Raw genomic sequence first — 56,211 nt, 5'->3', positions numbered from 1 at the left:
ACGTGTTCAAGGCCTTTACCACTTACCAACTGCCGGGAGATTTGCATCGTTGGACTGTGGGCGGGGGGCTCTATAGCCAGAACCGGATCTACAACAAGGATGTGAATTTCTACGACTCGGGTACGCCGATGTACGTCGAACAGAAAGGCTATGCCCTGGTGGACCTGATGACTCGCTATCGGGCGTCCGAACATCTTGAGTTTCGGCTTAACCTGAACAACGTCTTCGACAAGAAGTACTACCAGAGCATCAGCACCAATACCTACTACGGCAATGACATCTATGGTGAACCGCGCAATGCCATGGTGACGGTGCGATGGTCGCTGTAGCGGGCCATGGCTCGAATGGAGCCATGGCCGCCCCTGTGCGGGGCTGTGTGTTGCGTGGTTAGTCTTTCACCTGCCAGGCGTTAGCTCCGGCCGCGGCCTTGAACTTGGCGCGGTTTTCCGCGGTGGCTGGCGGTTCGGAATCGCCGAAGATCGCTTTCAGCCAGTGGCCGTCGGTGGGGTTGGGGAAGAGGATGAACTTGCGCCCGAATTGTTCCTTGTCATCGGTCATCAGGCTGCTGCGCTGTTTGACGTCGGCCACGTAGTACTTGCGTTTGAAGTCGTTGAGGTTGTCACCCAGCATCAGCACCACGTTGTGGTCCTTGGCGATTTCCTGCTGCCGCGGCTCTTTGTTGGAGCTGTCGCGGTACACCGTCAGGTGCTGCTCATCGGCATAGGGCAGTTGGTTCTTGCGCAGGTTGGCCAGGGCGTATTCGTATGTCTTTTCGCCCTGGTCGCGGCTGGTGACGTAGAACACCTCGACGCCTTTGGATTGAGCGTACTTGAGGAATTCCACCGCCCCCGGAGTGGCCACAGGGCCATTGTCCGCGACCCACTTGTCCCAGGCCTCGTCATCGAAGAACTCTTTGCCCGAATTGATCATGTAGCCCCAGTAGCTGTTGCTGCTGAGCACGGTGTCGTCGACGTCGCTGATGATCGCCAGCGGCCGGTCGCCGGCCTTGTGTTCTTGCAGGGCGCGGTCCAGTTGCAGGCGGGCAATGTTGAAGCCCTGGTAGTACAGCGCCTCGAATTCGGCGGCGGTCTGTTTCCAGGCGACGGCGGCGGTCAGCAGATTGGAGGGCGGGGTAGAGGCCTGTTCGGCGAAGGCTGGGGTACAGGTGATTGCCAGGAGCGAGAACAGCCAGGGGGCGACTGAAGTCCTGTGGTTTTTTATTGTCATTATCGAGCCCTTGAAGTGAGGATTGCGCAGCTCTCACACACACTGCCCCGGTGTTCTATCTCACCCCGGGCGGGGGCTCAATGCAGGTGTCGCGTTTGTGGATCAATGCGGCGTAATCTCCGGCACTTTTCTGCGGGCATAAAAAAACGGCTTACCTTGCGGTAAGCCGTTTTTAGTACTTGGTGGTACACAGTCATTTGAACTTGGTTGGTAAGATATTGTTTTTGCTGGATTTTATTTTTTGGTGTAAGGATCGGCATACACGTGGGCATACAAGCTGCAGCTCTCTAAAGTTTATTGGTAACTCCTGGAGCTGCCTTTTCTACCTTTAATTCTAGGCCCTTAGGTGACAGTTCAGTCTCCCGGATGACGCGTCCCTTGCTCCCATCGATTTTGAAAACAGTTTTGTCGACGAGTAGGAAGGTGCTTTTGCTATCGACCAGAATCAAATGCCCGACCAGTCTCACGCCTTTATCTGTTATCACCGTCACCGCATCCTTTAGTCCATTCGGTGCCTCCAGGTTCGTGTACTCCCTGAAATCATCCAAGCCATTTGTGATGCCGCGCTTCACGCCTAAGGCCGGAGCCATGAAGGCTAGGAACATCGTCATGCCTATCCAGGTCGATACACCTATGATCACCGGGGCCTTTAACTGTTTGGTGATCATCGAGACGAAGGCCGCTGCAGCACCTATAAAAATGAGAGCCACCAGCCCAGGGCCGATGATTGGGACGCTGTTGGCCGCAGTCAATACACCTGACAAAATGTTGATATACCCATACAGCAAGAGCGTGGGCGTGCTCAGCGCAATCTCGTTTATGTCTATACCAAATTTTTCATAGTAGCCGACCAACACCGAATATCCGTAGACAACCAGTCCGGCTTGTGTGCTGAGAGCTCCGGTGGCGACAAGTTTGAAAGCCAAGTCTGTATTGGTTTTCGTGTCCCTAGACTGATCTGATGCGTCCGGCTTGGGATGAACAACCTGAGTCGAAAGCGATATGGGTGCAAGCAGCTCTACCTTTATCTTTCTTTCTCTTTTCCAAAACACAACACTGTCCCTAGCAGGAAATTGAGCGGGCAAGATACTGACGTCCCGCTTTGACGGCCACAGGAAAGTAGGCGGCTGTCGGGGACCCTGTGGTTTGCTAGTCATACGGGGTCGGAAACCCACGGGACTTCAGTAGTGGAAGGCGCTCCACCTTACTGAAATTCAAAGGTTGAAATTGAAAGGATCTTGAAGAGAAAGGGGCATCGTTACCGTATCTGCAATGGTGGTCCCAGATTGGTCATTTCATAGGGCAAATGCACAGGTGAACAGGCAGTTCACCGGGTTCACCTGTTCACTAATCTGGGAGTTCTCCCACTAACAAGGTCTGGCGGGTTTCCGACCCCGTATACTAAAAAAACTCCAGGGGCCCGAGGCATTTTTGATGGTGGTGCTTGGCGTTCGCTGGCGGAAATGATGCTTCGGGGGAGTTGGGGGGAAGTCTCTAAAAGTCGTGTTACAAAAGTTACTCATGTTACGTTTTAACTTATGTCATTGTTTTTAATTAGTATTTCATTGGAAACATTACTTCGCCTTGTACGGCAAGACGTGTGTTACACGCATGCCCCGTGTAACGTTTGGCGGGCAATTGTTCATACCTGAAGGGCTGCATTGGCTATTGATGTGTCATCTCCCTACGCAGTCGTATGGCGAGTAACGAGTGCAACCTGTCTGTGGGCTTTGAGCGCAGGCTGTCCTTGCTTAAGGCGCATTCACTTCATGCTAATACACGAGGAAACAGGTCGAGCAGCATCGATAGGGCTACCCTGCTGTCGTAGGTACGGATAGACGTGAGTAATGACTGGTGGCATCTTGCCGTTAAATCGTCGCCAGATCTCGCTGAACATGTTAGAAGTGCCGATGTTCTGGTGGGCAGCATAGTAGGGAGAGCGAATGTCTGCAGTCTTTGTTCATGTGTCTGACATCCACTTCGGCCAAGAAAAGGATGACCGGGTACAGATTCATGGCGACGTAAAGCAGCAACTGATCATAGATGCCCAAGAAGTAGTCTCGACAATCGCTGGCGGAACCGCGTACGGGATTTTGGTAACTGGTGACATTGCCCAGACTGGCGTGAAGGCCGAGTACGACGAAGCTGCTAAATGGCTCGATGAGCTGGCCGCCAGCATAGGGGTAGGCATTGACTGCGTGCAGATGGTGCCTGGCAACCATGATCTCGATAGGTCAAAGCTCACTCCGGGCGTCAAATTAATTCTCGATCAGATAAGGGCTGGGGGCGCCGCAGAGTATGGTGAGTTCCTAAATGACCCGTCGATTAGGGAGGCACTCTTTGCCCGTTTCAAGGATTATGGGAGCTTTAGCTTCGGCTACAACTGCCCCCTCAATAACGAGGGGATTTATGCCTCTGAGATGATGGTTACTCTGGCACCTGGACGAGCGATTCGTTTCATCAGGTTCAACTCGTCACTACTATGCCATGGTAAAGAACGAGATGAGCATCCTGAGCTGATGATAGGTGCTCGGCAATTCACCATTCCTCGTGTAGCTGGCGTCGAGAACATCGTCCTCGTTCACCACCCATTGGGCTGGTACAAAGACAAAGAGCAAGTTCAAAAATATGTTAGAAGCCGAGCACGTGTCTTTATTTCAGGCCATGAGCATGACCCCAAGGTGTCCGTGGACAATATTGAGTCGGGCTGTGACCTGATGATGCTGGCTGCCGGTGCTACTGTCCCTTTCAAATCTAATTTGGAATACACCTTTACCTACAACATCATTGAGTTTGACTGGGATGCTGAAACGGATGGCCTATCGGTGACCATTCATCCCAGGGCTTGGAATTCAGAGCGAACGCAGTTTGAGGCGGACAATCAACGTTTAGGTGGAGCAAGGCCAAAATTTCGGTTGGGATGCCCTTATTTCCGCAAAGCAAAACGACCTGATTTGCCCTCAATGGATCAGCCCAGTAGTACAGCACCCGCAGAGGAAGCTTCACTCTCAACAGGTCTGGCCCCTGAAATGGTCCCAATAGCATCCTCGAACGAGGTACCAACGCTAATGCCACCGTCGGTAGAGGGCTATGAGATTGTTCGTCTCCGGTTCTTCCGTGATCTCTTAGAGGGGGAGCGTTTGCGTATTCTCGTTGATCTGGATGCGATACCTGAGGACTTTGATGAACCAATGTCTCAGGGGTTAGAGCGCAAATTACTAGATTGGCTTGTGCGAGAGAACAAGCTGGAGCAGGTCGAGCACATGATTGATCAGTTGATTCGCGAGCGAAAGGATGGAGTGCGGTAATGGAGAATTTTGCGGTTCACATGCGAATTTGCAGCGCCAGTGTAACGGACGATGACGTCAACTCCCGACGTTCAGCTGCGACCAGCCTTGCAGGCACTTGGGGGAAGGAAAAGACTGTAGAAAAAATCATCTCCAAGGCATCTGATGTTGCTAAGGTGCTTGGCGGTAGTGGGGTTCCTCCCGAGACGCTGGGGGATGAGGTTCAGGCAGCAATCCAGAAGAAGTCTTCTTCGTACTTGCACAAGGAGCGACCGTTTGATGTTGGAGTTTGCGCAGGTATGGCTATGGTCTCCATGCTCGGCTCAAGCGTTGGGTCGAGTGGTTGGTCGATCAGCGATGTGTATGCTGCTGCGCTCTGGTCGTCGCTGGCATTTCAACCAACTTTAGACGCGACTCGGCGAGAAAGCCTACGTCTTGAGGTTCTTAATGCGGCTTCTGGTTGGAGTACGAAGTCTGCCGAGGCCGCTAGAGAGCGAGGGAGCGTTCCTGAACCCTCCAATGCCAAGATCACTATATCTACTGAAGGCGTAGTGACCCATAACATCTCCGAATCGATGGCCAAGACAGTTGAGGCTTTGCGCCGTAATGCTGCCCTTGATCGAGAGGAACTAGATTTCTTGTGGTGGGCGCAAGTTGGTCGTAGTCGCTTACTCAAAAGGCAACCATCCGAAATCAACGAGCCGACGCGTGTCATCGCTGCCGGTATCGAAGGCTCAAAAATGCTTCGTCGCCTTCCTTGCGAGGTGCATCGCGAGATCATTCTTAGAACAGTAGAGGATGATCCAGAACTTGATCTGAAAGAGTTGCTGGCGGCGCTTGTGGATGACAAAGAGAAGCTCGGTGGTGAGGTCGATGAGCGTTGGGTAGCCGACTACCCATCTGTCTTCCCTCTTCTGCACGCGTTGGTTACAGGGGAGGTGGATACCCCCGGCGCGGATGTTAAGCGGCGAGCTTCGGAGTGGGGGGAGCGTGCTCTGCTTGAGGCGGGCTTCCTCAATCTGATACTGAATGGTCCGGCTAAGCTATGAGCGGATCGTGCGGATTTGAGGGGTGCACTGTCGACGAGACAGGAATATGCGCGCTCGAACGCGATCCTACAACGTGCTCGAATCGAACTCCAAATCAGGTTGGTGGCGAGCCAGTGGAAGATGCTCAGAGCGACTTCGAAGTCTCCTCCCCAATCGGTGATCGGCTTGGCGCAGCTGTACTTGATGAACCCGCCCGAACCCGTTCATTCCCTTCCAGTCGCACGTTTGGACTCAATGAGCTAAACGTGATGATGGGGAAGCGATACGTTAATGTGGTTGGTATTCTCGGCGACCCAGAGTCTGGTAAAACTGCATGTCTGGCTAGCCTGTACCTGCTGATCTCACATGCCAAATTGGATGGCTGGTCATTTGTTGACAGCAGGAGTCTCGCAGGTTTCGAGGATATCGCACGCGGTGCAAGGGACTGGAATGAAGGTCGGGCGCCGGAGCAAATGACAGTGCATACCGAAATGGCGGATGATCGTCACCCTGGTTTTTTGCACCTTGGTCTTGTTAGGCGCGCGGATGGGAGACGTGTCGATCTAGCCCTTCCCGATATACCAGGGGAGTGGACTCAGGAGCTAGTCAATTCAGCGAGAGCTGATCGGCTGGACTTCTTGAGGTCGGCCGAGGTCATTTGGGTCGTTCTCGATGGGCGTTCGCTTGCGGATATTGAGAGGCGAAATGGACTTATTGCTCGTGTAGGGCAGCTCGCTGCACGTTTGAAATCCATGCTGGACGGCCGCAGGCCTCGATTGATCATCGTAGTAACCCATCACGATGTGCATGTCCTCGATGAGCAGGTGGCTCAGCGACTAAGGGCCGAACTTAGTCGACGGGATGCCGAGGTCGAGATCGTAGGCGTAGCACCGTTTTCTGATGAGCCGAAAAGTGTGCCTGCAGGATTCGGTTTAGCGGAACTAATCAATTTAACCATTGGTGCTTTGCCTGATCGACCAATCTTCTGGCGCTCGACCGAACCCACTGAGGATAGACGTGCGTATCTAAACTACAGGAGAGGCCAATGAGTCGCTCAATCGTGTTGCTGGGTGGTCCTGACTCGGGGAAGACCAACTATATCGGTCCTCTATGGCAAGCTCTCGATGCTGAGGGAGGAGCGTTACATGCTGCGGAACAGCCCGAGGACATCAACTTCGTTCTCGAAGTTACTGCGCATATTTTTGCGGGAGACTTCGCCCCACGTTCTGAGCATAGCGATGTACGCCGAGACTTTGAGGTGGCCGTCGCTGCGACGAAAGGGGGGGCGCAAGCTAGGATCATTGTGCCGGATATATCTGGCGAGCTTTGGCGTAACGCAGTCATCAACAGCGAGATCGACTCTGACTGGATGGAAGAGTTGGAGAGATCTGATGGAGCCTTGCTCTTCGTGAGGGTTGGCTCGGATCAAGATGTCCGGCCACTCGATTGGGTAACGTCGCGAACGCTATTAGAACGACTGGGGGATGAGGAAGAGCCAGGTCTCCCCACGCAGGTAATGCTTTGCGAGTTGATCCGTTTTTTGGAGCTTTCTCTTGCCCGTCGCGAGGACTGTAGCCGGCCGCGCTTATCTGTGGTTGTCACCGCCTGGGATCTAGTTGACGCTGAGAAGTTCCAACATGGCCCTCTTGTATACCTAGAGCATGAGTATCCCCTAGTTGCAGGAAAGCTGATGGATCTAGAGGGACTTGATGTCCAGATATTTGGTCTCAGTAGCGTAGGCGGCGATCTGAAGAATGATGCTGCTTACCGAAGAGAATTTCTTGAAGCAGGTCCAGATGGTAAGGGTTGGGTTGCTGTGAAGGATCAGGATGGGTGGAGGAGGGATTTTGATATCACCCTTCCCATAGCCTGGGCTGTGGGGCTCTGAGCCGGTGATTACTGTTGAAATTCAAATCCACGGCTATCGCAAGGGGCACCAACTATTTGCTTCTTCGACCATACTGTCAAAAGATGATCAGGCAGTTGTTGACCGCCTCTCGGATGTAGCTGGGCCGCTACGCCCGAAGGAACAGTTTGCGCCGTATCTATCGGCCTATCCATTGCCGAGCGGCAGCTATTACGTCATAGCCAGGACATGGCAGGATCACACTGTTGCCCGGGCGGGGTGTGTTCGAACGATGAGCGTCTTGATTGATGCGCACGTGTGGGCTACTAAGGCGCCACTTTTACCTCTGCTTAACCTGCTCAAACTATCTGAACTTCCGAGCGACCAGCATGCGGTTCGAGCCCATCTGAATGAGTACACTGACGAGAGGTTGCCCCCCACTCCATCTTTCAGTGCCAGCGAGTTGCTGGAAGCACTGTTCCTTGAAGATGCGAAGCCAGTAGTAGTGTTTGACGCCCCCGAACCCGAGCTTATCGCCTTACGTTTACTTACCGCGTTATGGCCAGATATACGGCGGCACTTTGCAATTTCGACGTTTGCATTGTCACCAAGAAAGATCGATGGACGCGACCTCGACCTTGTCTTCGCTCCTATGAGTGCCAAAGCGAAATTCAGTGATTGGCCAGGTCGGCGTGTGGATGGTAGGTCGTTGCAAAACAATAGGCACAGATGGACTGGGGCAATCATGCAGCGCGTCTTTGAAGATCCTCTGCCCAGGCTACTATCAGAGCGAGAAATCAATCTGCTAGGAGGGCGTGATGTAAACAGTGCCGCTGCTCTACGTATCGCATTGTTGTGGGACGAATTGTTGGGCAAGCTGCAGCAGGTGCCTACTGCAGCTTTAGGGCTGTTGGATATCGCTAATTCAGGCATGGTTAGCAACGCCGAAGCCGTAAAATCCTTGGAGCCTCTGCTGGCCGATGCTGTTAGTCGGGCGGCTAGCACTCTATCTGTCAGAGACGTCTGGGACTTCGTAGGCGCACTCACGAGAAAGATGTGGGGCCAGAGTATGCCGGTAGGCAAGGCAGCAGCAGGGCACCTCGTAGAGCAGCTCGCAGAGCGCTCACCTTTTGGCGCGATCAGCTTTTTATGTCAGTCGGATTCCAAGGGCGCTATTGGTGCCTTAATTCCAAATATTGCAGCTGGGCTCGCAAAAGGGGCTGATCCGGTCGTCGAGCGGGCGCTGCTTGATGCGCCAGAGGACATTCTCACGAGTCTTGTGATTCAAAATGGTGTTCTCAGCCGTCGGGTTGTCGATGATGATGCGCTCATTGAGCGGTTGGGGCGGATCTTATGCAGCATCGACCAAGAGCAGGCACATAGAGTAGGAAAGGTGGTACTTCCATTTCTCATTGATGATCGGCAACTGCCTGTTGCTAAACCGATAGTTAATGGGATGGGGGCCTTGGAGTTGGCTGCAGAATTGAGCTGGCTAGGAGAGGCAAATGGATTTAAAGCTAATCGCCTGAGCTCAATGCTTATAGAGCGAGCACGTAAGATAGGAGGCTTATCAGCCGTACGTGATGTGTTGATTTTGTCTGATGTCTCTGTACAACGTGACTCGTTGATCGCCCAGTCAATCGAGCCTACTAAGGCTGATTTATATTGGTTATTGAACGAAAAACGCCTGACAAAAACCACAATTTCAAAGCTGCTTGTGGGAGTGCTCGAGCAGGCCAGCGAAGAGCAGTTAGCGGAGCTTATTTCTGATAACGAAATTAGTGAGAGCATTTTCAAGCGCCTACCAAAAGACTCGGTTGAGATGTCGGTACGGATCGCTATGCAGGATAGCCTGCCAATCAATGTCCAGATCCACGTCGTTGGCTCTCTGATTTCAAAAGTTAGTGAGTCACAGAAATTTGATATCGCCGAGCGAACAATAGGGCGGTTCTTGCGCAGCCACTTCGATGGCGAGGAAGCAGAGTTTCTGTTGATACTGCTCAAAATTATTGGCGCGAAGCTCAATGGCAGATGGATTGCTAACGCTGGGCTGGGAAAAGGGGTTGACTCAGATATCGCCAGTCGAAATCTTATTGTTTTCGATATGGCTCCCTTGCCAGCTAGAGAGCGTTTAGTTGGAGCTGTAGATGAAATTGCCCGTGCTCTTCATTCACGTCATGTAATTGATCTTAATGAGATGGCAGCTGACGCATGTGCAAAAATCATGAGCGATGCAGGAATAAAGTCGCGAAAAACATTACTGACTGCAGCAGGAATGTTGATGCCATCGCTACTTCGGTCCCGACGCTTTCCTGTATCACCAATAATAGTGACACTGTTTCCTCCTCTTTATAAAGAATTGGCGAGCTCGAGTGATGTACCAGATTTTTTGAAGTTTGTTCCATTTTTAGATTGGGATCGCTGCAAAACCGCTCGCCGAGAGTTGGTTAGTGCTTTTATGTCTTCTTCTTGGAGGCCTGGCGATCTGGCTTTGATAGCATGCCGATGCAGTGATATAACAAAATTTTTCGAGCATGTAATTTCTTCATATAAAGGGGATAAATACCTTTCTCTAATAGAGAGTGACCTAGGTCGACTAAACGGCAGTGGCGATAAAATGGTTGCGCGTATAATTTCAGATGTTCGGTTGGGGAAGTACTAAGTGTGATTGTGGCGCAAGATAATTAATTCAGTAAATAGCGCTTTGAGGGGGTAGTCTAAAATGGTCGGTTTGTTGGTCGAAGTAATACCGGTGCTGAAAAAGCCTCAAAGGGGGCTTTTAATCGCGTAATATTCGTTTTTACGCTGCGATTAACCCAGTTGGTGTTCTAAACAGCCTACCTGCGTAGGCTGTTTCAGGTGGCTCGGTGCGTTACAGCGAAAGGACATCTTGCCGAGTGTATTTGCGAGAGAGCTCGCACAAGTCACTACCAGTCCAGTCTCTGAGTTTTTCACCTTCTTCAGGAAGAACCAACTTTCTGAGGCTAGTTTGATCACCATCTACCAAATCAATGGCAAGCCAGAGCTTTCCTCCCATATCCAGCAACTCTTGAGCTTTCTCGTTCCACTGTTCCTCTAAAACTATCCGTGCCAAGTACAAGGCTTCTTTCTCAATGGACTTGTGTTCTCTTTGAGCCTCAGCGATGTGTTGGTCGATGATGATCAGTTCCTGTTCGAGTGCGCTAATGATCAGATGTTGCCGACGATTTTGCTCAGTTGTAGTCGTGAGGTTTTTCGCTGCCTTTTGCGCGTCCGCATTGGCGTTTTTTTCGCCTTCGGTGTCCCCCCATGCCACGGCCTGAGCATAAGCGGTTGCTGCATCGGTTTCGGCCTGTCGGGCTTTTGCCATGTCCTCGGTTGCTTGCTGCTGGACCTGTTCCAGTCGAGTACTAAGACTGTTCCGCTTTTCCTTGAGCTCTTGCTCGTCGGCTTTCCAGTTCGACATCGACTCGGTGTAGCTCGCCATTAAGGTTTTATAGTTGGCGAGACTCTCCCGTCGAGTGATTTGATTGGTAATGATGCTGGCTTGGAGGTTGAGAGAGTCGTAAGGGATTTTTAGTTCGTTGTACTGTTTCCGGATTTCATATGCCTGATCAGCATCCATCACTTCGTCGCCCTCCAGCAGCGCCTCCAGAGGAGCTATCTCGGCAGACAGCTGTTCAGCTTCCCCTAGGAGCTTGTCGCGACGTACGTTCAGTTTTTCGATCTCGTCCAGCAGAAGCTGTTTCTTTTCGTAATAGGCTGTCGCTTCATTGTTGTTCGAGTCAGGCCCTGTAAGTCCTGTGACTTCACGGCTTTCCAGTTCAGTGGATAGAAGTTCGCGTTGTTCATTGTTTGCTCGGAAATCGTTCATCGTTGTTGTTCCTTAAAATCTGATTGGAGTTGAATGAGCGGCTGGCGAGGCCGGGAATCAGCCGGCGCTACCTCAATCAGCAGAGATGCCCTCAGGCAGCCCGAGCCTCGCTCTCATCCGCGCCTGGAATCGTCTTCACGATGTAGCAGCGCTGCGGGCCAAGCCCTGGTAGACGGACCAAACTCGACGCCTTCCCGTCGCTGGCCGGCTCCAATACACCGCGTCTCAACAATTCCTTGTTCACAGCACTGATGTTCATGCCCCTGAAGATCTCGGAGCGCCACGCCTCGGGCAGTACGTAATAGGTGTTGGTGGTGTGCATGGTGTCGCCCATGCCGTGCTCAAGCGTCTTGCGAAAGCCCAGGCGGTCGATGGTGCGGGGGCCGTGCTCATCGATCTTTGCTGCGGCTGACTCCCAGCGGGTGAAGCGGCTTTCCCCGAAGCGCTCGATCACCTGTCTCAGTCGAGCCAATATCGCGTCGCTCTCGAAGTTTCCGGCGCCACCACGCTCGGCTAGCCATGCGTGCAAGCAGACTCGGGCCGCGGTGGTGGCGGTGCCATCCGGCCATCCGGTGACACCAAAGGCTGTGGCCAACTCGCCTGCTGCTGCCGCGAGCCCGAATCGCAGGGCTGCGCGTTGGGCCTGACCGCTGGATGAGGTCGGCAGGTTTTGGGTAATGAATTGCTCCAGCGTGCGGCGAACGATCACTGACCACCTGAGCATTTCTCCTGGTACGCAAAGCGCCTCCAGAAAGGCGGTGAGGGGTGTGCCGTAGTACTTGGCTACCCTCGCTGTAAGCGCGTCGGAGAGGGCGGCTGCGTCTTCCTGGCCGTTCAGCACGTCGAACATGCCGAGCCCCTTACTGGCGTCTGCGGGGACTGCGAGCATGCGCACCTCCATGCCCGCTTTCAGTTCCTTGTTAGCCTCTGCCATGTGTTGGGCCAAGGTCTTCTCGCCGGTCGATAGAAACAGCAAACGCCATTCTTGAACCTGTCGGCCCGATTGTCCTCGATCATTGGCGCGGGCCTTGCCGGTGCCGTTGCCGAGCATGTACACCGTCTCGCCAATGATGCGTGGGTCGCACATGCCGATTTCGTCCAGCACCAGGAGGCCGTCGGAATGAGCCGCAGCGATAGACTCTAGGGCGTTGTCTGTGGAGCGCCACGAACGCACCAGACGCGGCCCGCCGTAGACTGATGCCGCTACGCGCAAGTGAGTGGTCTTACCCCCTGAGCTATCACCGTAGAAGTGAAAGCCGCCTGACTCGTGACCCAGTAGGTTCAGCAGCGGGCCGGCAAAGGCCACGCTCACGACAAATGCCAAGCGGTGATTGCCAATGCACAGCGCGCCAATCTGCTGTTGCCATTGCTCCAAAGTGCCCGCTTCGCTGATGGGTGGGAGTTGGGCGCCAGCGTCGTAGAAGTGCAGGTGCTCCTCATGTGAGCCGAGTTGTTGTTCTGGCAATAGATAGGCGTTGCCGTGCCATCCCAAACGCGTCACCAGTCGCGCGCGTTGTGCGCTGTCAAAGCCACCAAGGTAGCTCTGCAAGTCGTTGCGTGCGTTACGTCCCGAGCGGCTTCCGGCGAGACGTAAGCCCATGTCCACCAAGGGGCCTAGAACGTCTTTACCGAAGTCGCCGGTCATGGTCCTGGCCGGAATGTTCCAGCGTTTCTTGGCGCCGTCTGGATCGTCGAACTCGACCAGCAGGCCCCAGTTATGGCCCTTCTCGTCACGGGTGCGGGCGATGATTTCCAGGGGTGAGCACACCGGGCGTGCCTCACCATCATCACCGGCATAAAACACCCCTTCGGGCGTCAGGCGGAAGCCACTGGGCATCAGGTCATTTTTCGATTTCGCCGGGCGCTTGGTCGCTGTCTTTGTCTTGATGGGCTCCTCTGTTTTTTCGTCCGCCGTGTTCACGAAAAACTCACCGCTGCGCACTAGCTCGGCAACGTGGCCAGCGGTCCAGCCCTTGGTCAGTGCGTCGGCAGCGTCGTCGCCTTCTAGCCACTTGCCGCCTTTAGCGAATGAGGGATTGCCGTCCTTGGTGGTGGGCTTGCGCTTGAACACCTCAAGTGACACTCGCTGTACTGACTCCGCGCCCAGTTCAAGCAGCTTCGGCTCGATGGCGTCCATGCACGCTTTACCGCTGGCATCGTTGTCCGGCCAGAGCAGCACCGACCGCCCTTTGAGCGGCAACAGGTCGGCCTTGTGCCAGGAGTTCGAACCGTTCGGCCAGCAGGTGGCCACGTGCTCAGGCATCAACTCAGCGGCGGCGTCTGCGGCCTTCTCGCCTTCACACAGCACCACCGGGGCGTCGATACGCTGGGCCAATTCATCCAGGCGCAGCAAGGGGCGTGGTTCAGGCAGGCCTTGCCAGCGCCATTGAGTTGTTTGGCCATCGGAGCGTTTGCACCAGGTCAGCGGGGCAAAGACCTTTCTCGGCTTACCGTCTTCGTCCGGGCCCAGGTCGAAGCGATACAACGCCATTACCGGCTGACCTTGAGCATCGCGGTAGATCCACACCTTGGACGGTGCGCCGTGTTGTCGGTGTTTGGCCGGGCACTTGCTCATGGCCTCTGCTGGGATCGGCAGGATGGCGATCCACTCGGGCGACTTGCTTTTGGCCGGTGTGGATTTGGCCTGAGCTTTTCCAGCAGAGACGCTCAGCAGCTCCGCGAGCTTGTTGCAGGCTTCCACATCTGTGCCACCGTCGAGGTAGCGCACCAGGTCAATCAGGTCGCCGCCCTTGTCGCCGGTGGCAAAGTCTGCCCAGGTGCCTTTGCTAAGGTTGACCTTGAGTGAGCCTGCGCGCTTGTCGGTGCGTGTGGGGTTCGGTGCGGTGTATTCCTTGCCTCCGTCTACGCGTTTGCCGTTGGGCAACCAGTGGGCCAGCACGCGGTCAATGTCCTTGAGAGCGGCGCTTTTCACGTCGGCAAAGCTGGGCCGTTTTGGGGCGTTGCTGGTGCGTTGGGTCATGGCTTGGCCCTCGACACGAAGAGTGAGTCGTTCACGTCGTCGAGGAGCGCCTTGGCCATCTCGCCGAGATAGAGCGCACACCAGCTATAACGCTCACTTTTTTCAGTCATGGCTGCGTCTAGGGTCAGTTGGTTGGCGTAGAACTGGAGGAGCGAAACCGTTTCGAGTGCATCCTCGATCGACACCCCCGCATTGACTCGAAAGAGGCATTGGCCGTTGGTGCTGTCAAAAAATGAAGCCCGGCCCAGGGTGGTTTGAGTGCTCATAGCGCACCGCCTTTCTGGTCCAGGGGAACAGAGGAGGCATCACCGTGCAGGGTGAGTGTTTTGATCAGGCCCAGGGTTCCGCGAACGTCCCAGATAACCGAGGCAATAATGTGATTGGAGAGGCGTGACTGATCACCTTCGAAGTGATCTTCAAGCAGCATCAGCACGGAGTCTGCACGCTCAATGGCGCAGGTGATGGCGTCGATAGGGATACCGGCTTCAACGTCATTGCTGACGCACAGCAGGTCTTCGGGTAGGGCAAGGCTGCGCAGAGTGCTCATTGGGCACCCCCTGCGCTTTCCAGGGCACGAGCCTTGGCCATGTGGGTGTTGTAGCGAGAAAGGCGTGTAGCGAGGCTGGAGTTGGCGTGTAAAGCGGCGAGAGCCATTGCCCTATGGGCAGCGGCGCGAATTTTGGACGGATTGAGGGCGTGCATGGGTGGAGCTCCTTTGTCTGGGGAGCTGCCACGATTTGCGGCCAAGCAAATTAGGGTGGCAGCTGTACGCGGGTTGGCCGACCGGGGACAAAGGATCCCGGCACACCCGAAGGTGTCCCGCGCACAGCCGCCATAACTCGAGGTAGCGGGCACAAAAAAAGCGCCTGCTATCGGATGGTGGGCGCCTGTGCGCCTCTGTCTGTTCGGACGGCCAAGTCCGGTCACTGAATTTGCAGTGACGGCCAGAGAGTAGCTCCCGATTTTTGAAAGTGCAACTGCAGTGATGGCTTGCAGATTGTTCAGGTGCGGCATAAATTGTTCGTGCATGTAGATTTACCTCAACGCCTCCGGATCGCCCCCGGGGGCGTTTTCATTTCAGGCATGAACTTCCCGGCGCAGGGAAAGCAGAGGAAGGAAGTCGCCCTCGATGCAGGAGCGTGCGTCTTCGTAGGCATCGATCTGCTGGCCTTCATCGACGATGACGGCGTGAGGGGGCATGCTGGGCAACGCGAGCGCGCACCAGGTGCCGTCAGCCCAACTCATCACGGCCACTACGTGGTTTCGTCTGGCCTGCTCGGTTCGGTAGCGCTCCAGGCGTTGCATGCATCGCGATGAAAAACCGATTTTTCGAAGCACGGAGAAGGGCTGCAGGACGGCTCGGTGAGCTATGCGCTTTTTCATGCGGCCACCTGATCGCGTGCTGCGATGCGTGCTCGTGCCCAGGCTTGTACTTCGGAGAGAACCCACGCAACGGGTGCGCCGCGAGCGTTGCTGTTGCTGAGCTTGACCGGCTGCGGGAAACCGCAGTCGGAGCGCTGCATGAGTTTGTAGATGGTCGAACGCTTCATGCCTACGATGCCCTCAACTTCGCGCATGCGGATCAGGGTCGAGGCGGCATCAAACAATGAGGGGGCGTTGGCGGGTGCTTTGCGGGAAATTTCGGTAGCAGGGGTTTTCATAGGTATTGCTCTCGATAGGTTTGGACTGACGAGAGCAATGATCTAGGTGCCGAAATTTCAAAAGGAGTTCACTTCCATTTGAAATTTCAGGTTAACAGCACTTTGTGTTCTTTGAGGATGGCCTCCACACGTTTGCGTGTCAGCGCTTTGTCGGTTTCAAGAGCAACCCACTTTGGGCGCTCCTTGGAGGGTTTGGCGACTTGCTGCTCAAACCAGCGGTGTACTGCGGTAGTGACAGATCGACGTGGCATTCCATTGTGCAGAAGAATCCGGGCTTTTTTAACCAGGGCGGCATCACGAGCGCTCATCTCCTTGTTACGGTCTTGACCGCTGTGCAGACCGCCTTTTCGCCGAGTTGCCTCTCTGATTGCGTGGAGGGCTAAAGGCCTCGATTCGTCGCCTTTCAACGCAGGCAAAGTGGTGATGGGCTCTAGATAAATTACGTACATATCCAGAGCTTCAATGCGTTCAGTCTCGTTGACTTGGCGCTCTACGAACTCGCGATAGAAGTCCCACGGCCACTCTGGCACTTTCATTCCCTTGGGAAGAGCGTTCTGCTCTGTCTCAAGCATCCAGTCACTCATGACTTCCAGCGCTTTCACCGCGCAGGCCATTATGTATGCCGCGTGTGCCTGATCGTCTGTTGCAAAGTGGCATCCGCTGTATTGACGAACCAAGTCGGCCAGATGCTGGGACGGACCAGTCATGGCGTACTGGGAAATGGCTTCTTCGAGCTGACTCACCTTGACGCACAAGGTATTGAGCTCGCTGTTGATATCGTCCGTCTGGATGCGTATGCAGCATTGGTCGATCAGTTGGCATGCGTGCAGGATCTCGTCACAACACAGCAGGTAGAGTGGTTGTGCGGATAGATGCTCGATCAGGCCAAATGATGGCTTTGGCTGCTGATGAGCAGGTGCTGATCCTGCCATCTTCATGCGTATGAGCCCCTGTCACGAACGCTTGGGCCATTCCCGCGCCCTTCCTTCTGCAAGCGCATCCAGCGAGAAGTGTGTCTTAAACTTTCGGGCCAGAGACCTACCGGCAGCAGGTTGAAGAAGACTTTTTCGTTACACGTTGCGGCCCCGTTACATGGCGTATCGAGGGGGAGGTTAATGCGTGTAACGCGATTAAATATCAATAAAATCAATAGGTTGGATTTGTTTGTTACACGAGTAACAGGCGTAACACTGTTTTCTAGCGAGGGTGGGCTAGTCACCTTCATAGGGCCTTACCAAACTGACCTTGAATAACGTTCCCCTGTTCCAGAGTGTCCAGATGGTCGGCGTACCACTGCATCATCGAAGAGCGTTGCTCCAGGTATTGAGCCTTGTTGTAGATTCCTCGAACACCTTGTGGCTTATGACTGAGTTGGGCCTCAACATGATCAGCAGGGAAGCCATGTTCGTTGAGTATTGTGCTGGCAATGTGGCGGAAACCGTGACCTGTCTGGCGGCCTTCATAGCCAAGGCGACGTAATGCCATGAGGAAAACAGTATCGCTACGAGGTTTGGTGCGGTCACTACGGCCTGGGAACAGAAGTGGATAGCTTCCAGTAATTTGGCGCAGTTCTGCCAGGGCTTCCACTGCTTGGGTGCATAGGGGAACTAGGTGTTCCCGTCCTTTTTTGCGTCCCTTACGTTCCACTGGGACGGTCCACAGCTTTTTCTCGAAGTCGAATTCTGCCCAGTGTGCCTCTCTAAGTTCGCTGGGGCGTACAGCCATCAGGGTCAGCAGTCTTAGGCCAAGCTGAACATCTTTGGCGTGAGGGTATGAGCGTATGGCTCTGAGTAATGCAGGGAGCTCTTCAGGAGAGACATGGGCATAGTTTTCAGCTTTTCCCGATGATAGGAACTTGTGGACGCCTTCCAATGGGTTATTTACGGCCCTGCCGGTTACGCGAGCGAGGTCATAGATATCCTTGCAGTAAGCTCTCACACGGCTCATCTGCTCCAGAATTCCCTGGCGCTCAAGTCCTCTCAACAGATCCATCCACTCCATTGACATGATTGAGGTGTAGGGGCGTTTGCCAAGTAAGGGGAACACATGTCGTTCAAGCGCGCCGAGTATTCTTTTGGCAGTACCAGCATCCCACCCGCTCAGGCGAGACGTGTGCCATTCCCTGGCCAATGCTTCAAAGGTCTCATTGGCTGCGTCAAGGTCAGCAACCTTGCGCGCTCTTTTGGAGATGATCGGGTTCTTGCCCTCTGAGGCATCTGCTCTTAGCTCGGCTGCTTTCTGCCGGGCAAGTGAACCGCTCACTTCCGGGTAGCCGCCAAGGCCTAGCCAGGACCATTTTCCGTCTGGCTTCTTGTAGCGTAATTCCCAGGACTTTTGCCCGTTTGGTTTGACCCTGAAGTACAGTCCTGAAGCGTCTAGCTCGCGGTATGTGGCAGCCTCAGGCTCCAGGCTGGAAAGTGTGGTATCAGCGAGTGGGCGGCGCTTGATATCGGAGCGTTTCATCCTTGTATGCCTCCAGTTCAATTAATACTGAAGCATACACGTGGGCATACACGGCGGGGAAGGTTTGGGGTGGACAGAGGGAGATAGCCAGAAACAAGAAAGCCCGCACTAGGCGGGCTTCTTGAGGTGATTCATAGACTGCTGTAGACATCTATGGATCGGTACTTGGTGGCTACACAGGGACTTGAACCCCGGACCCCAGCATTATGAATGCTATGCTCTAACCAACTGAGCTATGTAGCCAAGTGGCGCGCATTATTCGCGCAGAACGACAATGCGTCAAGCGTTTTTATAAAAAAATTATCTACGCTATCAACCGTTTATCCCTTCCCCCCCGAAATCAGCGGCGACGGGCAGCGCTGGAACCAGCGGCTGGCCTGTTCGTAGGCGTGGGCCAGTTGCAGGACGGCGAAGTCGGCCTGGTGTTTGCCGATGATCTGCAAACCCATGGGCAGGCCTTCGGCATTGAAGCCGGCCTGGACACTGGCCACCGGACAGCCGGACAAGGTGCCGGGAATCACCACCTCCATCCAGCGGTGATAGGTGTCCATGGCCACGCCTTCGATGCTGCGCGGCCAGGGGGTGTGCTTGTCGAAGGGGAAGACCTGGGCGCTGGGCAGCAGCAGGTAGTCGAAGCGCTCGAACAGCTTTGAAATGGCGCGGTACCAGTCGCTGCGGATCACCGAGGCGTCGAAGACTTGGCTCGCGGACAGCTTGAGGCCGTTTTCCACTTCCCAGATGGCCTCGTCCTTGAGCTGTGTGCGTTTCTGTGGATCGGCATAGGTGCTGCCCAGGGCCCCGGCGACCATCCAGTGGCGTAGGGTGCGCCAACTGCTCCACAGGCGCTCGGGGGCGAAGTTCGGGCTGGCCGGTTCGACGCTGCAGCCCAGGCTGCGGAAATCGCCCAAGGCCTTTTCGCAGAGTTGCAGCAGGCCCTTTTCCATCGGCAGGTAACCGTTGAAGTCCCCCAGCCAACCCAGGCGCGTGCCCTTGAAGTCGCGCTCCAGTGGCGCGGCGAAGCCCTGGCCGGATTCGGCGATGGACAGCGGCGCCCGTGCATCGCCGCCGGCCTGTACTGACAGCAGCAGGGCCGCGTCGCGCACGCTGCGGGCCATGGGGCCTTCGTAGCCGAGCTGGTCGATGAACAGGTCGCTGCTGTCGTCGAACGGCACCCGGCCCTGGGACGGGCGGAAGCCGAAGATGTTGTTGAAGGCCGCCGGGTTGCGCAGCGAGCCCATCATGTCGCTGCCGTCGGCCACCGGCACCAGGTGCAGGGCCAGGGCTGCGGCGGCGCCGCCACTGCTGCCGCCAGCGGTCTTGCTCGGGTCAAAGGCACAGCCGGTGGCGCCGAACAGCGGGTTGTAGGTCTGCGAGCCGAGGCCGAATTCCGGGGTGTTGCTCTTGCCGATAATGATCGCCCCGGCAGCCTTGATCCGTTCCACCATGATGCCGTCGCGCTCGGGGATGAAGTCCCGGTACAGCGGCGAACCCAGGGTGGTGCGGATGCCCTGGGTCAGGGACAGGTCCTTGATCGCGTGGGGCAGGCCGTGCATCCAGCCGCGATAGTCGCCACGGGCCAGTTCGGCGTCGCGCTGCTCGGCCTGGGCCAGCAGGCTGTCGGCCGGTTGCAGGCTGACCAGGGCATTGACCTTGGGGTTATAGCGTTCGATGTGGGCAAGGTAGGTCTGCATCACTTCCCGGCAGGAAACCTGACGCAGGCGGATACGCTCGGCGAGTTCATGGGCCTGGAGCAGGACCAGTTCGCTGGGGGGATTGGCGTTCATGGCAGGGGGCCTTTCAAACGGCTTTAGAAACGCCCCGGCATCCAGGCCGGGGCGGCAGAAGTCAACGCAGCTCAGCGCATCAGGTTGGTCCACAGACGGTCGGCGAGGCGGATCGCGCCTTCGCCGCAGGTCTGGCTGAAGACCACCTTGGTGCCCTCGGGAATGTGCAGCTCGGGGGCATCCTTCAACCCGGAGTCGAGGAAGGGTTCGACGCCCTTGATCGGGCTCTGGTGCTTGAGGAAGTTCTGGGTCATGGCGGCGTTCTCAGGCTGGCTGAGGAAGGCGATGAAGGCCTTGGCGTTCGCCGGGTGCTTGCTGCCCTTGGGGATGACCATGTTGTCCACCCAGGCCAGCACGCCTTCTTTGGGATAGAGGTATTTCAGGCCGGGCTTCATCTCCCGGGCACGCATCGACGAGCCGCCCCAGAACATCGACATGTCGATTTCCCCGGCCGCCAGGTTCTCGCGGATCGCCCCGGCCTTGGAGCTGTAGGTCTTGACGAAGGGCTTCTGCGCCTTGAGCAGGCCAAGGATCTGCTGCATCTGCTTGGGGTCTTCGCTGCACAGCGGAATGTTCAGGTACAGGCTGGCCATGTCGATCACTTCGCTCACCGAGTCGAACATGTTGATCCGCCCCTGCAGCTCCGCTGGCGGTTCGTAGAGCACCTTGTAACTGTCGCTCGGGCCTGTGTAGCGTTCGCCGTTGAGCACCACGCTGGTGGTGCCCCAGATGAAGGGCACCGAGTAGGCGCCTTCAGGGTCCCAGGTGGGCTTTTTCAGGTTGTCGACCACGCCGGCGTAGTAGGGCTGCTGGGCCGGATCGAAGCGTTCCAGCAACTGCTCCTGGATCAGGATCGGAATGAACTGGTGGGACGGGATTGCCACGTCATAACCGGTGCCGCCCTGTTTCAGCTTGGCCAGCAGGGTTTCGTTGGAATCGTAGGAGTCCACCGTGACCTCGATGCCGGTCTGCTTCTGGAACTTGGCGAGAATTTCCGGCGAAAAATAGCCGCTCCAGCTCACGACGTTGAGTTTCTCGGCGGCCTGTACCGCCAGTGGCAGGCTCAGCAGCAGCGAGGTTCCCAGACTTGCGATCAACTTGCTCATGGCATTTCCCCAAGGTCAGTGGACGGTTCAAGGGTGTTTCTTGCTCAACAGGTAAGAGAGGCTGACGAACAGCACCGAGACGCCGAGGATCAGCGTCGACACGGCGTTGACGTCGGGTGTCACGCCCATGCGCAACAGGCCGAAGATGAAGATCGGCAGGGTGGTGGTGCCGGCCTGGGACACCATCATCGAGATCACGAAGTTATCCAGGGAGACGATGAAGGCCAGCATCAGCCCGGAGACGATCCCCGGCATCAGCAGCGGCAGGGTCACCTTGCGAAAGGTGCGCCAGGGGCCGGCGTACAGGTCCGCCGCGGCATGCTCCAGGGACAGGTCCATGTCGTTGAGGCGGGCGCGGATCGGCAGGTAGGCGAAGGGGATGCAGAACACCGTGTGGGCGATGATCAGGTTGCCGTAGCCCAGGGACAGCCCCAGCGTCGAGAACAGCGCCAGGGTGGCCACGCCGACGACGATTTCCGGCAGCACCAGGGGCAGCATGATGGCGCCCATGGACAGTTGCAGGCCCTTGAACTTCGCCCCGCGTGAGGTGCCCAGGGCCGCCAGGGTGGCAATGGCGGTGGCCGCCATGCTGGCGCACACGGCGATCAGCAGGCTGTTGCCCGCCGCCTGGCGCAGGGCCTGGTTGGCGAACGCCGCGCGGTACCAGTCGAGGCTGAAGCCGCTCCACACCGTGGCCGACTGGTTGGCGTTGAAGGAGAACACCACCAGCACCAGGATTGGCGCGTAGAGGTACAGGTAGAACAGGAAGCTGAAGCCGCCGAAGCCGGGAAAGTCCTGGACGCCGAGGCCGTTGCGTTTGAACAGGCGGATCATCATGCACCCTCCTGAAGGGTTCGCTGGCGCTGGGCGCGCAAGGCGTAGACGGTCAGTACCAGCATCACCGCGGCCATCAGCACCAGGGACAGGGCCGCGCCGAAGGGCCAGTTACGGGCGTCGCTGAACTGCCGGAAAATCAGGTTGCCGAGCATCATCCGGGTGCCGCCGCCGAGCAGTTCAGGGGCGATCATTGCCCCCAGGCAGGGTACGAAGGTCAGGATCGCCCCGGCGAAAATCCCCGGCTTGGCGATCGGCAGCACCACTTTGCGCAAGGTGCGCCAGCGTCCGGCGTAGAGGTCTTGGGCCGCCTCCAACAGGCGGATATCCATCTTTTCCAGGGTGGCGTAGATCGGCAGCACCACGAAGGGCGCGTAGGTGTAGACCAGCCCCAGCAGCACCGCGCCGTCGGTGTACAGCAACTGCAACGGTTCGTGGATGACCCCCAGGCCCATCAGGCTGTTGTTGATCACCCCGGTGTTGCGCAGCAGCAGAATCCAGGCGTAGGTGCGGATCAGCAGGTTGGCCCAGAACGGCACGGTGATCAGGAAGATCAGCAAGCCCCGGCGCTGCACCGGTTGCATGGCCAGCCATACCGCCACCGGAAAACCGATCAGCAGGGTGATGAGGGTGGTCAGCCCGGCAATGCCGATGGAGCGCAGGGCGATCAGCAGGTAGGAGTCGGCGAAGGCCAGGCTGTCATCCAGTTGCCGTTCGAACAGCAGGGAGGTGTAGGCGTCGCTGCTGAAGACCTGGTTCACCCCGCCGTAGGGGTTGGCTTCCATCAGCGAGTAACCGATGACGATGAGGATCGGCACGATCAGGAACAGGCCGATGGCAATCAGCGCCGGGCTGACTCCGAGAACGCTGCGCAAGGCCTTGCGCCGTTCCAGGTGCTGGGAAATCGATGAGGCGTGCATGGCGAATCCTCGTGGTCAATCCAGCAGGACGCTGGCGCTGCCGCGTTCGAACACCAGCCCGGCGTGGCTGCCCACGCTCAGGCGCGGATGGTGTTCGAGGCTGTTGGGCGCACGCACTGTGAGGCGCATGCCGTCGCCAAGGCTGACCTGGTATTGCAGGTCGGTGCCCAGGTAGATCTGCGCCTCGATGCGGCACGCCAGGGCGCCTTCCACGGCGTCGCTACGCAGGTGCAGGCGCTCCGGGCGCACGGACAGGGTGACCTGCTGGCCGACTTTGACCGTGTTGCAGGGTTGCGCCGGCAGTGCCTCTCCGGCGGGACCGCTAAACCAGGCCAGGCCGGCTTCGACGCGGCTGACGGTGGCCTGGATGAAGTTGGTTTCACCGATAAAGTCGGCGACGAAGCGATTACGCGGTTGCTCGTAGATCTCTTCCGGGCGACCCACTTGCTGCACTTCGCCTTCGGAGAGCACGGCGATGCGGTCGGACAGGGTCAGGGCTTCTTCCTGGTCATGGGTGACGAAGATGAAGGTGATGCCGGTCTTGGCCTGGATCGCCTTGAGTTCTTCGCGCATGGCCTGGCGCAGCTTGAGGTCCAGGGCCGACAGCGGTTCGTCCAGCAACAGCACCTTGGGGTGGGGCGCCAGGGCCCGGGCCAGGGCGATGCGTTGCTGCTGGCCGCCGGAGAGTTGGTTGGGCTTGCGCCCGGCGAAGCGTTCCATCTGCACCAGGGCCAGCATCTCGCGCACCCGCTCGGCGATCTGCGCCTTGCTCAGCACCTGGCCCATGGGCCGCGATTCCAGGCCGAAGGCCAGGTTCTCGGCCAGGGTCATGTGGGGGAACAGGGCGTAGTGCTGGAACACGGTGTTCACCGGGCGCTCGAAGGGCGGCCGCTCGGCGATGTTTTCGCCGTAGAGGAGGATCTCGCCCTGGGTCGGAAATTCGAACCCGGCGATCATCCGCAACAGGGTGGTCTTGCCGCAGCCAGAGGGGCCGAGGAGGGTGAAGAATTCGTTGTCGCGGATGTCCAGGTCGATGTGCTTCAGGGCCACCGGGCCGCTGTGTGGATCGCCGTAGACCTTGCGCACCGAGCGGATGGACACCGCCAGTGTTTGCAGCGCATGCAGGGCATTCATGCCTTACCTCCGATTCCCCCATGGGCTGTCGCGCAGGCCATGGATATTGTTTTTCTTGGGCAGGATCGAGATGTGTTCGGATGCGTGAAAAGCCTGTTTTTACGGGCTTTTCGCGGGTTCTTATTGTTCTGCTGGGGCTGATTATCAGTGAGGGGTTGCGGGGGCGAAACATCAATTTTAACATACCAGCTGTTAAATAATTTAATAGCAGAGAGCGTGCAAAACCATGGCCGAACAGCGTTTGCCACCGTTGAATGCGGTGCGGGCTTTTGATGCCGCGGCCCGCCTGGGCAGCTATGTCGAAGCCTCCAAGTCGCTGCATGTCACCCAGCCGGCCATCGGCCGCCATGTGAAGTTGCTGGAGGATTGGCTCGGGGTGCAGTTGTTCGAACGCACCTCGCGCGGGGTGATCCTGACCCCGGCGGGGGAGAAGTACCACCGCAAGATCGCCGCCGCCCTGCAACTGATCATCGAGGCCGGTCGCGAAGCCCAGCCCAAGGCCGCCGAGCGCTGGTTGCGGATCATGGTGGTGCCGGGTTTTGCCAAGCGCTGGCTGACCCCGCGCCTGGAGGCGCTGCGCCATGTGCGTCCGGGTTTGAAGTTCGCCATCGAGCCGAACTCCACCTTCACCGAAGTCGACGCCAAGAGCGCCGACCTGGGGATCGCCTATGGCCTGGACGGGCAATATGCCGAGTCCCGGGTCAGCCTGATCTGCCCTCGGGTGTTTCCGATTTGCACCCCGGCTTACCTGGCCGGCATCGAGCCGATCAAGGGCCCGGCGGATCTGGCCCGCCACGAGTTGATCCATTTCGATGACGGTGAGTGGTGGAACCTGTGGTTTGCCGCCAATGGCCTGGATATCCAGCTCAGCTCCGACCTGATCTATGTGAACAACGACCACGCCCTGTCGGTGGCCGAAAGCGGCGGCGGCATTGCCCTGGCCAATGAAGTGCTGGTGCGCGAGGAGCTCAAGGCCGGCACCCTGGTACGGGTGCTGGAGGATCAGGTGAAGCTGGAAAGCTACCGGGTGCTGACCCCGGCCACTGAATGGTCGCAGGACGTGGAGTGGTTCATCCAATGGCTCAAGGCCGAGCTTGAAGCGGACTTCCCCGAGGCGCGGATAGTGGGTCGTTAGCAAGCTAATGGGATGGCGTGTGCGCAGCAAAAAATGGCACATTGGCGCACCTGCCCCTGTGCACCCACCCGTTGTACGGAAAATCCTATGGCTAGCAGCAACCCTCAGACCGTCGCAACGACGGCATCTCCCGCTTCGCAAAGCAGTCCACTGGTCCTGCGCATCATTGGTGCGGTGGCCCTGGCCCACTTGATCAACGACCTGATCCAGGCGGTGCTGCCGGCGATCTACCCGATGCTCAAGGACAACTACGGCCTGACCTTCACCCAGGTCGGCCTGATCACCCTGACCTTTCAGCTCACCGCTTCCCTGCTGCAACCCTGGGTTGGTTTTTACACCGATCGACGGCCTCTGCCGTTCCTGTTGCCAGCGGGCATGATCTGCACCCTGATCGGCATTTTGATGATGTCCCAGGTCGGCAGCTTTGCCTTGATCCTGCTGGCGGCTGCATTGATCGGCATTGGCTCCTCGACCTTCCACCCGGAAGCTTCGCGGGTCGCCCGGTTGGCTTCCGGCGGGCGCTACGGTCTGGCGCAGTCGAGCTTCCAGGTGGGTGGTAATGCCGGAACCGCGTTCGGCCCCTTGCTGGCCGCGGCCATCATCATTCCCTACGGCCAGGGCAATGTGGCCTGGTTCGGTCTGTTCGCGCTGTTTGCCCTGGTGGTGCTCTACGCCATCAGCCGCTGGTACGCCAACCATCTGCGCCTGCACAAGCTCAAGCAGGGCCAGGCGGCGACCCATGGCCTGTCGAGGAACCGGGTGATCAGCGCCCTGGTGGTCCTCGGGCTGCTGGTGTTCTCCAAGTATTTCTACATGGCCAGCTTCACCAGCTATTTCACCTTCTACCTGATCGAGAAATTCGACCTGTCGGTGGCCAGTTCGCAACTGCACCTGTTCCTGTTTCTCGGTGCGGTGGCGGCGGGGACTTTCTTCGGTGGGCCGATCGGCGACAAGATCGGGCGCAAGGCGGTGATCTGGTTCTCGATCCTCGGGGTGGCGCCGTTCACCCTGCTGCTGCCCCATGTCGACCTGTTCTGGACCAGCGTCCTTAGCGTGGTGATCGGCTTCATCCTGGCCTCGGCGTTCTCCGCCATCGTGGTCTACGCCCAGGAACTGGTGCCGGGCAACGTCGGCATGATCGCTGGGGTGTTCTTCGGTTTGATGTTCGGTTTCGGCGGGATCGGCGCGGCGCTGCTGGGGCACCTGGCGGATATTCATGGCATCGAGTACGTGTACTTCCTGTGCTCGTTCCTGCCGCTGTTCGGAGTGCTGGCGATCTTCCTGCCACGCACCCGCAAAGCCTGACGCGCGGTTGTTCGACGCGTAAAAAAACGCCCGGGGCCATGCTCCGGGCGTTTTCGTTTCAGCGTAGTGCTAGTTGAGGCGTCGCTGTCTGCGGCCTCAGTGCAGGCTTTTCAGGTAGGCAATCAGGTGTTGCCGGCTCTGCGGGTCGGCCTGGCCGGGAAACATCATCTTGTTGCCCGGTACCAGGGTCGCCGGGTTGCTCAACCAGCGCTCCAGCGTGGCGTCGTTCCAGTGCAGGCCTGCGCCTTGCAGGGCACTGGAGTAGCTGAAGCCCTGGGCCTGGCCGCTGGCCCGGCCGAACACGCCTTGCAGGCTGGGGCCCATCAGGTGCTTGCCGTTCTCGACGCTGTGGCAGAAGCCGCATTGAGCGCTGAACAGAGTCTTGCCGAGGACCGCATCGCCGTCGGCCAGGGCCAGGGGGGCAGCCAGCAACAGGGCGTGAGCTGCGAGCAGTGGGGTGTACTTCATGGACTTTCCTGTGCTTCAAAGGGCCCCGTGGCGCCAGGCCGACGGGGCGTGTGTGCGATTTAGAAGGGGTTGGCCAGATCGATCCCGGACTTGCCCGGGGCGAGGATGTTGTTCGGGTCCAGGGCGCGCTTGATGGCGTGCTCGACCTTGCGCTTGACCGGGCCGTAGCTCTGCGCCACCCGCTCCTGGAAGGCGGTGTTGACCCGGTACACGGCATAACCGTGCTGCTCGAACACATCCAGCAGTTCGGCGAAGCAGGCGTGGGCGCGCAGGGTTTCCTCCGGGTTGCTGCGGTCGTACAGCACGTCGATCACGTGGTGCATGTCGCGCCAGCCGACGATGAATTCGCCGACATAGTCCAGGCCGTGCTTGTTGAGGACCTGCTTGGCCAGGGCCTGCTGCTTGTTGCACTCGCTGCCGCGGGCCTGGCTCACCGGGGCGAACCACATCGAGCCACCGCCGCCGCGCCAGTTGTACAGACCGAACTCCTGCAGGTTGGGCACCCCGGACATCAGTTGCGAGCGGTACAGGAACGGTTGTGTGTTGCCCGCTTCTTCCTGGGTGACGATGCGTCCCTTGCCCAGGGCCTTGAGGGCCTGGTTGACGATCCTCCAGTTGACGTCCACTTGCTCCTGGGTGCCGTACAGGGCGGCGTAGACGTTCCAGGCACCGAGGTTCTTGTCCTTCTGGATCTGCTTGAGGATGGCCTCGGAGGTGGCCCCCGGCTCGCTGGTGTAGTCGGAGCGGCGGGTGTTGCAGGTGGCCGCTTCCCACAGCACGCCGGCGATCACCACCGAGTTGGGAATCACCTGGGCGATGCGCAGCGGGCGGATGAATTCGACGATCTCGGCAATGTCCGACTCGTTCTCGAACTTGATCTCGAACGGCTTGAACACCGGCGGCTTGGGCATCAGCCAGAAGCCCATCTTGGTGCAGATGCCGTAGTTGGCCTGGGTGAACATGCCATCCAGGGTCGGGCCGTAGCCCCACTTGAACACTTGCCAGGCGTTGTCGCCTTTGACCCCGCCCATGCCGGTGCGATAGACGTCGCCGTTGGCCAGCACCACTTCCATGCCGCACTGCATGAGGAAGTGTTCGCCGTAGGGGGTGTAGCCGACGCCGCGGTCCATGGTGTTGCCCAGGGGGCCGGCGATGGCCGAGGGCGCCGAGAAGGACAGCATCAGCGGCAGGTTGTGTTCCTGGATGTAGTCGTAGAGCTGCTGGTAGGTGACCCCGGGCTCCACCAGTGCGGTGCACAGCTGCGGGTCGACGTGGAGAATCTTGTTCATTTTCTTCAGGTCGAGAATCACCTGGCCGCGCTGGCCGGGGGCGGCCGAACCGTAGCCGAAGTTGCGTCCGGTGGAGATGGTCCAGACCGGGATCTTGTGCTCGTTGCAGATCTTCACCACCCCCTGCACCTGCTCGACGCTGGTGGCGGTGACCGCGGCCGAAGGCATGTGCTCGGCGGTGTCCACCGCCATCATGATCTTGCTGTAGGGCACCAGTTGGTCGTCCTTGACCAGGACGTTCTCGTCCCCCAGCAATGCTCGGAACTGGGCGATGGCTTTATTGAAGTGGGCCGCATTCACGCCCCGGGGCAGCAGTGGCTTCTGGGTTTGCTCAGTCATGGGATCAGCTCCTTCAAGCCTCGATCGAAAACGAAACGAAATGGCCGCTCAGCGGCGTGGCCCGTGGGCTGGCCAAAGGCGCCTGGCCGAGGCGGCCGCGGGTCAGTTCGGCCAGGCTGTAGCCGAGGATGGCGGCCCATTGTTCGGCGCTGCGCGGATCGCGGGCGCGAGCGCCGGCCTGGAACGCCGGCTGTGCCAGCAGGCGTTGTTCGCTGAGGCTGAAACCGGCGCCACAGGCGTTCAGTTGCAGGCCCAGTTGCAAGGCGCAGCCATGGGCGGCGGCGGTGCCCAGCAGTTGGTGGCGCGAGCTCCGGGCATCGCTGTGGTGCTGGCCGAGCCATTGCACCCGGGCCCCGGCGCTACGGGCCTGGTCCAGCACCAGGGCGGCGCTGGCGTCGTCCAGCAGGCCGATCAGGCGTTGTGGCCGGCCGCTGCCCAGGCGCTGCTGCAGCGCCTGGAGCGACGCCAGGTTGCCCTCCCAGCGCTGCACGCTGACCTGGTGCGCTACCGAGCTGGCGTTGATCCCCTGGACGAAAGCCGAGTCGGCGACGGCGGGGCTGACCAGGGCCAGGGTCGGTAGCCGTGGGCCGGTGGACGGGCCCAGCACGCTGTTGGCCAGGCCCAGGCCGGGGCCGGTCACCGCGACGCTGGCCAGGCCGCCCAGGGCCATGCCCTTGAGCAGTGAGCGACGTTCAATGTTCATGGGCGTCTCCTCAAGGTTGGGCGACCGGGGCCGGCGCGTTGGAGATGTACTCGGTGACCTGCTGCAAGGCGTTGTCGTCGATGAACGATGCCGGGAAGGCCGGCATCGCGCGAAAGCCGTTGCGCACCACCGCGGTGATGTAGGGCGGCGGCAGTTGGCGCCCCTTGATCTGCGGGCCGACCTGCTTTTCGTGGCAGTGGCCGCAGACCTTGGCGTAGACGTTTTCACCGTTTTTCCAGACGCCGTCGCCATCGGCGGCGGCCGGACCGGCCAGCACCATCAGGGGCAGGGCCAGGCACAAGGCAAGGGTCCGCTGTACAGCGGGGCTGTTGAGGAGCGAGGACATTGCGTACTCCGTATTGTTATGGGGTGACTCGGTTGATAAGCGCCCAGCTCAGAAGGGATAGGGACGTGGTGTGTGTTGCAGGGTGATCCAGTGGTCGGTGGTGAATTCGTCGATTGCCCAGTCGCCGTTGAAACGGCCCAGGCCGGAGTTCTTCTCGCCGCCAAAGGGCGCGTTGGGCTCATCGTTGACCGGCATGTCGTTGACGTGGCTCATCCCCGCTTGAAGGCGCTGGGCGAACTGCACGCCGCGCTCGGGGTTGGCGCTGAAGACCGCGCTGGACAGCCCGTATTCACTGGCATTGGCCAGCTCCAGGGCGTGCTCGGCATCGCGCGCGCTCTGGATGCCCACCAGGGGGCCGAAGATTTCTTCGCGGGCGATTTCCATGTCGGCGTGCACGTCGCCGAACACGTGGGGCGGCAGCACATTGCCCGAAGCCGGGCCCCCCGCCAGCAAGGTCGCGCCTTCGGCCAGGGCCAGGCGGATCTTGTCCTGCAGGCCGGCCAGCTGTTTGCTGTTGATCACCGGGCCGACCACCGTGGCCGCCAGACTCGGGTCGCCGTAGGGCAGGGCCTTGACCCGTTCGACAAAGCGCTGGGTAAAGGCCTGCAATACCGGCTGCTCGACGATGATGCGGTTGATCGCCATGCAGATTTGCCCCTGATGCAGGAACTTGCCCACCACCGCGGCGTTCACCGCTTGCTCCAGGTCGGCATCGGCCAGGACCACGAACGGGCTGTTGCCCCCCAGCTCCAGGGCCACGTGCTTGAGGTGCTCGCCGCCGCTGGTGATGCGCCCGATGTTGCGGCCGACCTGGGTCGAGCCGGTAAAGGAAATGAACGCCGGGACCGGGTGCTCGACAAAGGCGTCGCCGATTTCCGCCCCGGTGCCGACCACCACGCTGAGCACCCCGGCGGGCAGGCCGGCTTCCTCGAAGATCCGTGCCAGCAGCAGGCCGCCGGTCACCGGGGTGTCGCTGGCCGGCTTGACCACCACCGCGTTGCCTAGGGCCAGCGCCGGGGCCAGGGAGCGGGCGCTCAGGTGCAGGGGGAAGTTCCACGGGCTGATCACCCCGATCACCCCCAGCGGCTTGCGGTAGACGCGGCTTTCCTTGCCGGGAGTGTTGGAGGCGACGATCCGCCCGTGCACCCGGCTGGGCAGGCTGGCGGCCTCGACAATGATGGCGCGGGCCGCGCCCCATTCGATTTGCGCCTTGATCCGCGTGCTGCCGGATTCGCGGATCAGCCAACCGATGATTTCTTCACGGCGTTCATCGAAGATCCGCGCGGCGTTGAGCAATACCTCGCTGCGTTGCGCCGGGCTGCTGGCGGCCCATTGGCCTTGGGTCTGGCGGGCCTTGGCATAGGCCTGATCCAGGTCCTGGCGGTTGGCCAGGCTGATCTGCAGCAGGCATTGCCCGGTGAACGGGTCGTAGACGGGTAGCTCCCGGCCGCTGCTGCCGGCTCGCCAGTCTGCGGCGATGGGTTGCAGTTCCAGGTGTTGATAGGCAGGTCGAGTCGCAGTCATGGAGTTCTCTCTGGTTCGTGGCCATGGCTCGGCTGTCAGCAATCAAGCCGATGGCGCGTGAGGGTGGGGATGGGGCCGTTACGACGGCGTCTCAGCCGAGGCGGGCAAGGTTGCGCAAGGAGCGCTCGTCCAGGGCCGGGGGGGAGGGCAGAGGAGGCGCAAGGCGGGCGGAAGGCATGGCAAGGTCACCTGTTGTGTTGTTATGGATGAGCATCTGCCTGTGCATAACAACTATCGTGCCACGCGCCTTGCTTTGAAAAATATCTTTTAAAAACAATTGGTTATTTGTTTTTTTCGGATTTTTGAGCGAGTCCGCCACGCGGCATCAGGCGCGGGCTGCGGAAATTTATGCAGAGAAGTCGCGAGGTTGTCGAAAGCTCGGCACTCCATGGGTGCTCGTGGAAACTGTGCGGTTATCGGACAGAACTTGCGCAGCACCGACGGCGACGGGGGATGGCGATTGACCCGGAAAAGCGCCGGGGCATACTGCAAGGCCCCTGAACTGCCTGTTGATTGCCCATGACCCGTTCTCCTTCCAGCCAGCCCGGCCGTCCTGTGGATGAAGATTTCCTCAAGCAGATGCTGGGGCGGCAAAAGCGCTTGATCGTCGATCGCGCCAGCCAGTTCGAGGCCAGCGGCCTGCCTTCGGCCGAGCAACTGGCCGAGACCGTGGCCTTTGCGCCCCAGGACGGCAGCATCTGGCTGTGCGGGCAGCGGATGATGCTGATGCAGGGTTCGGCGTTTGGCTCCATCCGGCGCGAATTGATCGAAGCCCTGGGCTTGGACAAAGCCCGTGGCCTGATCACCCGCATCGGCTGGCAGGCCGGCGCCCGGGACGCGGCCCAGGTCAGCGAGCAGTGGCCGGACGGCGACCACGCCAGCCTCTACAGCGCCGGGCCGCGCCTGCACATGCTTGAAGGCATGGTCAATGTCGAGGTGGTGCGCTTCGAGATCGACTCCAGCATCGGGCATTTCTATTCGGAGTTTCTGTGGCACAACTCGCTGGAGGATGACGAGCATATCGCCGCCTATGGCCTGGGCGGCGAGCCGGCCTGTTGGATGGAGATCGGCTATGCCAGCGGCTACGCTTCGTCGCTGTTGGGGCGGCTGGTGGTGTTTCGCGAGCTGGAGTGCCGCTCGATGGGCCAGCCGGCCTGCCGGATTGTCGGCAAACCGGCCCAGCAGTGGGACGACATCGATATCGACCTGATGTACCTCGACCCTGGGGATTTTCTCAGCCGCAGTGCCTATGCCACGGGGCAGGAGACTCAGGTCGCCGAGCTGCCGGCGCCGTTGGGCGAGGGGCAACGAGTGGGCATCTCGGCGGCGTTCGTGGCCGCCAGCCAGTTGTTGCAGCGGGTGGCGCCGACCCAGGCCACTGTGCTGCTGACCGGGGAGTCGGGGGTGGGCAAGGAGTTGTTCGCGCGCCATCTGCACCAGGCCAGCGCCCGCCGGCACAAGCCGCTGGTGGCGCTGAACTGCGCGACCCTGCCGGAAAACCTGGTGGAGGCTGAACTGTTCGGGGTGGAGCGGGGGGCCTTTACCGGCGCCGATCGTTCGCGGCCCGGACGTTTTGAGCGGGCCCATGGCGGCACCCTGTTCCTCGATGAGATCGCCACTCTCAGCCTCTCGGCCCAGAGCAAGATCCTGCGTGCCTTGCAGGAAGGCGAGATCGAGCGGGTGGGCGCTACTGAGCCGATGCAGGTGGATGTGCGGGTCATTGCCGCGACCAACCTCGACCTGCGGCGCGAGGTGGAAGCCGGACGCTTTCGTGAGGACCTGTTCTATCGCCTGAATGTGTTTCCCATTCACCTGCCTCCCCTGCGTGAGCGACGCGAAGACATTCCGCTGTTGATGAGTTACTTCCTGCACCGCTTCAGCCAGCGTCACGGCCGTCAGTTGGCGGGTTTTAGTACGCGGCTGGTGAATGCGCTGCTGACCTATCGCTTTCCGGGCAATATCCGCGAGTTGCAGAACCTGATCGAGCGGGGCGTGATCGCCGCCAGCGACGGCGAAGTCATGGACGTGGTGCATCTGAGCGAGGCGGGGACGCCGCTGGCGGGCGCCGCCATCGGCCTCAACGCCGACGGCCGCCTGTCGCCAACGGCGCTACGGGAAGCGGCCCAGCCCGAGGCCCCGGCCCGGGCAGATGAAGCCCCGGTCGAAGAGCCGGAACTGGCCAGCCTGCAAGCGTTTCTCACCGGGCGGGCGCCGGCCCTGGGCACTTCGCTGGAAGAGATTGAACGACGCCTGGTGCGTCTGGCCCTGGAGCGCTCCGGGGGCAATATCACCGCGGCGGCGCAGATGCTCGGCATGAGCCGGGCCCAGGTCAGCTATCGCCTCAAGGGCCGCTGAGCGGGCCCTCTCCTGCGCTTGGGCACGAGTTGGCCCGCCACTCGGCGGTTCAGAGTGCGCTGGTGAATTTCAGCCAGTAGGTCTGGCCTTCAGCGCGATTGCGCACCGCCGATTCATCCTGCCATTTGGCGCTCAGCGACCAGCCCTGTTTGCTGCTGAACTGCACTGCCGGACCGATGGAGAACGAGCGGCCGCGATGGCCGTCGCTGGCCTGCACCTGGGCCGCGGCGGTGCAATCGGCGACGCTGCACTTGTCGTCGCTGATCTGCTGATAGGCGTGCCCGCCGACGCCGATCACCCAGCCATTGCCCACGCCCCAACCGAGGCTGTAGTCGGCGTGCAGCTCGCGCCCGGACTGATAGTGGGTGGCGCGGTTTTCGAAGTTGTAGTCGTGCATCAGGCGCACATCGGCGTTGAACCCCTGGGGGGCGGTGTAGGTCATGGCATACACCGCCTGCACGGTGTAGTAGTGGTTCCCCAGGTTGATCAGGTCGTTCTTGTCGTATTCGCCGCCGCTGGGCAGGACGAAATCGATCCCAAGGGCACTGTGGAATTTGTCGCTGTGATGAAAGCCCAGTACTGGGCCGAGGTGGGCGTCACCGATGCCGCGCTTGTGATCGTGGGGGCCGTTCTGGATGTTCAGGCGTATGTCGTTCAGCGGCAGCAGGGCGTGGAAACCGAGTTGGGCCCCCAGCAACTGTTGCTCGGTGACCCAGACAAAGCGTGGCACCACGCTGGTGACGCGCAAATCGATGCGGGCGGTGCGGCGGCCGGCGTCGTCCCGCAGGCTGTCGGCCAGGTAGTTGCCGACGAAGACCTGGGCGTAGGTGCCGGGCGGCGGCAGGATGCCCATGCCGTAGAGTTCGATGCCCATGGGCCAGGAGGAAACGCCGCCTTCGCTGGCTTGGAGCCAGGGGGCGTGGGCGGTCAACAGCAGGCTTGAAGTGAGTGCAAGGGCGCGCAGGCGCGAGGAGGTCGGGTGCATGAGAAGGTCTGCCTTATTGTTATGGGGGGCGCTGGCAGGAGGTGGCTCCTGGCGCGCCGGCTGAGCTTCTCAACTAGCGTGCCAAACCTTTTATTCGAATATTTTCTTTTTGAATCAATAGGATGGATATGTGGCGCGGCCCGCAGGACCGCCGCCCCGGCGAGCGCGTGGCGAGATTTGTTAAGAGAAATCGGCTACCTGCACAAAACTCGTGGCGCCTCAGGGGCTGTTGGCGTCTTGCCCGGCACTCTGGCGGAAGGCGTTGGGCGACTGGCCACTGAGGCGCTTGAAGAAGCGTGAGAAGTAGGTGGGGTCGCTGAACCCCAGGTTGTCCGACAGCTGGCTGATGCTGATGTTGGTGTAGATCAGGCCGCGCTTGGCTTCCAGCATCAGGCGCTGGTGCAGGATCTGCAGTGCGCTCTGCCCGGCCAGCTCCCGGCACAGGGTGTTGAGGTGCACGCTGGACAGACCGATGCGGTGGGCCAGGGATTCCACCGTGGGGTGTTCCTGATAGTGGCGCTCCACCAGCTTGATGAAGTGCCCCAACAGCTGCTGATTGCGCTCGCCGCGATTGCTCGGCGGGGTGTTCTGCTGGCCGCGGCGACTGATCCACACCACTAGCACGTTGACCAGCGAGTGCAGCAACAAATCGCGAGCGGCGGCGCTGCCTTCGTATTCATCCATCAGCGCCTTGAACAGGGTGTTGAGGCTGTGGCGGTCGCGGCCCACGGGGTAGCAGCCGGCGCTGGCCAGCACCGCCAGCGGCGCACCCAGTTGTGCTTCCAGCTGGGCTACCAGGGGCGCGCCCAGGGTCAGCACGTAACCCTGAATGTTTTCCGAGAACTGAAAGCCGTGGACCATCAGCGGCGGCACCACCTGGATCGTCGCCTCGCGCACGTCCTGGCGCCGTCCCTCGACCTCCACCAGGGCCTGGCCGCGTTGCACGTAGAGCAGTTGATAGAGGTCGGCGTGACGGTGTGGCTTGATCTCCCAGTGGTGCAGGCTGCTGCGCTTGGGGATGGATTCGCAGTGCAGCAGGTCCGGAGTCGGCCAGGCCTGGTTTTCCCCATAGAGCTTGAACACCGGGATGCTGGAGCGGCTGGCTTTCATCGGACGCGACCTTGGCAAGGGCTTGGCTGGAGTGCTCGATAATCGAACGTTGTTTTCAAAAGTGCATTTTTAGCGTGGCTTATCACCATTTTTCCGCGTTTCTGTCGGCAAAAATGCAGGGGTACAACAATAACCATAAATTCCAGTCTGCGCCTGTCGGCCCACTGGAATGCCCTAATGAGACGACAATAATGAAAACTCAGGTTGCGATTATCGGTGCTGGACCTTCCGGCCTGCTGCTGGGCCAACTGCTGCACAAGGCCGGCATCGACACAGTGATTGTCGAGCGCCAGACCCCGGAATACGTACTCGGCCGCATCCGCGCCGGGGTGCTGGAACAGGGCACGGTGGACATGTTGCGTGAGGCTGGAGTGGCGCAGCGCATGGACGCCGAAGGCCTGGTTCACGAAGGGGTGGAGCTGTTGATGGGCGGCAAGCGCGTGCGCATCGACCTCAAGGCCCTGACCGGCGGCAAGACGGTGATGGTCTACGGCCAGACTGAAGTCACCCGCGACCTGATGGAAGCCCGCGCTGCCAGCGGGGCACCGATCATCTACTCGGCGGACCGGGTGCAGCCCCACGACATGAAGGGCGCGCAGCCCTACATCACCTATGAAAAGGACGGCCAGCAGCACCGCATCGATTGCGACTACATCGCCGGTTGCGATGGTTTTCATGGTGTGGCGCGCAAGAGTATTCCCGAGCAGGTACTGACCCACTACGAGCGCGAGTACCCCTTCGGCTGGCTGGGCCTGCTGTCCGATACCCCGCCGGTCAACCACGAGCTGATCTATGGCCAGCATGAGCGCGGCTTTGTGCTGTGCAGCCAGCGTTCCCTGACCCGCAGCCGCTACTACCTGCAAGTGCCGCTGAGCGACAAGGTCGAAGACTGGTCCGACGAACGTTTCTGGAGCGAACTCAAGGCCCGTCTGCCGGCGGAGGTGGCGGCGGATCTGGTCACCGGGCCGGCGCTGGAGAAAAGCATCGCGCCGCTGCGCAGCTATGTGGTCGAGCCCATGCAGTACGGCAAGCTGTTCCTGGTGGGGGACGCTGCGCACATCGTGCCGCCCACCGGGGCCAAGGGCCTGAATCTTGCGGCTTCCGATGTGTGTTACCTGTACCGGATCTTGGTCAAGGTCTACCGCGAGGGGCGTACCGAACTGCTGGACAAGTACTCCGAACTGGCCTTGCGCCGGGTGTGGAAGGGCGAGCGTTTCAGCTGGTTCATGACCAACCTGCTGCACGATTTCGGCGAGCACCATGATGCCTGGGAGCACAAGATGCAGCAGGCCGACCGCGAGTATTTCCTCAACTCCCACGCGGGCCTGGTGAACATTGCCGAGAACTATGTGGGCCTGCCGTACGAGGAAATCTGCTGAGCCTTCGGCATTGGAAGCATCGGCCTTGGAACCGCTCGCGAACGGGGGTGGTTGCGGGGCCGTGTTTGCACATGGGCACGGGCCGAAAGGTATCGGTCAAGAAACATTCCTATTTCTAAATGATATTTATTAGCATTACACTTCGATCCCCTATCCCTGGCGCACCACCAAGGTGCACTGAATCGACAAGGATCGTTTGTAATGAAAGTCAGCTCCTGCCTGTTCAATTCGCTTCTGCTCAGTGCCGGTGTCGGCCTGCTGGCTCCGCTGGCGCAGGCCGGCGAGGCCTCAGAAGAGGTCAAACCGGCGCCGTTGGAACTGGACACCGCGTTTGTCACCGCTACCGGCGGCGCCACGGACCTCAAGGATGCCCCAGCCAGCGTCAGCGTGATCACCCGTGAGGAAATCGAGCGCCAGCCGGTCTACGACCTCAACACTCTGTTGCGTCGGGTGCCGGGGGTGACCGGTGGTTTCGGCCCGGTGGGCGAGCAGTCGAAGATCAAGCTGCGGGGCCTGGACGACAAGTACACGCTGATTCTGGTGGACGGCAAGCGTGTCGGTAGCTCCGCTGACCTGAGTTATCGTCGTGACTTGGCGCGTCAGGACTTGAACTGGATCTCGCCGAACATGATCGAGCGCATCGAGATCGTCCGTGGGCCGATGTCGTCGCTCTACGGCTCGGACGCCATGGGCGGGGTGATCAACATCATCACCCGCAAGGTCTCGCGGACCTGGACCGGTTCGGCCAGCACCCACATCACCGTGCCCAAGGACTCCGATCGCGGCCAGACCACTCAGTACAGCGCGAATGCTTCGGGGCCGTTGACCGAGTCCCTGGGATTACGCCTGGGGGCCAACGTCACGCGTCGGGCAGCGGATGAAGTCGAGGTGCGGCGCGATGCCCAAGGCGATTTCATGTACGACGACGGTGCAGGCGGTTCCAAGAATCAAAGCGTAAATGCGCTGCTGGACTGGCAGATCAACGAAGAACAGAGCTTGTCCTTCGAGGCGGTGCATGGCGTTGAGCGTTCCTGGGCATCAAAGAAAACCTTTGGTGATTGGGGCGATACCGTTGGTGGCGCCTTTGGTCCCAGCCGACTGACTCGCGACAGCTACATCCTGTCCCACACCGGCGATTGGAGTTTTGGTACCACGAAGCTCGATGCCTACCTGAACAAGTACCGCAACGATCTGGATATGGGCAAAGCCAACTCCGAGGAGAAGATTGTCGAGGGCAGTCTCAATCTGCCCTTCGAACTGCTGGTGGATCAGCGCCTGACGCTGGGTGGGCAATGGAAGCGTGAAGAACTGACCAACACCAATACCCTCGGCACCGTACCGGTGGATTACCAAGGTACGCCGGTTAGCGGCTCGACCTTGAAGGGCGATTACTCGGCGGCCTTTATCGAGGATGAACTGTTCCTGCTGGACAACCTGTCCCTGACCCTGGGCAACCGCTTCGACCACAGCGACAAGTACGGCAACCACAACAGTCCGCGGGCTTATGTGGTCTATCACCCGCACCCGGACTGGACCGTGCGTGGGGGTGTTTCCAAGGGCTTTCGTGCGCCGAGCCTGAAGGAGGGCAGTGCGGGAGCAGCGACCGAGTCCGGTGGCCGTGGTTGTGGTTCGTTGCGTCCGTTGGGTTATCTCACCGGCAGTTGCTGGATGGCCGGCAATCCGAACCTGATGCCGGAAACCAGCACCAACAAGGAAATCGGCCTGTCGTTCGATCATGACGGCTGGGAGGCGGGCCTGACCTACTTCCACACCGACTTCACCGACAAGATCGAATACGGCCCGCTGGGTCAGTACCAGGGCCGCTGGTGGACCATGCTGGAAAACGTCGACAAGGCCCGCACCCGTGGTTGGGAAGGCTCCGCCCGGGTGCCGCTGGGTGATTCGGTGACGTGGCGGACCAACGCCACCTACATGCTGGAAAGCCGGAACCTGAGCACGGGCGAAGATCTGATCAGCTCACCCAAACTGTCGGCATTCAGCGCGTTGGACTGGCAGGTCAATGAGCGTTTGAGCACCGAGCTGTCGGCGCAACACGTCGGCAAGCAGCGGGGTCTGGGCAATGATTTCGTGCAGTCCTACACCACCTATGACCTGACGGCGAACTTGGCGTTGACCAAATGGCTGACGTTGAACGGTGGGGTACAGAACCTGATGGACAAGGACCTGCGGGACGGATCGACCAACTTCTACGTGCCCGGACGGGCGTTCTTCGCGGGGGCGACCACTTACTTCTGAGGCCGCTGGATGTAGCGGGGGAATCAGCCCCATTGCCAGGCAATGGGGCTGAAGGGGATCACACGTTGAAGCGGAAGTGCATCACGTCGCCGTCCTTGACGATGTATTCCTTGCCTTCCAGGCGCCATTTACCGGCTTCCTTGGCACCGGCTTCACCCTTGAACTGGATGAAGTCGTTGTAGGCGATGACCTCGGCACGGATGAAGCCTTTTTCGAAGTCGGTGTGGATCACGGCGGCCGCTTGTGGCGCGGTGGCGCCGACACGTACGGTCCAGGCACGAACTTCCTTCACACCTGCAGTGAAGTAGGTCTGCAGGTTGAGCATTTCGTAGCCGGCGCGGATCACCCGGTTCAGGCCAGGTTCTTCCAGGCCCAGGGCCTCGAGGAACATGTCCTTTTCTTCGCCGTCTTCGAGCTCGGCGATTTCCGCTTCGATCTTGTTGCACACCGGCACCACGATCGCGCCTTCTTCTTCGGCGATGGCCTTGACCACGTCCAGCAGCGGGTTGTTCTCGAAGCCGTCTTCGGCAACGTTGGCGATGTACATCACCGGCTTGGTGGTCAGCAGGTGGAAGCCGCGGATGATCAGCTTCTCGTCGGCGCTCATGTCCTTCATCAGGCTGCGAGCCGGCTTGCCTTCGGTGAAGTGGGCGATCAACTGCTCCAGCAGGGCTTTCTGGGCCACGGCATCCTTGTCACCGCCCTTGGCGTTGCGGGCGACTTTCTGCAGCTGTTTTTCGCAGCTGTCGAGGTCGGCAAAGATCAGTTCCAGATCGATGATCTCGATGTCGCGCTTGGGGTCGACGCTGTTGGACACGTGGATCACGTTGTCGTCTTCGAAGCAGCGGACCACGTGGGCGATGGCATCGGTTTCGCGGATGTTGGCCAGGAACTTGTTACCCAGGCCTTCACCTTTCGAGGCACCGGCGACCAGGCCGGCGATGTCGACGAACTCCATGGTGGTCGGCAGCACGCGCTCCGGCACGACGATCGCCGCCAGGGCGTCCAGGCGCGGGTCGGGCATCGGCACGATGCCGCTGTTGGGCTCGATGGTGCAGAAGGGGAAGTTCTCGGCCGCGATCCCGGATTTGGTCAGGGCGTTGAACAGGGTGGACTTGCCGACGTTAGGCAGGCCGACGATGCCGCAATTGAATCCCATGGTGTATTCCCCGAGGAGTAGAGTCAGGCCTTCTGGCTGTGCAGGTTTTTCATCGCGCGGTTCCATTCACCGGCGAAGATATCCGGCAGCACGCCGAGGGCAAAATCGATGCTGGCATCGAGTTTTTCCTGTTCGGCGCGTGGCGCACGACCCAGGACAAAGTTTGAAACCATACTGGCAACACCCGGGTGGCCGATGCCGAGCCGCAGGCGGTGAAAGGTATTCTGATTGCCGAGCTGCGCGATGATGTCCCGCAGTCCGTTGTGCCCGCCATGCCCGCCGCCGGTCTTGAGCTTGGCGACGCCGGGTGGCAAGTCGAGTTCGTCGTGGGCCACCAGGATCTCTTCCGGGTTGATGCGAAAGAAGCCGGCAAGCGCCGCCACGGCCTGGCCGCTGCGGTTCATGTAGGTGGTGGGAATCAACAGACGAATGTCCTGACCCTGGTGACTGAAGCGCCCGGTCAGGCCGAAATATTTGCGATCGGCGACAAGGTTGACACCTTGTTTCTCGGCGATGCGCTCAACAAAAAGGGCCCCTGCGTTATGCCGGGTCTGTTCGTATTCGGCGCCTGGATTACCCAGGCCAACGATCAGTTTGATGGCAGTCACGATAGGGGCCCTTCTTTGGAGTGGTGGATAACATCGCCGCAACCGGTGCTACGGCGAAAGGGGACGACAAAAGCTTGGTTGCCTTGCGGCAAACTTCGCGTTCTCGCCCGCTTTCTCGCTACGTTCCAGTCCGCGATGTATTCCGCTCAACTCCGGCGTCAGAGTGAATTACTCTGCAGCGCCTTCTTCTTTCTCAGAAGCAACACGTGGTGCGTAGACGTTGGCGACTGCCAGGTCGTTGCCGTGTGCCAGAGCAACAAACTCAACGCCTTTAGGAGCGGTGAGGTTGGACAGGTGGATCACGGTGCCGATGTCGGTCTCAGCCATGTCGACTTCGATGAACTCAGGCAGGTCTTTCGGCAGGCAGGAAACTTCGATCTCGGTGGCTGCGCGGAAGATCTCGCCGCCTTTCTTGATCGGTGCAGCTTCGTTGATCAGGTGCACTGGAACCATGGCGGTCAGTTTCTGACCAGCAACTACGCGAACGAAGTCAGCGTGCATCACGTGGCCTTTGGCCGGGTGACGTTGCAGGGCCTTGATCACGACGTTCTGCTTGGTGCCACCAACGTTCAGTTCGATGATGTGGCTGTAGGCAGCTTCGTTTTCCAGCAGCTTGGCTACTTCTTTGGCCAGCATGCTGATGGATTCAGGGGCTTTGTCGCCACCGTAAACTACAGCTGGAACCAGGCTTGCGAGACGACGCAGGCGGCGGCTCGCACCTTTCCCCAGGTCGGAACGCAGTTCAGCATTCAGAGTAAAATCGTTCATGTTGTATCTCCAAAATAACCACACTCGCCCCAGCGTTTGCGACCAGCGCTAAAGGCGATATGGGCAAAAAAGCCCCGTCCCAACACAGGTTGGGACGGGGCGCTTTTCGTCATCGGGATGTTTTGCCAGGGACTAGCCCTTAGCGGAACATCGCGCTGATCGATTCTTCATTGCTGATGCGGCGGACCGCCTCGGCAACTACCGGTGCGATATCCAGTTGGCGGATACGCGCACAGGCTTGTGCTGCAGCGGACAGCGGGATGGTGTTGGTCACCACCAGCTCGTCCAGCACGGAATTTTCAATGTTCTCGATGGCTCGACCCGACAGCACAGGGTGTGTGCAGTAGGCAAAGACCTTGGCTGCGCCATGCTCTTTCAGGGCCTTGGCCGCGTGGCACAGGGTGCCGGCGGTATCGACCATGTCATCGACCAGAATGCAGGTGCGTCCTTCGACGTCGCCGATGATATGCATCACTTCGGAGTGATTGGCTTTCTCACGACGCTTGTCGATGATCCCGAGATCCACGCCCAGCGACTTGGCCACGGCACGTGCACGCACGACGCCGCCAATGTCCGGGGACACGATCATCAGGTTTTCGAAACGCTGGTCTTCGATGTCATCCACCAGAACCGGGGAGCCGTAGATGTTATCTACCGGGATATCGAAGAAACCCTGAATCTGGTCAGCATGCAGATCAACCGTGAGAACACGGTCGATGCCGACTACGGTGAGCATGTCAGCCACGACTTTCGCGCTGATAGCCACACGTGCGGAACGCGGACGGCGATCCTGACGGGCATAACCAAAATAAGGAATAACAGCAGTGATACGAGTCGCTGAGGAGCGGCGGAAGGCATCAGCCATCACGACGAGTTCCATCAGGTTATCGTTGGTCGGAGCGCAAGTCGGCTGAATAATGAAGACGTCTTTACCGCGGACATTTTCATTGATCTCGGCAGTAATTTCGCCGTCGGAGAATTTTCCAACAGAGATGTCACCGAGAGGGATATGCAGCTGACGTACTACACGCCGAGCCAGATCGGGGTTAGCGTTCCCCGTAAAGACCATCATCTTGGACACGCGCAGTACCTGAAGGCTGAGGGTATACCTGGATGAGTATAAGGAAAATGGCAGGGGCGGCTGGATTCGAACCAACGCATGGCAGGATCAAAACCTGCTGCCTTACCGCTTGGCGACGCCCCTGTATCTGTTGCTTCGAGTACCTGATACTCGATTCCTTTAGAGCAGACCTTGCAGCTTGCGATGCAACATCGAAACGTTGCTTCCTTTTGCTACAAACCCTGTAAGGGTCTCTGTAAGAAGGGCCGAGACTTTATCAGCTTCAGCTTTGCTTGGGAAGCCCCCAAACACACAACTTCCAGTTCCAGTCAGTTTTGCTTCGGTAAATTTACCTAGCAAATTCAATGCGTTACGTACTTCTGGATAACGCCTTGCGACTACCGTAAGGCAGTCATTTCTGCTGTTTCCCTTGGGAACGGGGCGCACTTTAATGGGCGGAGTGTCACGTGTCAACAGCGGATCGGAAAAAATTTCTGCTGTACTTACAGACACTTGCGGGACCAGCACCAGGTACCAGGGTTCTTCGGGGTATTCGGGGGTGAGTTTTTCACCCACGCCCTCAGCGAACGCAGCGTGCCCGCGTACGAAAACTGGAACGTCAGCCCCCAGGGTCAGCCCCAATGCAGCCAGTCGATCTTCATCCCAGCCCAGTTGCCAGAGATGATTGAGGCCCAGCAGGGTAGTGGCGGCATTGGAACTGCCGCCGCCGATGCCGCCGCCCATGGGCAGGATCTTGTCGATCCAGATATCGATGCCCTGGGTGCAGCCGGACTGTTCCTGGAGCTTTTTCGCCGCCTTGACGATCAGATTGCTGTCGTGAGGCACGCCGTCGAACTCGGTGTGCAGGCGAATCTCTGCGTCATCGCGGAGAGCGAAGGTGATTTCATCGCCATAGTCGAGAAATTGAAACAGCGTCTGCAACTCGTGGTAGCCGTCTTCACGGCGACCCAGAATGTGCAGCATCAGATTAAGTTTGGCCGGGGAGGGCAGGGTCAGCTTTTCCAAGGACATGTCATTGCCCCAGCTTGCGTGGCAGCCATTCCTTGATCACCAGGGTGACGTCAAGGTTGCTGCCATGCAGTTTGATGCGCTCGGGCAGCCAGTAGCCGTTCTGTTCGGAGTAACTGCTGTATTCCACTTGCCAGCCATCCTGTTCCAGGCTCGCCAGGTGGCTGTCGCCATCCAGGGTCAGGCGGCTTTTGCTGTCTGGGGCAGGCAGACCGCGAACCCACCAGGCCAGGTGGGAGACCGGCAGTTTCCAGCCCATCTGCTCTTCAAGCAGAGTTTCCGGGCTGGCCGCTTCGTAACGACCCTGATTGGCCACTTCCAGGCTGACCTGGCCGGGGCGACCGGTCAGGCGTGCAGCACCACGACCCAGCGGACCGGACAGGCGAATGTCGTAATAGTCCTGGCGTTGCAGCCAGAACAGCGTGCCGCTGCCGGAATCCTTGGGCGCGCGAATACCGATTTTGCCGTTGATCTGCCAGCCATCGAGGCCGGTCAGCAGTTCCTTGTGCTGACGCCATTGGGCTGCGTTGCCCTGGCCCTGGACTGACTCGCGGGCGCCAAAACCGGCACAGCCGGCAAGCAGGGCGATAAGGCTGAAAACAATTACGTGGCGCAAAAACATAGTCTTAAAGAGTCTCTGATCCGGTCAGGCGTTTGATGGTGTCGCGCAATACGGGGCTATCGGGCTGATCCTTGATGAACTTGCTCCAGATCTGTTTGGCCTCGCGCTGCTTGCCGTTGTTCCACAGCACTTCGCCCAGATGCGCCGCGACTTCCTGGTCGGGGAAGCGCTCAAGGGCCTGGCGCAGCAGGCGCTCGGCCTCGTCGAGGTTGCCCAGGCGGAAGTTTACCCAGCCCAGGCTGTCCAGCACCGCCGGGTCTTCCGGGGTCAGTTGGTGGGCTTGCTCGATCAGTGCCTTGGCTTCGGTGTAGCGGGTCGTGCGGTCCGACAAGGTGTAGCCCAGGGCATTCAAGGCCATGGCGTTATCCGGCTCGCGCTGGATGATCAGGCGCAGGTCTTTTTCCAGCTGTGCCAGGTCATTGCGTTTTTCCGCCTGCATGGCACGGGTATAGAGCAGGTTCACGTCATCGGGATACTGTTGCAGCGCCTGCTGAATAACTTTCCAGGCGCGATCGCCCTGATTGTTCGCCGACAGGGTTTCGACTTCGACCAGATACAGCTGGATGGCGTAGTCGGGCTGGGCATCGCGGGCTGCCACCAGGCGCTTTTGCGCCTCGTCGGTACGGCCATTGTTCATCAGGATATCGGCCTGACGCAGTTGCGCTGGCAGGTAATCGTTACCCGGTCCGACCTGGGCGTATTCGATCAGGGCCCCTTGCGGGTCATTGAGTTCTTCGGCGATTCGTCCCAGGTTCAGGTGTGCGGAGTCTTCGTGGCTTTCCCGGGCGATCAGGTCTTCCAGGTAACCCTTGGCCTCTTCCCAGGCCTTGGCCTCCAGGCACACCAGCGCCAGTGAATAGCGCAGTTCATCGTCTTCCGGGTACTGCTGGACCAGGCTGGAGAACTGGGTCTTGGCGTCCTCCATGCGGTCCTGTTCCACCAGCATGCGGGCGTAGGTCAGGCGCAGACGCTTGTCGTCCGGGTATTTGCGGATGCTTTTTTCCAGCAGCGGCAGGGCTTCCTTGCCGCGGTTCAGGCTCTGCAGCAGACGGGCGCGCAACAGCAGCGGCGCCACCTCGCCGTCTTCCGGCGGATTCTGCTCCAGCAAGCTCAGGGCATCCTTGGCGTCGCCATCCTGCTGCATCAACAGGGCCTTGCCGAAGATCAGTTGACTGTTGTGCGGGTGCTTCTGCAGCAGGCGATCGAAGCTTTTCATCAGGCCATTGCGGGTGTCCTGGTCGGTATCGGCAGCCGACAGCGCAAGAAAGTCGAAATGGGTGTCGCCCTTGCCCTGCAGAACTTTCTCCATATAGAGCATGGAGTCGTCATAACGACCGGCGCGGGCCAGCTGGATGGCGGCAGCCCGTTGTGCTTCCAGATCGTCTGGAGCGTTCTTGGCCCAGATCAGCGAAGTGTCCAGGGCTGCCTGGTCGGCTCCCAGGTACTCGGCAATGCGAAAGGCGCGCTCGGAGATGCCCGGATCCTGGGTGTTGATGGCCTGGGTCACGTAGTTGTCCAGGGCAATGTCGAAACGATTGCGCTGGCCCGCCAGTTCAGCGCTCAGCAGGCTGAAGATGGTGTCTTCGCTGAACGATGAATAGACCTTGGGCTTTTCAGGGGCGGGGGTGCTGTCTTCCACCGGCGACGTAGCGTCCGATGAAACGGGGGCCAGTGACTGGCAACCACTGAGGAAGACAAAGGCGAGGAGCAACGCGGAAGATCTATTCATATAGGAAGAGGGCGACTAACCTGCGGTCGGATCATCATGACACAAGCCTTCGGTCAAACATAACCGAGACTCAACGGGATGCCAGAACAGAGGCAGTCTATTAGGACAATAGTCGGCGGTAGTTGTTCTGCGTCGGTCGAAGTAGGACAATTGCCGGCTTCTCGACATCATCAGCGACCTTGAATGGCCTTCCTTGCACTCGGTATTAACCATAAGACTGCTTCTGTAGACGTCCGCGAGCGCGTGGCCTTTACCCCTGAGCAGTTGGTTGAGGCCTTGCAGCAGCTCTGCCGACTCACCGACAGCCGCGAAGCTGCGATCCTCTCCACCTGCAATCGCAGTGAGCTTTATGTAGAACAGGATCATCTTTCTGCGGATGTGGTGCTGCGCTGGCTGGCGGAATATCACCACCTGAGCCTAGACGAGCTTCGTGCCAGTGCCTATGTGCATGAAGATGATGCGGCAGTTCGTCACATGATGCGGGTGGCGTCGGGGCTGGATTCGCTGGTGCTGGGCGAGCCGCAGATTCTCGGGCAGATGAAGTCCGCCTACGCCGTGGCCCGTGAGGCCGGCACCGTCGGCCCACTGCTGGGCCGGCTGTTCCAGGCTACCTTCAGTGCCGCCAAGCAAGTACGCACCGATACCGCCATTGGTGAGAACCCGGTGTCCGTGGCCTTTGCTGCGGTGAGCCTGGCGAAACAGATTTTCAGCGATCTGCAGCGCAGTCAGGCGTTGCTGATCGGTGCCGGCGAGACCATTACCCTGGTGGCCCGCCATCTGCACGACCTTGGGGTCAAGCGCATCGTCGTGGCCAACCGCACCCTGGAGCGGGCCAGCCTCCTGGCCGAGCAGTTCGGCGCCCACGCGGTGCTGTTGTCGGACATTCCCCAAGAGCTGGTGCACAGCGATATCGTGATCAGTTCCACTGCCAGCCAGTTGCCGATCCTTGGCAAGGGCGCAGTGGAAAGCGCGCTGAAGCTGCGTAAGCACAAGCCGATTTTCATGGTGGATATCGCCGTTCCCCGGGATATCGAACCTGAAGTCGGCGAATTGGACGACGTTTACCTCTACACCGTCGATGACCTGCACGAAGTGGTCGCGGAAAACCTCAAGAGCCGTCAGGGCGCGGCCCAGGCAGCCGAGGAGCTGGTGAACATCGGCGCCGAGGATTTCATGGTGCGCCTGCGTGAATTGGCGGCGGTTGATGTGCTCAAGGCCTATCGTCAGCAGAGCGAGCGCCTGCGTGATGAAGAACTGCAGAAGGCTCTGCGCCTGCTGAGCAATGGCTCCAGCGCCGAGGATGTACTGGCCCAACTGGCCCGTGGCCTGACCAACAAACTGCTGCACGCGCCGAGCGTGCAGCTGAAAAAGCTGTCCGCCGAAGGCCGCCTCGATGCGTTGGCCATGGCTCAAGAACTCTTTGCCCTCGGTGAGGGCTCATCGGATAAAACCCCGTAATGAAAGCGTCACTGCTCAGTAAGCTGGACATTCTCCAGGATCGTTTCGAGGAACTGACCGCCTTGCTCGGCGATGCTGAGGTCATTTCCGATCAGGCCAAGTTCCGCGCCTATTCCAAGGAATACGCGGAAGTCGAGCCGATCGTCGCCTCCTACAAACAGGTGCTCAAGGTCCAGGCCGACCTCGAGGGTGCCCAGGCGCTGCTCAAGGACAATGACCCGGACCTGCGGGAAATGGCCGCCGAGGAAGTGCGCGAGGCCAAGGAGCAATTGGCCGAACTGGAAAGCGCCTTGCAACGCATGCTGCTGCCCAAGGACCCCAACGACGGGCGTAACGTGTTCCTGGAAATCCGCGCCGGCACCGGCGGTGACGAAGCGGCGATCTTTTCCGGCGACCTGTTCCGCATGTATTCGCGCTACGCCGAGCGGCGTGGCTGGCGGCTGGAGATCCTCTCGGAAAACGAGGGTGAGCACGGCGGCTATAAAGAAGTCATTGCCCGGGTCGAAGGCGAGAACGTCTACGGCAAGCTCAAGTTCGAGTCCGGCGCGCACCGTGTGCAGCGGGTACCGGCCACCGAATCACAGGGTCGCATCCACACCTCGGCGTGCACCGTGGCGGTACTGCCCGAGCCGGACGAACAGGAAGCCATCGAGATCAACCCGGCGGACCTGCGCATCGATACCTACCGCTCTTCGGGCGCCGGCGGTCAGCACGTGAACAAGACCGACTCGGCGATCCGCATCACCCACATTCCTTCGGGCATCGTGGTGGAGTGCCAGGAAGAGCGCTCCCAGCACAAGAACCGGGCCCGGGCCATGTCCTGGCTGTCGGCCAAGCTCAACGACCAGCAGACCAGCGCCGCGGCCAATGCCATCGCCAGCGAGCGCAAGCTGCTGGTGGGCTCGGGGGATCGCTCCGAGCGTATTCGTACCTACAATTTCCCTCAGGGCCGGGTCACCGATCACCGGATCAACCTGACCCTGTATTCCCTGGACGAAATCCTCGCCGGGGGCGTCGAGGCCGTGATTGAACCGCTGCTGGCTGAGTATCAGGCCGATCAACTTGCGGCATTGGGTGAGTAAATGACCATCATCGCCAGCCTGCTGCGCGCAGCCCAATTACCCGATTCGCCGACGCCGCGCCTGGATGCCGAACTGCTCCTGGCAGCGGCCCTGGGCAAGCCGCGGAGTTTTCTCCATACCTGGCCTGAGCGCATCGTGCCCAGCGAGGCCGTGTTGCTGTTCACTGAATACCTGCAACGACGCCGTTCCGGCGAACCGGTGGCCTACATCCTCGGCCAGCAGGGATTCTGGAAACTGGATCTTGAAGTGGCGCCGCACACCCTGATCCCGCGTCCCGACACGGAGCTGCTGGTGGAGGCGGCGTTGGAACTGCTGCCAGCGACTCCGGCCAAGGTCCTCGACCTGGGGACCGGCAGCGGCGCCATCGCCCTGGCCTTGGCCAGCGAACGTCCAGCCTGGAAGGTTACGGCCGTGGACCGGGTGCTGGAAGCCGTGGCCCTGGCCGAGCGCAACCGCCAGCGCCTGCAACTGGACAACGTCACCGTGCTCAGCAGCCACTGGTTCAGCGCCGTCGAGTCCCAGCGCTTCCAGTTGATCGTCAGCAACCCTCCTTATATTGCCGAGGCCGATCCCCATCTGGTGGCCGGCGATGTGCGGTTCGAACCCGAAAGTGCCCTGGTGGCGGGCAAGGATGGCCTGGACGACCTGCGCCTGATCGTCACCCAGGCTCCGCAACATCTGGAAGGCGGCGGCTGGCTGATGCTGGAGCACGGCTACGACCAGGCAGCAGCCGTGCGTGAATTGTTGACGGCCCAGGGTTTTATCGAGGTCCACAGTCGCGTCGACCTGGGTGGGCATGAGCGCATCAGCCTTGGGTGCTTGCCGTGCTGACGGATCAGGAGCTGCTGCGTTATAGCCGGCAGATTCTGTTGCAGCACGTCGATATCGACGGCCAACTGCGCCTCAAGCAAAGCCGGGTACTGATCGTCGGTCTCGGCGGCCTGGGTGCCCCCGCAGCCTTGTACCTGGCCGCTGCCGGTATCGGTGAACTGCACCTGGCGGACTTCGACACGGTGGATGTGACCAATCTGCAACGCCAGATCATTCATGACAGCGCCAGTGTCGGGGTCAGCAAGGTGGACTCGGCCATGCGCCGGCTGTCCGCCCTCAATCCGGAAATCCGCCTGGTGCCTCACCCCGTGGCACTGGATGAAGACACCTTGGCCGCTGCGGTGGCTGCGGTGGATCTGGTCCTCGATTGCTGTGACAACTTCGGCACTCGCGAGGCGGTGAACGCCGCCTGCGTGGCTGCCGGCAAGCCTCTGGTCAGCGGTGCGGCCATTCGCCTGGAAGGGCAGTTGTCGGTGTTCGACCCGCGGCGCCCGGAAAGCCCTTGCTACCACTGCTTGTACGGGCATGGCAGCGAAGCCGAGCTGACCTGCAGTGAAGCCGGGGTACTCGGCCCGCTGGTGGGCACCGTGGGCAGTCTGCAAGCGCTGGAAGCCCTGAAGCTGCTGGCCGGATTTGGTGAGCCTCTGGTGGGTCGATTGTTATTGATCGATGCCCTGGGCACGCGTTTCCGTGAGCTGCGGGTCAAGCGCGATCCGGGCTGCACCGTTTGTGGTAGTCGCCATGGGTGAGGCTCCGGTAGCAGTCTTCGATTCCGGTGTCGGCGGCCTCTCGGTGCTGGCGGAAATACAGCAACTGCTGCCTCAAGAGTCGCTGCTCTACCTGGGGGACTGCGGTTATATCCCCTATGGTGAAAAGACCCCCGAGTTCATTCGCCAGCGTTGTGCTCTGATGGCGCGCTTTTTCCGCGAGCAGGGCGCCAAGGCGCTGGTACTGGCCTGTAACACGGCGACCGTGGCTGCGGTGGCCGAGCTGCGCCGGGACTTCCCGGACTGGCCCATCGTCGGCATGGAACCTGCGGTCAAGCCAGCAGCGGCCGCGACCCGCAGCGGCGTGGTCGGTGTGCTGGCGACCACCGGCACCTTGCAGAGCGCCAAGTTCGCCGCCTTGCTCGATCGCTTTGCCGCTGATGTGAAGGTGGTCACCCAGCCCTGCCCCGGCTTGGTGGAAATGATCGAAAACGGCGACCTCAACAGCAGCGCCCTGTGCCAGCTGTTGCAGGGCTATGTCGAACCGCTGCTGGCCGCCGGTTGCGACACCATCATCCTGGGCTGCACCCATTACCCGTTTCTCAAGCCGGTGCTGGCGCAGATGCTGCCTGCCCACATCAGCCTGATCGACACCGGTGCGGCGGTTGCCCGGCAGTTGCAGCGCCTGCTAGACGAGAGTGACCTGCGTGCGCGAGGAGTCGCCCGTGAGGCGCGCTTCTGGACCAGTGGCGATGTCACGCACTTTGCCCAGGTGCTTCCTCTGCTGTGGAAAAGTCCTGGTAGCGTTCAGCGTTTCGAGTCGTGAAAAAAGCGGTTCAGCGATATGCCGTGGCGATTCCCCGGCGTTCGCTCAGGCAGTCCGCTTCTCCCAGTTCGAACTCGCGGCAGATCAGCGGCCGCAGCTCATAGATAGTGCAGCGCATGCTGTTGCGATCCACTGCTGCGCACCAGCCGTCGTCCAGGCGGCGCATGACTTCGCCCCCCCAGTCATCGGTTTCTATAAAGCGCTCGGGCACCCCGGTGTCAGTGATCAGCATCACTTCCAGCTGGCAGCAGCAAGCGGCGCAGGTCGAGCAACTGATGGCCGGTTCGGGGATGGGGGTAACGGGGATGTTAGTCATAGGCGCGCAGTGTAAGGCAGTGGGCCAGGGCTGTGTGAGAGCCCTGACGGACGCTCAGTCCTGAGGGGCCGGCTGCGGTGCTTCTTCAGTGGGACGCGCAAGCACGTGAAACAGCGGTAGCAGTACTCCCCAGAGCAGGCCCAGCCCCAGCAAGGTCGGCCACAGGCCATAGGCAAAGGTCACTCCGGCCAAGCGGCCGCCGGCGTAATAGGACAGTGGTCCGCACAGCGCCCCGAGGATACTGGCCAGCCACCAGGGACGTGCCGTCCATGCCAGGCAGTGGCGCAGGGTGGTGCCCAGCAAGATCCAGAGCAGCATCAGCCATAGGGGAATCAGCAGGCTTACTTGCTGGAACTGAAACACCCCCAGCCAGTGCAGGAAGCTGTCCAGGGTGATGCCGATCAGGGCGACGCCGACAATCATCCGACTTTCCCCGGCCCAACTGCCGATCCAGCGAAAATGCGCCAGCAGGATCGCCACCCCCAGCAGCAGCCAGGCGCTGTCACCAGACAGCACGCAGATGAACCAGCCCAGCTGGAACAGCAGGGCGTTGGCCAGTTGCTTACGCATCGAAACGGCCCAGCAAAGGTTGTGGCACTGCCGAGGGTTTGGCCAGGAGCATCTGCGCGGTGCCGATGCTGCGCTCCAGGAAGCCGCCTTCGCAGTAGCACAGGTAGAACTCCCACAGCCGCAGGAAGTACTGGTCATAGCCCAGCTCGCTCAGGCGGCTGTGGGCGCGACGGAAGTTCTCATGCCACAGGCGTAGGGTCCGGGCGTAGTGCAGGCCGAAGTCCTCCATGTGCAGCAGATTCATGTCGGTGTCGCGACCGACCACTTCGAGCATCTTCTGCACGCTGGGCAGGGCGCCGCCAGGGAAGATATAGCGTTGGATGAAGTCCACGCCGTTCTTCGCCTGTTCATAACGTTGGTCGCGGATGGTGATGGCTTGCAGCAGCATCAGGCCGTTGCTTTTCAGCAACTGCGCGCACTGCTTGAAGTAGGTGGGCAGGAAGCGATGGCCCACGGCTTCGATCATCTCGATGGACACCAGCTTGTCGTATTGTCCGGTGAGGTCGCGATAGTCCTCCAGCAGCAGGGTGATCCGATCCTGCAGGCCGGCGGCGTCGATGCGTTGCCGGGTAAAGGCGAACTGCTCCTTGGACAGGGTGGTGGTGGTCACGCGGCAGCCGTAATGCTGGGCCGCATACAGCGCCATGCTGCCCCAGCCGGTGCCGATCTCCAGCAGGTGATCCTCGGGCTGCAAGGCGAGTTTCTGGCAGATGCGTTCCAGCTTGTTCAACTGGGCCTGCTCCAGGCTGTCTTCATCGCTGCGAAACTGTGCGGCGGAATACATCATGGTGGGGTCGAGAAACTGCTCGAACAGCTCGTTGCCAAGGTCGTAATGGGCAGCGATGTTTTTCTGCGAGCCTTTGCGGGTGTTGCGATTGAGCCAGTGCAGGCCGCGCACCAGGGGGCGACCGAGTCGCGCCAGGCCGCCTTCCATGGCGTCCAGTACCTCAAGGTTGCTGACGAATACACGGATGACTGCCGTCAGATCCGGGGTGCTCCAGTAGCCGTGGATAAAGGCCTCACCGGCGCCGATCGAACCGCTGCTGGCTACCAGCCCCCAGGCGCTGCTGTCATGAATATGGATTTCCCCGATCAGGGTCGCGCTGTCGCTGCCAAAGACCAGGCGCTCGCCGTCTTCGATGATCAGCAGTTGTCCGTGCTTGAGTTGCGCCAATTGTCGCAGTACGCCACGGCGCAGCAGGCTGGCAGTGAGGCTGTGGGTGCTGAACAGGGTAGTTCTGGCCGATACGCTAGAGGATTTCATGGCGGCGATCCTTGGGTTGTACAGCGGCTGTGCGATAGGCGCCGTCGGCGGCCTCGTGAGGAAAGAACTTGATGCCTTTGCCGGCCAGGCGCAGGGCCTGCCAGTAGATGGCCAGGCAGGTCTTGGCGGTCATCCACGGAAAGCGCAGCAGATACCGGTGCAGGCTGCGGCGATCCAGGGGCTGGCGTTGCAGGCTGAGGGTGGCGTCGAACACCTTGGACTCGCCCTGCCAGTCGGCCATGTGCACCCCGAGCCGTTCGGCTGGTGGGCTGAAGCTCATGCGGTACTCAAGGTCCCGGGGCAGGAACGGTGACACGTGAAAGGCCTTGGCCACGGCGAAGTGCTGGTGCTCGGGAGCCGTGGCACTGCCTGGGCGGGCCGGCAGTACATAGTGGTAGCGCTCGCGCCAGGGGGTGTTGGTGACCTCGCAGAGTATCGCTGCCAGTTGCCCGTCGGCCTCGAAGCAGTAGAAGAAACTCACCGGGTTGAACGCCAGGCCCCAGCTGCGTACCTGGGTCAGCAGACGCACTGCGCCCCCGGGCACATGACCTATCGCCTGCGCCACTTGCTGGCGTACCGCGTCGATCAGGCGCATGCCCTGGCCGGTGAAGGATGTCAGGTAGTCGCTTTCACGGAAGGCGAACGGCGCGAAGCGACTCTGGCCTGCCAGGGGCGAAAGCCCCAGCACCCTGTCCTGCTCATCCAGGTCCAGGTACAGCAGGCCGATGCGATAGCGGAAGGCATGGCCCTTGGGGGCAAAGCGCCGGTGGCTGATCCAGCCGCTGTACAGGGCACTGTTCACAGTTGTTCACCAAAGGCCTGGGCCACGCGCAAGGCGCTGACCACGCCGTCTTCGTGGAAGCCGTTGGCCCAGTAGGCGCCGCAGTAGAAGCTGTGCTGGGCGCCTTGCAGTTCATTCCAGCGGCCCTGGGCCGCCACCGCATCGAGGCTGTATTGCGGGTGGGCGTAAGTGAAGCGGGCCAGGATCTGCGTCGGATCGATGGCTGCGGTCTGGTTGAGGCTGACGCAGAAGGTGGTGTCGCTCTTCAGGCCTTGCAGGATGTTCATGTCGTAGGTCACGGCGGCGGCTTTCTCGCCGCTGGCGTCCAGGCGGTAGTTCCAGCTGGCCCAGGCCAGGCGCCGGCGGGGCAGCAGCCGGGTATCGGTGTGCAGCACCACGTCGTTGTCGGCGTAGGGCAGGGCCTGGAGAATCTCTCGCTCGGCCTGGCTGGGGCTGGCCAGCAGTTGCAGGGCCTGGTCGCTGTGACAGGCGAATACCACCTTGTCGAAGCGCTCGCTGCCGGCGGCGCTGTGGATCAGCACGCCAGCCTCGTCGCGCTCGACTCGTTGCACCGGGCAGTCGAGGCGGATGTGCTGGCGGAACGAGGCGGTCAGCGGTTCGATGTAGCGGCTTGAGCCACCTTCGATCACGCACCACTGCGGACGGTTATTCACCGACAGCAGGCCATGGTTCTTGAAGAAGCGCACAAAGAACTGCAGGGGAAAGCCCAACATCTGCACCCGTGACATCGACCAGATCGCCGAGCCCATGGGCACGATGTAGTGCTGGATGAAACGCTCGCCGTAGCCCTGGCTTTTCAGGTAGTCGCCGAGTGTGGTGTCGGCGGCGATCCGCTGTTGCTGCAAATCGAGCAGCGACGCTTTGTTAAAGCGCAGGATGTCCCGCAGCATGCCCCAGAACCCGGGCGATAGCAGATTGCGTCGCTGGGCGAACAGACTGTTGAGGTTGTTGCCGTTGTATTCCAGGCCCGAGGCGGGATCGCACACCGAGAAACTCATCTCGGTGGGTTTGAACTTGACCCCGATCTGTCCCAGCAGGCGGATGAAGTTGGGGTAAGTCCAGTCGTTGAAGACGATGAAACCGGTGTCCACAGACTGGGTCTCGCCGTTCAGGCTGACATCCACGGTGTGGGTGTGACCGCCGATCCAGCTGCCGGCCTCATAAACCCGAATGTCATGGCGACGGTTCAGGACGTAGGCGCAGGTCAGGCCGGCAATGCCGCTACCGATAATGGCGATTTTCACGATGCACTCCCTGTGCGGGCCAGGCGTTTGGCGATGGCCAGTTGCAGGCGGCCGGGTAGCCAGGACAGCAGCTTGAGGCCGAAGATGAACGGGGCGGGGAAAGCGATCTCCAGATCCCGGTGTGACAGGCGTTTGTAAATATGCCGCGCAGCCTTGGCGGCGGGCCAGCTCATGGGCATGGCAAAGTCATTGCGCGCGGTGAGCGGGGTATCGACGAAGCCGGGACTGACCACGGTGACGTCAATGCCCTCGGCAGCCAGGTCGATGCGCAAGGATTGCAGCAGATAACGCAAGGCTGCCTTGGAAGCGCCATAGGCGCCGGCCCGAGGCAGCGGCAGGTAGGTCACGGAACTGGCCACCCCTACCAGATGCGGGCGATTGCCGGCGCGCAACAGCGGTAGAGCAGCCTCGATGCAATAGCTGGCGGACAGCAGGTTGCTGCTCAGCACGCGCTCGATCAGCGTCGCGTCAAATTGCTGCACCTCGATGTATTCACAGGTCCCGGCATTGAGGATCGCCGTGTCCAGTGCGCCCCAGGCCTGGGCGATACGCTTGCCGATCTCGCGCACCTGCAGGGCGTCGGTGAGATCGCCGGGCACCACCAGCACTCGGCCCGGATAACGCAGGGCCAGCGCTTCCAGGGGTTCGCGCGAGCGAGCGCTGACGGCCACTTGGGCGCCAGTCTTGAGCAGTTCTTCGGCCAGCGCCGCACCGATGCCGCTGCTGGCGCCGGTGAGCCAGATCCGCCGTGGCATTGCAGGGTTCATCCGAGCCTCCTTTTCAGCCAGGCAATCACCGCACCGAGTAGCGGCAGATGTT

Annotated in this window: 53 protein-coding genes and 2 tRNA genes (2 of these 55 only partly in view); 16 read left to right on the top strand and 39 right to left on the bottom strand. The window is 60.0% G+C overall.

Annotated elements, in window-relative coordinates:
- On the top strand, nt 1–329 hold the final stretch of the coding sequence (locus WIN67_RS25755) for a TonB-dependent siderophore receptor (RefSeq protein ID WP_339070214.1). Its footprint begins 2,152 nt before the window's first position; 329 of the gene's 2,481 nt are visible here — the last part of the coding sequence; its start codon lies beyond the left edge, outside the window; its stop codon occupies nt 327–329.
- A gap of 58 nt (nt 330–387) precedes the next feature.
- Here the strand turns inward: WIN67_RS25755 and WIN67_RS25750 are convergent, their stop codons facing one another.
- Nucleotides 388–1,227 carry a 5'-nucleotidase, lipoprotein e(P4) family gene (locus WIN67_RS25750; protein WP_273906670.1) on the bottom strand — a complete coding sequence of 280 codons (840 nt, stop codon included), beginning with the start codon at nt 1,225–1,227 and terminating at the stop codon, nt 388–390.
- A 287-nt stretch (nt 1,228–1,514) separates the two neighbouring features.
- Nucleotides 1,515–2,312 carry a hypothetical protein gene (locus WIN67_RS25745; RefSeq protein WP_339070213.1) on the bottom strand — a complete coding sequence of 266 codons (798 nt, stop codon included), beginning with the start codon at nt 2,310–2,312 and terminating at the stop codon, nt 1,515–1,517.
- 858 nt (nt 2,313–3,170) lie between these two features.
- On the opposite strand from WIN67_RS25745, the gene WIN67_RS25740 reads away from it, so the two are divergent.
- The 5 genes from WIN67_RS25740 to WIN67_RS25720 all read left to right on the top strand — a co-directional run bounded on the left by WIN67_RS25740 (nt 3,171) and on the right by WIN67_RS25720 (nt 10,050).
- Nucleotides 3,171–4,535, top strand: a complete 1,365-nt coding sequence (locus tag WIN67_RS25740) for a metallophosphoesterase (protein WP_339070212.1) — start codon at nt 3,171–3,173, stop codon at nt 4,533–4,535.
- On the top strand, nt 4,535–5,563 hold the full coding sequence (locus WIN67_RS25735; RefSeq protein ID WP_339070211.1) for a GTPase-associated system all-helical protein GASH: 1,029 nt from the start codon (nt 4,535–4,537) through the stop codon (nt 5,561–5,563). The genes WIN67_RS25740 and WIN67_RS25735 overlap by 1 nt, the downstream gene beginning before the upstream one ends.
- 113 nt (nt 5,564–5,676) lie before the next feature.
- The gene (locus tag WIN67_RS25730) at nt 5,677–6,591 is read left to right on the top strand and encodes a TRAFAC clade GTPase domain-containing protein (protein ID WP_339070210.1); all 915 of its coding nucleotides are present in this window, start codon (nt 5,677–5,679) and stop codon (nt 6,589–6,591) included.
- Nucleotides 6,588–7,430: a hypothetical protein gene (locus WIN67_RS25725; RefSeq protein ID WP_339070209.1), complete on the top strand. Its 843-nt coding sequence runs from the start codon at nt 6,588–6,590 to the stop codon at nt 7,428–7,430. The genes WIN67_RS25730 and WIN67_RS25725 overlap by 4 nt, the downstream gene beginning before the upstream one ends.
- Nucleotides 7,431–7,434: 4 nt before the next feature.
- Nucleotides 7,435–10,050, top strand: coding sequence for a hypothetical protein (locus tag WIN67_RS25720; RefSeq protein WP_339070208.1), 2,616 nt, complete (start codon nt 7,435–7,437; stop codon nt 10,048–10,050).
- 210 nt (nt 10,051–10,260) lie between these two features.
- Here WIN67_RS25720 and WIN67_RS25715 read toward each other — a convergent pair whose 3' ends face one another.
- The 14 genes from WIN67_RS25715 to WIN67_RS25650 all read right to left on the bottom strand — a co-directional run bounded on the left by WIN67_RS25715 (nt 10,261) and on the right by WIN67_RS25650 (nt 24,123).
- Nucleotides 10,261–11,241, bottom strand: coding sequence for a chromosome segregation protein SMC (locus tag WIN67_RS25715; RefSeq protein WP_339070207.1), 981 nt, complete (start codon nt 11,239–11,241; stop codon nt 10,261–10,263).
- Nucleotides 11,242–11,332: 91 nt separating this feature from the next.
- On the bottom strand, nt 11,333–14,221 hold the full coding sequence (locus WIN67_RS25710) for a DUF927 domain-containing protein (protein WP_339070206.1): 2,889 nt from the start codon (nt 14,219–14,221) through the stop codon (nt 11,333–11,335).
- Nucleotides 14,218–14,487, bottom strand: coding sequence for a DUF3077 domain-containing protein (locus WIN67_RS25705; protein WP_339070205.1), 270 nt, complete (start codon nt 14,485–14,487; stop codon nt 14,218–14,220). Before WIN67_RS25705 ends, WIN67_RS25710 begins: the two co-directional genes overlap by 4 nt.
- Nucleotides 14,484–14,768, bottom strand: a complete 285-nt coding sequence (locus WIN67_RS25700) for a hypothetical protein (RefSeq protein WP_339070204.1) — start codon at nt 14,766–14,768, stop codon at nt 14,484–14,486. Before WIN67_RS25700 ends, WIN67_RS25705 begins: the two co-directional genes overlap by 4 nt.
- A 530-nt stretch (nt 14,769–15,298) precedes the next feature.
- On the bottom strand, nt 15,299–15,604 hold the full coding sequence (locus WIN67_RS25695; protein WP_041774464.1) for a hypothetical protein: 306 nt from the start codon (nt 15,602–15,604) through the stop codon (nt 15,299–15,301).
- Complete coding sequence (locus WIN67_RS25690) at nt 15,601–15,882, bottom strand: AlpA family phage regulatory protein (RefSeq protein WP_339070203.1); 282 nt, start codon at nt 15,880–15,882, stop codon at nt 15,601–15,603. Before WIN67_RS25690 ends, WIN67_RS25695 begins: the two co-directional genes overlap by 4 nt.
- Nucleotides 15,883–15,968: 86 nt before the next feature.
- A complete protein-coding gene (locus WIN67_RS25685) occupies nt 15,969–16,820 on the bottom strand; it encodes a hypothetical protein (RefSeq protein ID WP_339070202.1) in 852 nt (283 codons plus the stop codon).
- 283 nt (nt 16,821–17,103) lie between these two features.
- Nucleotides 17,104–18,345 carry a tyrosine-type recombinase/integrase gene (locus WIN67_RS25680; RefSeq protein ID WP_339070201.1) on the bottom strand — a complete coding sequence of 414 codons (1,242 nt, stop codon included), beginning with the start codon at nt 18,343–18,345 and terminating at the stop codon, nt 17,104–17,106.
- Between the two features lie 166 nt (nt 18,346–18,511).
- Nucleotides 18,512–18,588: transfer RNA gene (locus WIN67_RS25675), tRNA-Met, on the bottom strand.
- Nucleotides 18,589–18,665: 77 nt separating this feature from the next.
- Nucleotides 18,666–20,129, bottom strand: a complete 1,464-nt coding sequence (locus WIN67_RS25670; RefSeq protein WP_339070200.1) for an amidase — start codon at nt 20,127–20,129, stop codon at nt 18,666–18,668.
- Between the two features lie 71 nt (nt 20,130–20,200).
- The gene (locus tag WIN67_RS25665) at nt 20,201–21,235 is read right to left on the bottom strand and encodes an extracellular solute-binding protein (RefSeq protein WP_213665942.1); all 1,035 of its coding nucleotides are present in this window, start codon (nt 21,233–21,235) and stop codon (nt 20,201–20,203) included.
- A gap of 27 nt (nt 21,236–21,262) precedes the next feature.
- On the bottom strand, nt 21,263–22,072 hold the full coding sequence (locus WIN67_RS25660; protein WP_110596322.1) for an ABC transporter permease: 810 nt from the start codon (nt 22,070–22,072) through the stop codon (nt 21,263–21,265).
- A complete protein-coding gene (locus tag WIN67_RS25655; RefSeq protein WP_102880929.1) occupies nt 22,069–22,989 on the bottom strand; it encodes an ABC transporter permease in 921 nt (306 codons plus the stop codon). Before WIN67_RS25655 ends, WIN67_RS25660 begins: the two co-directional genes overlap by 4 nt.
- A 15-nt stretch (nt 22,990–23,004) precedes the next feature.
- On the bottom strand, nt 23,005–24,123 hold the full coding sequence (locus WIN67_RS25650) for an ABC transporter ATP-binding protein (protein WP_110596323.1): 1,119 nt from the start codon (nt 24,121–24,123) through the stop codon (nt 23,005–23,007).
- A gap of 226 nt (nt 24,124–24,349) precedes the next feature.
- On the opposite strand from WIN67_RS25650, the gene WIN67_RS25645 reads away from it, so the two are divergent.
- Nucleotides 24,350–25,258 (top strand): LysR substrate-binding domain-containing protein, encoded by a 909-nt coding sequence (locus WIN67_RS25645; protein WP_102880927.1) that lies wholly within the window; start codon nt 24,350–24,352, stop codon nt 25,256–25,258.
- Between the two features lie 87 nt (nt 25,259–25,345).
- Entirely contained in the window at nt 25,346–26,563 is a 1,218-nt protein-coding gene (locus WIN67_RS25640; protein ID WP_102860240.1) for an MFS transporter, read from the top strand.
- Nucleotides 26,564–26,659: 96 nt separating this feature from the next.
- Here WIN67_RS25640 and WIN67_RS25635 read toward each other — a convergent pair whose 3' ends face one another.
- The 6 genes from WIN67_RS25635 to WIN67_RS25610 form a co-directional block, all read right to left on the bottom strand.
- Nucleotides 26,660–27,031: a c-type cytochrome gene (locus WIN67_RS25635; RefSeq protein WP_102880925.1), complete on the bottom strand. Its 372-nt coding sequence runs from the start codon at nt 27,029–27,031 to the stop codon at nt 26,660–26,662.
- 59 nt (nt 27,032–27,090) lie between these two features.
- Complete coding sequence (locus WIN67_RS25630; protein ID WP_339070199.1) at nt 27,091–28,659, bottom strand: FAD-binding oxidoreductase; 1,569 nt, start codon at nt 28,657–28,659, stop codon at nt 27,091–27,093.
- Nucleotides 28,660–28,672: 13 nt separating this feature from the next.
- Nucleotides 28,673–29,362, bottom strand: coding sequence for a hypothetical protein (locus WIN67_RS25625; protein WP_339070198.1), 690 nt, complete (start codon nt 29,360–29,362; stop codon nt 28,673–28,675).
- A 10-nt stretch (nt 29,363–29,372) separates the two neighbouring features.
- Nucleotides 29,373–29,708 (bottom strand): cytochrome c, encoded by a 336-nt coding sequence (locus WIN67_RS25620; RefSeq protein ID WP_339070197.1) that lies wholly within the window; start codon nt 29,706–29,708, stop codon nt 29,373–29,375.
- 48 nt (nt 29,709–29,756) lie between these two features.
- Nucleotides 29,757–31,232 carry an aldehyde dehydrogenase family protein gene (locus tag WIN67_RS25615; protein ID WP_339070196.1) on the bottom strand — a complete coding sequence of 492 codons (1,476 nt, stop codon included), beginning with the start codon at nt 31,230–31,232 and terminating at the stop codon, nt 29,757–29,759.
- Nucleotides 31,233–31,323: 91 nt separating this feature from the next.
- Nucleotides 31,324–31,551, bottom strand: a complete 228-nt coding sequence (locus WIN67_RS25610) for a hypothetical protein (RefSeq protein WP_273923111.1) — start codon at nt 31,549–31,551, stop codon at nt 31,324–31,326.
- Between the two features lie 200 nt (nt 31,552–31,751).
- Here WIN67_RS25610 and WIN67_RS25605 point away from each other — a divergent pair, with 200 nt between their 5' ends.
- Nucleotides 31,752–33,587: a sigma 54-interacting transcriptional regulator gene (locus WIN67_RS25605; RefSeq protein ID WP_339070195.1), complete on the top strand. Its 1,836-nt coding sequence runs from the start codon at nt 31,752–31,754 to the stop codon at nt 33,585–33,587.
- Nucleotides 33,588–33,636: 49 nt separating this feature from the next.
- Here WIN67_RS25605 and WIN67_RS25600 read toward each other — a convergent pair whose 3' ends face one another.
- Both WIN67_RS25600 and WIN67_RS25595 read right to left on the bottom strand, forming a co-directional pair.
- Nucleotides 33,637–34,572 (bottom strand): SphA family protein, encoded by a 936-nt coding sequence (locus tag WIN67_RS25600; RefSeq protein WP_339070194.1) that lies wholly within the window; start codon nt 34,570–34,572, stop codon nt 33,637–33,639.
- A 219-nt stretch (nt 34,573–34,791) separates the two neighbouring features.
- Entirely contained in the window at nt 34,792–35,682 is an 891-nt protein-coding gene (locus WIN67_RS25595; protein ID WP_102880918.1) for a helix-turn-helix domain-containing protein, read from the bottom strand.
- 191 nt (nt 35,683–35,873) lie between these two features.
- On the opposite strand from WIN67_RS25595, the gene pobA reads away from it, so the two are divergent.
- Complete coding sequence (gene pobA, locus WIN67_RS25590) at nt 35,874–37,061, top strand: 4-hydroxybenzoate 3-monooxygenase (RefSeq protein WP_170001510.1); 1,188 nt, start codon at nt 35,874–35,876, stop codon at nt 37,059–37,061.
- Nucleotides 37,062–37,262: 201 nt separating this feature from the next.
- On the top strand, nt 37,263–39,317 hold the full coding sequence (locus WIN67_RS25585; RefSeq protein ID WP_339070193.1) for a TonB-dependent receptor domain-containing protein: 2,055 nt from the start codon (nt 37,263–37,265) through the stop codon (nt 39,315–39,317).
- Between the two features lie 58 nt (nt 39,318–39,375).
- On the opposite strand, the gene ychF is transcribed toward WIN67_RS25585, so the two are convergent.
- From ychF to WIN67_RS25545, 8 genes are all read right to left on the bottom strand, one after another.
- Nucleotides 39,376–40,476, bottom strand: coding sequence for a redox-regulated ATPase YchF (ychF, locus tag WIN67_RS25580; protein WP_102880915.1), 1,101 nt, complete (start codon nt 40,474–40,476; stop codon nt 39,376–39,378).
- Between the two features lie 23 nt (nt 40,477–40,499).
- Complete coding sequence (pth, locus tag WIN67_RS25575) at nt 40,500–41,084, bottom strand: aminoacyl-tRNA hydrolase (RefSeq protein WP_102880914.1); 585 nt, start codon at nt 41,082–41,084, stop codon at nt 40,500–40,502.
- Between the two features lie 168 nt (nt 41,085–41,252).
- A complete protein-coding gene (locus tag WIN67_RS25570; RefSeq protein WP_102880913.1) occupies nt 41,253–41,852 on the bottom strand; it encodes a 50S ribosomal protein L25/general stress protein Ctc in 600 nt (199 codons plus the stop codon).
- Nucleotides 41,853–41,991: 139 nt separating this feature from the next.
- The gene (locus tag WIN67_RS25565) at nt 41,992–42,933 is read right to left on the bottom strand and encodes a ribose-phosphate pyrophosphokinase (RefSeq protein WP_003171603.1); all 942 of its coding nucleotides are present in this window, start codon (nt 42,931–42,933) and stop codon (nt 41,992–41,994) included.
- Nucleotides 42,934–42,981: 48 nt separating this feature from the next.
- Nucleotides 42,982–43,056 (bottom strand) — tRNA-Gln (locus WIN67_RS25560).
- 36 nt (nt 43,057–43,092) lie between these two features.
- Nucleotides 43,093–43,944 (bottom strand): 4-(cytidine 5'-diphospho)-2-C-methyl-D-erythritol kinase, encoded by an 852-nt coding sequence (ispE, locus tag WIN67_RS25555; RefSeq protein ID WP_339070192.1) that lies wholly within the window; start codon nt 43,942–43,944, stop codon nt 43,093–43,095.
- A gap of 1 nt (nt 43,945) precedes the next feature.
- Nucleotides 43,946–44,563, bottom strand: coding sequence for a lipoprotein insertase outer membrane protein LolB (gene lolB / locus WIN67_RS25550; protein ID WP_170001508.1), 618 nt, complete (start codon nt 44,561–44,563; stop codon nt 43,946–43,948).
- A gap of 4 nt (nt 44,564–44,567) precedes the next feature.
- Nucleotides 44,568–46,292, bottom strand: a complete 1,725-nt coding sequence (locus WIN67_RS25545) for a tetratricopeptide repeat protein (RefSeq protein ID WP_339070191.1) — start codon at nt 46,290–46,292, stop codon at nt 44,568–44,570.
- A gap of 183 nt (nt 46,293–46,475) precedes the next feature.
- Between WIN67_RS25545 and hemA the strand changes: the two genes are divergently transcribed.
- Genes hemA through murI form a run of 5 tightly spaced genes read left to right on the top strand, consistent with a single transcriptional unit; the run spans nt 46,476 to nt 51,196 of the window.
- A complete protein-coding gene (gene hemA / locus WIN67_RS25540; RefSeq protein WP_102880910.1) occupies nt 46,476–47,750 on the top strand; it encodes a glutamyl-tRNA reductase in 1,275 nt (424 codons plus the stop codon).
- The gene (prfA, locus tag WIN67_RS25535) at nt 47,750–48,832 is read left to right on the top strand and encodes a peptide chain release factor 1 (protein WP_102860257.1); all 1,083 of its coding nucleotides are present in this window, start codon (nt 47,750–47,752) and stop codon (nt 48,830–48,832) included. Before hemA ends, prfA begins: the two co-directional genes overlap by 1 nt.
- Complete coding sequence (prmC, locus tag WIN67_RS25530; protein ID WP_110596332.1) at nt 48,833–49,663, top strand: peptide chain release factor N(5)-glutamine methyltransferase; 831 nt, start codon at nt 48,833–48,835, stop codon at nt 49,661–49,663.
- A complete protein-coding gene (locus tag WIN67_RS25525) occupies nt 49,657–50,412 on the top strand; it encodes a molybdopterin-synthase adenylyltransferase MoeB (protein WP_102881003.1) in 756 nt (251 codons plus the stop codon). The genes prmC and WIN67_RS25525 overlap by 7 nt, the downstream gene beginning before the upstream one ends.
- The gene (gene murI, locus WIN67_RS25520; protein WP_102880908.1) at nt 50,405–51,196 is read left to right on the top strand and encodes a glutamate racemase; all 792 of its coding nucleotides are present in this window, start codon (nt 50,405–50,407) and stop codon (nt 51,194–51,196) included. The genes WIN67_RS25525 and murI overlap by 8 nt, the downstream gene beginning before the upstream one ends.
- Before the next feature lie 10 nt (nt 51,197–51,206).
- On the opposite strand, the gene WIN67_RS25515 is transcribed toward murI, so the two are convergent.
- The 7 genes in view from WIN67_RS25515 to WIN67_RS25485 are tightly spaced (at most 54 nt apart) and all read right to left on the bottom strand, a layout consistent with a single transcriptional unit that may run on beyond the window.
- Nucleotides 51,207–51,512 (bottom strand): YkgJ family cysteine cluster protein, encoded by a 306-nt coding sequence (locus WIN67_RS25515; RefSeq protein ID WP_339070189.1) that lies wholly within the window; start codon nt 51,510–51,512, stop codon nt 51,207–51,209.
- 54 nt (nt 51,513–51,566) lie between these two features.
- The gene (locus WIN67_RS25510; protein WP_110652228.1) at nt 51,567–52,082 is read right to left on the bottom strand and encodes a DUF2878 domain-containing protein; all 516 of its coding nucleotides are present in this window, start codon (nt 52,080–52,082) and stop codon (nt 51,567–51,569) included.
- The gene (locus WIN67_RS25505; protein WP_102880905.1) at nt 52,075–53,346 is read right to left on the bottom strand and encodes an SAM-dependent methyltransferase; all 1,272 of its coding nucleotides are present in this window, start codon (nt 53,344–53,346) and stop codon (nt 52,075–52,077) included. Before WIN67_RS25505 ends, WIN67_RS25510 begins: the two co-directional genes overlap by 8 nt.
- Nucleotides 53,333–54,148: a DUF1365 domain-containing protein gene (locus WIN67_RS25500; RefSeq protein WP_110652229.1), complete on the bottom strand. Its 816-nt coding sequence runs from the start codon at nt 54,146–54,148 to the stop codon at nt 53,333–53,335. Before WIN67_RS25500 ends, WIN67_RS25505 begins: the two co-directional genes overlap by 14 nt.
- Nucleotides 54,145–55,392 (bottom strand): NAD(P)/FAD-dependent oxidoreductase, encoded by a 1,248-nt coding sequence (locus WIN67_RS25495; RefSeq protein WP_102880903.1) that lies wholly within the window; start codon nt 55,390–55,392, stop codon nt 54,145–54,147. The genes WIN67_RS25500 and WIN67_RS25495 overlap by 4 nt, the downstream gene beginning before the upstream one ends.
- The gene (locus WIN67_RS25490; protein ID WP_102880902.1) at nt 55,389–56,159 is read right to left on the bottom strand and encodes an SDR family NAD(P)-dependent oxidoreductase; all 771 of its coding nucleotides are present in this window, start codon (nt 56,157–56,159) and stop codon (nt 55,389–55,391) included. The genes WIN67_RS25495 and WIN67_RS25490 overlap by 4 nt, the downstream gene beginning before the upstream one ends.
- A protein-coding gene (locus tag WIN67_RS25485; protein WP_102860266.1) for a nuclear transport factor 2 family protein crosses the window boundary here: on the bottom strand, nt 56,156–56,211 show its end. Its footprint extends 370 nt past the window's final position; only the last 56 of its 426 coding nucleotides appear in the window; its start codon lies beyond the right edge, outside the window; it ends in the stop codon at nt 56,156–56,158. The genes WIN67_RS25490 and WIN67_RS25485 overlap by 4 nt, the downstream gene beginning before the upstream one ends.

This window comes from Pseudomonas idahonensis, assembly GCF_037903935.1.
Lineage (GTDB): Bacteria > Pseudomonadota > Gammaproteobacteria > Pseudomonadales > Pseudomonadaceae > Aquipseudomonas > Aquipseudomonas danubii.
Note: the sequence above shows the minus strand (reverse complement) of the source record. Positions and strands in the feature narration are given on the sequence as shown.

Excerpts from the sequence above, each read along its gene's own strand:
- WIN67_RS25630 (WP_339070199.1), bottom strand. The coding sequence starts at position 28,659 with ATGACTGAGCAAACCCAGAAGCCACTGCTGCCCCGGGGCGTGAATGCG.
- WIN67_RS25490 (WP_102880902.1), bottom strand. The coding sequence starts at position 56,159 with ATGAACCCTGCAATGCCACGGCGGATCTGGCTCACCGGCGCCAGCAGC.
- ispE (WP_339070192.1), bottom strand. The coding sequence starts at position 43,944 with ATGTCCTTGGAAAAGCTGACCCTGCCCTCCCCGGCCAAACTTAATCTG.
- WIN67_RS25640 (WP_102860240.1), top strand. The coding sequence starts at position 25,346 with ATGGCTAGCAGCAACCCTCAGACCGTCGCAACGACGGCATCTCCCGCT.
- WIN67_RS25700 (WP_339070204.1), bottom strand. The coding sequence starts at position 14,768 with ATGAGCACTCTGCGCAGCCTTGCCCTACCCGAAGACCTGCTGTGCGTC.
- WIN67_RS25655 (WP_102880929.1), bottom strand. The coding sequence starts at position 22,989 with ATGCACGCCTCATCGATTTCCCAGCACCTGGAACGGCGCAAGGCCTTG.
- WIN67_RS25645 (WP_102880927.1), top strand. The coding sequence starts at position 24,350 with ATGGCCGAACAGCGTTTGCCACCGTTGAATGCGGTGCGGGCTTTTGAT.
- WIN67_RS25505 (WP_102880905.1), bottom strand. The coding sequence starts at position 53,346 with ATGAAATCCTCTAGCGTATCGGCCAGAACTACCCTGTTCAGCACCCAC.
- WIN67_RS25715 (WP_339070207.1), bottom strand. The coding sequence starts at position 11,241 with ATGAACGATTTCCGAGCAAACAATGAACAACGCGAACTTCTATCCACT.
- WIN67_RS25515 (WP_339070189.1), bottom strand. The coding sequence starts at position 51,512 with ATGACTAACATCCCCGTTACCCCCATCCCCGAACCGGCCATCAGTTGC.
- WIN67_RS25545 (WP_339070191.1), bottom strand. The coding sequence starts at position 46,292 with ATGAATAGATCTTCCGCGTTGCTCCTCGCCTTTGTCTTCCTCAGTGGT.
- WIN67_RS25650 (WP_110596323.1), bottom strand. The coding sequence starts at position 24,123 with ATGAATGCCCTGCATGCGCTGCAAACACTGGCGGTGTCCATCCGCTCG.
- WIN67_RS25705 (WP_339070205.1), bottom strand. The coding sequence starts at position 14,487 with ATGAGCACTCAAACCACCCTGGGCCGGGCTTCATTTTTTGACAGCACC.
- WIN67_RS25570 (WP_102880913.1), bottom strand. The coding sequence starts at position 41,852 with ATGAACGATTTTACTCTGAATGCTGAACTGCGTTCCGACCTGGGGAAA.
- WIN67_RS25740 (WP_339070212.1), top strand. The coding sequence starts at position 3,171 with ATGTCTGCAGTCTTTGTTCATGTGTCTGACATCCACTTCGGCCAAGAA.
- ychF (WP_102880915.1), bottom strand. The coding sequence starts at position 40,476 with ATGGGATTCAATTGCGGCATCGTCGGCCTGCCTAACGTCGGCAAGTCC.
- murI (WP_102880908.1), top strand. The coding sequence starts at position 50,405 with ATGGGTGAGGCTCCGGTAGCAGTCTTCGATTCCGGTGTCGGCGGCCTC.
- pobA (WP_170001510.1), top strand. The coding sequence starts at position 35,874 with ATGAAAACTCAGGTTGCGATTATCGGTGCTGGACCTTCCGGCCTGCTG.
- WIN67_RS25625 (WP_339070198.1), bottom strand. The coding sequence starts at position 29,362 with ATGAACATTGAACGTCGCTCACTGCTCAAGGGCATGGCCCTGGGCGGC.
- prmC (WP_110596332.1), top strand. The coding sequence starts at position 48,833 with ATGACCATCATCGCCAGCCTGCTGCGCGCAGCCCAATTACCCGATTCG.
- WIN67_RS25595 (WP_102880918.1), bottom strand. The coding sequence starts at position 35,682 with ATGAAAGCCAGCCGCTCCAGCATCCCGGTGTTCAAGCTCTATGGGGAA.
- WIN67_RS25585 (WP_339070193.1), top strand. The coding sequence starts at position 37,263 with ATGAAAGTCAGCTCCTGCCTGTTCAATTCGCTTCTGCTCAGTGCCGGT.
- lolB (WP_170001508.1), bottom strand. The coding sequence starts at position 44,563 with ATGTTTTTGCGCCACGTAATTGTTTTCAGCCTTATCGCCCTGCTTGCC.
- WIN67_RS25680 (WP_339070201.1), bottom strand. The coding sequence starts at position 18,345 with ATGAAACGCTCCGATATCAAGCGCCGCCCACTCGCTGATACCACACTT.
- WIN67_RS25510 (WP_110652228.1), bottom strand. The coding sequence starts at position 52,082 with ATGCGTAAGCAACTGGCCAACGCCCTGCTGTTCCAGCTGGGCTGGTTC.
- WIN67_RS25695 (WP_041774464.1), bottom strand. The coding sequence starts at position 15,604 with ATGAAAAAGCGCATAGCTCACCGAGCCGTCCTGCAGCCCTTCTCCGTG.
- WIN67_RS25690 (WP_339070203.1), bottom strand. The coding sequence starts at position 15,882 with ATGAAAACCCCTGCTACCGAAATTTCCCGCAAAGCACCCGCCAACGCC.
- WIN67_RS25665 (WP_213665942.1), bottom strand. The coding sequence starts at position 21,235 with ATGAGCAAGTTGATCGCAAGTCTGGGAACCTCGCTGCTGCTGAGCCTG.
- WIN67_RS25750 (WP_273906670.1), bottom strand. The coding sequence starts at position 1,227 with ATGACAATAAAAAACCACAGGACTTCAGTCGCCCCCTGGCTGTTCTCG.
- WIN67_RS25600 (WP_339070194.1), bottom strand. The coding sequence starts at position 34,572 with ATGCACCCGACCTCCTCGCGCCTGCGCGCCCTTGCACTCACTTCAAGC.
- WIN67_RS25635 (WP_102880925.1), bottom strand. The coding sequence starts at position 27,031 with ATGAAGTACACCCCACTGCTCGCAGCTCACGCCCTGTTGCTGGCTGCC.
- WIN67_RS25685 (WP_339070202.1), bottom strand. The coding sequence starts at position 16,820 with ATGAAGATGGCAGGATCAGCACCTGCTCATCAGCAGCCAAAGCCATCA.
- WIN67_RS25710 (WP_339070206.1), bottom strand. The coding sequence starts at position 14,221 with ATGACCCAACGCACCAGCAACGCCCCAAAACGGCCCAGCTTTGCCGAC.
- WIN67_RS25670 (WP_339070200.1), bottom strand. The coding sequence starts at position 20,129 with ATGAACGCCAATCCCCCCAGCGAACTGGTCCTGCTCCAGGCCCATGAA.
- WIN67_RS25620 (WP_339070197.1), bottom strand. The coding sequence starts at position 29,708 with ATGTCCTCGCTCCTCAACAGCCCCGCTGTACAGCGGACCCTTGCCTTG.
- WIN67_RS25725 (WP_339070209.1), top strand. The coding sequence starts at position 6,588 with ATGAGTCGCTCAATCGTGTTGCTGGGTGGTCCTGACTCGGGGAAGACC.
- WIN67_RS25615 (WP_339070196.1), bottom strand. The coding sequence starts at position 31,232 with ATGACTGCGACTCGACCTGCCTATCAACACCTGGAACTGCAACCCATC.
- WIN67_RS25735 (WP_339070211.1), top strand. The coding sequence starts at position 4,535 with ATGGAGAATTTTGCGGTTCACATGCGAATTTGCAGCGCCAGTGTAACG.
- prfA (WP_102860257.1), top strand. The coding sequence starts at position 47,750 with ATGAAAGCGTCACTGCTCAGTAAGCTGGACATTCTCCAGGATCGTTTC.
- hemA (WP_102880910.1), top strand. The coding sequence starts at position 46,476 with ATGGCCTTCCTTGCACTCGGTATTAACCATAAGACTGCTTCTGTAGAC.
- WIN67_RS25660 (WP_110596322.1), bottom strand. The coding sequence starts at position 22,072 with ATGATGATCCGCCTGTTCAAACGCAACGGCCTCGGCGTCCAGGACTTT.
- WIN67_RS25605 (WP_339070195.1), top strand. The coding sequence starts at position 31,752 with ATGACCCGTTCTCCTTCCAGCCAGCCCGGCCGTCCTGTGGATGAAGAT.